This is a genomic window from Achromobacter sp. 1011811831 (genome assembly GCF_059760905.1).
This window is the reverse complement of sequence record NZ_JCBANG010000046.1, coordinates 1-48176: the sequence shown is the minus strand read 5'-3', so window position 1 is coordinate 48176 and position 48176 is coordinate 1. Positions and strand designations below refer to the sequence as shown.

At 67.6% G+C, this 48176-nt stretch carries 50 protein-coding genes; 36 read left to right on the top strand and 14 right to left on the bottom strand.

Going from position 1 to position 48176, the window contains the following annotated elements; translation table 11 throughout:
- Window positions 1-74: 74 nt before the first annotated feature.
- On the bottom strand, window positions 75-1097 hold the full coding sequence (locus AC6LJ9_RS17935; RefSeq protein ID WP_212318109.1) for a class 1 fructose-bisphosphatase: 1023 nt from the start codon (window positions 1095-1097) through the stop codon (window positions 75-77).
- A 10-nt stretch (window positions 1098-1107) separates the two neighbouring features.
- Window positions 1108-3813 carry an aminopeptidase N gene (gene pepN, locus AC6LJ9_RS17930; protein WP_498148614.1) on the bottom strand — a complete coding sequence of 902 codons (2706 nt, stop codon included), beginning with the start codon at window positions 3811-3813 and terminating at the stop codon, window positions 1108-1110.
- A 167-nt stretch (window positions 3814-3980) separates the two neighbouring features.
- Between pepN and AC6LJ9_RS17925 the strand changes: the two genes are divergently transcribed.
- Window positions 3981-4625 (top strand): DUF4136 domain-containing protein, encoded by a 645-nt coding sequence (locus tag AC6LJ9_RS17925; RefSeq protein ID WP_498148613.1) that lies wholly within the window; start codon window positions 3981-3983, stop codon window positions 4623-4625.
- Between the two features lie 90 nt (window positions 4626-4715).
- Here AC6LJ9_RS17925 and AC6LJ9_RS17920 read toward each other — a convergent pair whose 3' ends face one another.
- Window positions 4716-5096: an H-NS histone family protein gene (locus AC6LJ9_RS17920; protein ID WP_212318102.1), complete on the bottom strand. Its 381-nt coding sequence runs from the start codon at window positions 5094-5096 to the stop codon at window positions 4716-4718.
- Window positions 5097-5476: 380 nt separating this feature from the next.
- Between AC6LJ9_RS17920 and AC6LJ9_RS17915 the strand changes: the two genes are divergently transcribed.
- From AC6LJ9_RS17915 to glcF, 7 genes are all read left to right on the top strand, one after another.
- The gene (locus tag AC6LJ9_RS17915) at window positions 5477-5620 is read left to right on the top strand and encodes a hypothetical protein (RefSeq protein WP_498148612.1); all 144 of its coding nucleotides are present in this window, start codon (window positions 5477-5479) and stop codon (window positions 5618-5620) included.
- A 326-nt stretch (window positions 5621-5946) separates the two neighbouring features.
- Complete coding sequence (gene tldD, locus AC6LJ9_RS17910) at window positions 5947-7407, top strand: metalloprotease TldD (protein WP_103273495.1); 1461 nt, start codon at window positions 5947-5949, stop codon at window positions 7405-7407.
- Between the two features lie 369 nt (window positions 7408-7776).
- Window positions 7777-8850 carry a 3-deoxy-7-phosphoheptulonate synthase AroG gene (gene aroG / locus AC6LJ9_RS17905; RefSeq protein ID WP_103273496.1) on the top strand — a complete coding sequence of 358 codons (1074 nt, stop codon included), beginning with the start codon at window positions 7777-7779 and terminating at the stop codon, window positions 8848-8850.
- 111 nt (window positions 8851-8961) lie between these two features.
- On the top strand, window positions 8962-10371 hold the full coding sequence (locus AC6LJ9_RS17900) for an FAD-binding oxidoreductase (protein ID WP_498148611.1): 1410 nt from the start codon (window positions 8962-8964) through the stop codon (window positions 10369-10371).
- A gap of 210 nt (window positions 10372-10581) precedes the next feature.
- Window positions 10582-12081, top strand: a complete 1500-nt coding sequence (locus AC6LJ9_RS17895) for an FAD-linked oxidase C-terminal domain-containing protein (protein ID WP_498148610.1) — start codon at window positions 10582-10584, stop codon at window positions 12079-12081.
- Window positions 12082-12093: 12 nt separating this feature from the next.
- Complete coding sequence (gene glcE, locus AC6LJ9_RS17890; protein ID WP_498148609.1) at window positions 12094-13200, top strand: glycolate oxidase subunit GlcE; 1107 nt, start codon at window positions 12094-12096, stop codon at window positions 13198-13200.
- A gap of 6 nt (window positions 13201-13206) precedes the next feature.
- Window positions 13207-14448, top strand: a complete 1242-nt coding sequence (gene glcF, locus AC6LJ9_RS17885) for a glycolate oxidase subunit GlcF (protein ID WP_498148608.1) — start codon at window positions 13207-13209, stop codon at window positions 14446-14448.
- 90 nt (window positions 14449-14538) lie between these two features.
- Here glcF and AC6LJ9_RS17880 read toward each other — a convergent pair whose 3' ends face one another.
- The 5 genes from AC6LJ9_RS17880 to AC6LJ9_RS17860 all read right to left on the bottom strand — a co-directional run bounded on the left by AC6LJ9_RS17880 (window position 14539) and on the right by AC6LJ9_RS17860 (window position 19598).
- The gene (locus AC6LJ9_RS17880; protein ID WP_498148607.1) at window positions 14539-15978 is read right to left on the bottom strand and encodes an NAD(P)(+) transhydrogenase (Re/Si-specific) subunit beta; all 1440 of its coding nucleotides are present in this window, start codon (window positions 15976-15978) and stop codon (window positions 14539-14541) included.
- Complete coding sequence (locus AC6LJ9_RS17875) at window positions 15975-16292, bottom strand: NAD(P) transhydrogenase subunit alpha part 2 (RefSeq protein WP_103273502.1); 318 nt, start codon at window positions 16290-16292, stop codon at window positions 15975-15977. Before AC6LJ9_RS17875 ends, AC6LJ9_RS17880 begins: the two co-directional genes overlap by 4 nt.
- Window positions 16293-16294: 2 nt before the next feature.
- Complete coding sequence (locus AC6LJ9_RS17870) at window positions 16295-17413, bottom strand: Re/Si-specific NAD(P)(+) transhydrogenase subunit alpha (RefSeq protein ID WP_103273503.1); 1119 nt, start codon at window positions 17411-17413, stop codon at window positions 16295-16297.
- Between the two features lie 230 nt (window positions 17414-17643).
- Window positions 17644-18519, bottom strand: a complete 876-nt coding sequence (locus AC6LJ9_RS17865) for an N-formylglutamate amidohydrolase (RefSeq protein ID WP_103273504.1) — start codon at window positions 18517-18519, stop codon at window positions 17644-17646.
- An 89-nt stretch (window positions 18520-18608) separates the two neighbouring features.
- A complete protein-coding gene (locus AC6LJ9_RS17860) occupies window positions 18609-19598 on the bottom strand; it encodes a Bug family tripartite tricarboxylate transporter substrate binding protein (protein ID WP_498148606.1) in 990 nt (329 codons plus the stop codon).
- A 227-nt stretch (window positions 19599-19825) separates the two neighbouring features.
- Here AC6LJ9_RS17860 and AC6LJ9_RS17855 point away from each other — a divergent pair, with 227 nt between their 5' ends.
- The 3 genes from AC6LJ9_RS17855 (at window position 19826) to AC6LJ9_RS17845 (ending at window position 22806) form a co-directional block, all read left to right on the top strand.
- Window positions 19826-20755, top strand: a complete 930-nt coding sequence (locus AC6LJ9_RS17855; RefSeq protein ID WP_498148605.1) for a LysR substrate-binding domain-containing protein — start codon at window positions 19826-19828, stop codon at window positions 20753-20755.
- Window positions 20756-20762: 7 nt separating this feature from the next.
- A complete protein-coding gene (gene mnmA, locus AC6LJ9_RS17850; protein WP_212321064.1) occupies window positions 20763-21881 on the top strand; it encodes a tRNA 2-thiouridine(34) synthase MnmA in 1119 nt (372 codons plus the stop codon).
- 106 nt (window positions 21882-21987) lie between these two features.
- On the top strand, window positions 21988-22806 hold the full coding sequence (locus tag AC6LJ9_RS17845; protein ID WP_392413523.1) for a sulfite exporter TauE/SafE family protein: 819 nt from the start codon (window positions 21988-21990) through the stop codon (window positions 22804-22806).
- 169 nt (window positions 22807-22975) lie between these two features.
- Here the strand turns inward: AC6LJ9_RS17845 and AC6LJ9_RS17840 are convergent, their stop codons facing one another.
- On the bottom strand, window positions 22976-23584 hold the full coding sequence (locus AC6LJ9_RS17840; protein ID WP_498148604.1) for a glutathione S-transferase: 609 nt from the start codon (window positions 23582-23584) through the stop codon (window positions 22976-22978).
- Between the two features lie 157 nt (window positions 23585-23741).
- On the opposite strand from AC6LJ9_RS17840, the gene purB reads away from it, so the two are divergent.
- Window positions 23742-25118 carry an adenylosuccinate lyase gene (gene purB / locus AC6LJ9_RS17835; protein ID WP_212321070.1) on the top strand — a complete coding sequence of 459 codons (1377 nt, stop codon included), beginning with the start codon at window positions 23742-23744 and terminating at the stop codon, window positions 25116-25118.
- A 62-nt stretch (window positions 25119-25180) separates the two neighbouring features.
- The gene (locus AC6LJ9_RS17830; protein ID WP_212321072.1) at window positions 25181-25639 is read left to right on the top strand and encodes a c-type cytochrome; all 459 of its coding nucleotides are present in this window, start codon (window positions 25181-25183) and stop codon (window positions 25637-25639) included.
- Window positions 25640-25780: 141 nt separating this feature from the next.
- Here the strand turns inward: AC6LJ9_RS17830 and AC6LJ9_RS17825 are convergent, their stop codons facing one another.
- Window positions 25781-26473: a cytochrome b/b6 domain-containing protein gene (locus AC6LJ9_RS17825; protein ID WP_498148603.1), complete on the bottom strand. Its 693-nt coding sequence runs from the start codon at window positions 26471-26473 to the stop codon at window positions 25781-25783.
- A gap of 88 nt (window positions 26474-26561) precedes the next feature.
- Window positions 26562-26837 (bottom strand): hypothetical protein, encoded by a 276-nt coding sequence (locus tag AC6LJ9_RS17820; protein ID WP_103273513.1) that lies wholly within the window; start codon window positions 26835-26837, stop codon window positions 26562-26564.
- Window positions 26838-27331: 494 nt separating this feature from the next.
- Here AC6LJ9_RS17820 and AC6LJ9_RS17815 point away from each other — a divergent pair, with 494 nt between their 5' ends.
- Entirely contained in the window at window positions 27332-27715 is a 384-nt protein-coding gene (locus AC6LJ9_RS17815) for a hypothetical protein (protein WP_498148602.1), read from the top strand.
- Between the two features lie 91 nt (window positions 27716-27806).
- Here the strand turns inward: AC6LJ9_RS17815 and AC6LJ9_RS17810 are convergent, their stop codons facing one another.
- The gene (locus tag AC6LJ9_RS17810) at window positions 27807-28163 is read right to left on the bottom strand and encodes a hypothetical protein (protein WP_498148601.1); all 357 of its coding nucleotides are present in this window, start codon (window positions 28161-28163) and stop codon (window positions 27807-27809) included.
- A gap of 130 nt (window positions 28164-28293) precedes the next feature.
- Here AC6LJ9_RS17810 and AC6LJ9_RS17805 point away from each other — a divergent pair, with 130 nt between their 5' ends.
- From AC6LJ9_RS17805 to AC6LJ9_RS17790, 4 genes are all read left to right on the top strand, one after another.
- Window positions 28294-28803 (top strand): GNAT family N-acetyltransferase, encoded by a 510-nt coding sequence (locus AC6LJ9_RS17805; RefSeq protein ID WP_498148600.1) that lies wholly within the window; start codon window positions 28294-28296, stop codon window positions 28801-28803.
- Window positions 28804-28987: 184 nt separating this feature from the next.
- Complete coding sequence (locus AC6LJ9_RS17800) at window positions 28988-29929, top strand: DUF3053 family protein (protein WP_498148599.1); 942 nt, start codon at window positions 28988-28990, stop codon at window positions 29927-29929.
- A 98-nt stretch (window positions 29930-30027) separates the two neighbouring features.
- Window positions 30028-31119 (top strand): AI-2E family transporter, encoded by a 1092-nt coding sequence (locus AC6LJ9_RS17795; RefSeq protein ID WP_498148598.1) that lies wholly within the window; start codon window positions 30028-30030, stop codon window positions 31117-31119.
- A 101-nt stretch (window positions 31120-31220) separates the two neighbouring features.
- Window positions 31221-31442 (top strand): hypothetical protein, encoded by a 222-nt coding sequence (locus tag AC6LJ9_RS17790; RefSeq protein ID WP_212319785.1) that lies wholly within the window; start codon window positions 31221-31223, stop codon window positions 31440-31442.
- Between the two features lie 91 nt (window positions 31443-31533).
- Here the strand turns inward: AC6LJ9_RS17790 and AC6LJ9_RS17785 are convergent, their stop codons facing one another.
- Window positions 31534-33348 carry a DUF4153 domain-containing protein gene (locus AC6LJ9_RS17785; protein ID WP_498148597.1) on the bottom strand — a complete coding sequence of 605 codons (1815 nt, stop codon included), beginning with the start codon at window positions 33346-33348 and terminating at the stop codon, window positions 31534-31536.
- Window positions 33349-33352: 4 nt separating this feature from the next.
- Window positions 33353-34126 (bottom strand): S24 family peptidase, encoded by a 774-nt coding sequence (locus AC6LJ9_RS17780; RefSeq protein WP_498148596.1) that lies wholly within the window; start codon window positions 34124-34126, stop codon window positions 33353-33355.
- A gap of 93 nt (window positions 34127-34219) precedes the next feature.
- Here AC6LJ9_RS17780 and AC6LJ9_RS17775 point away from each other — a divergent pair, with 93 nt between their 5' ends.
- The 18 genes from AC6LJ9_RS17775 to AC6LJ9_RS17690 form a co-directional block, all read left to right on the top strand.
- Window positions 34220-35164, top strand: coding sequence for a replication protein (locus tag AC6LJ9_RS17775; protein ID WP_498148595.1), 945 nt, complete (start codon window positions 34220-34222; stop codon window positions 35162-35164).
- Window positions 35151-35909 (top strand): ATP-binding protein, encoded by a 759-nt coding sequence (locus tag AC6LJ9_RS17770; RefSeq protein WP_103273519.1) that lies wholly within the window; start codon window positions 35151-35153, stop codon window positions 35907-35909. The genes AC6LJ9_RS17775 and AC6LJ9_RS17770 overlap by 14 nt, the downstream gene beginning before the upstream one ends.
- 57 nt (window positions 35910-35966) lie before the next feature.
- Window positions 35967-36383, top strand: a complete 417-nt coding sequence (locus AC6LJ9_RS17765) for a hypothetical protein (protein WP_249205272.1) — start codon at window positions 35967-35969, stop codon at window positions 36381-36383.
- A complete protein-coding gene (locus tag AC6LJ9_RS17760; protein WP_103273521.1) occupies window positions 36380-36637 on the top strand; it encodes a hypothetical protein in 258 nt (85 codons plus the stop codon). Before AC6LJ9_RS17765 ends, AC6LJ9_RS17760 begins: the two co-directional genes overlap by 4 nt.
- Window positions 36638-37359: 722 nt before the next feature.
- Window positions 37360-37953 (top strand): phage neck terminator protein, encoded by a 594-nt coding sequence (locus AC6LJ9_RS17755; protein ID WP_498148594.1) that lies wholly within the window; start codon window positions 37360-37362, stop codon window positions 37951-37953.
- A gap of 13 nt (window positions 37954-37966) precedes the next feature.
- A complete protein-coding gene (locus tag AC6LJ9_RS17750; protein WP_498148593.1) occupies window positions 37967-39439 on the top strand; it encodes a DUF3383 domain-containing protein in 1473 nt (490 codons plus the stop codon).
- A 15-nt stretch (window positions 39440-39454) separates the two neighbouring features.
- The gene (locus AC6LJ9_RS17745; RefSeq protein ID WP_212319763.1) at window positions 39455-39895 is read left to right on the top strand and encodes a phage structural protein; all 441 of its coding nucleotides are present in this window, start codon (window positions 39455-39457) and stop codon (window positions 39893-39895) included.
- Between the two features lie 10 nt (window positions 39896-39905).
- Window positions 39906-40355, top strand: a complete 450-nt coding sequence (locus tag AC6LJ9_RS17740) for a phage tail assembly chaperone (RefSeq protein ID WP_212319761.1) — start codon at window positions 39906-39908, stop codon at window positions 40353-40355.
- On the top strand, window positions 40352-40540 hold the full coding sequence (locus tag AC6LJ9_RS17735; RefSeq protein WP_103276384.1) for a DUF6889 family protein: 189 nt from the start codon (window positions 40352-40354) through the stop codon (window positions 40538-40540). Before AC6LJ9_RS17740 ends, AC6LJ9_RS17735 begins: the two co-directional genes overlap by 4 nt.
- Window positions 40533-42341, top strand: a complete 1809-nt coding sequence (locus tag AC6LJ9_RS17730; protein WP_498148592.1) for a phage tail protein — start codon at window positions 40533-40535, stop codon at window positions 42339-42341. Before AC6LJ9_RS17735 ends, AC6LJ9_RS17730 begins: the two co-directional genes overlap by 8 nt.
- Window positions 42338-42937, top strand: coding sequence for a phage baseplate protein (locus tag AC6LJ9_RS17725; protein WP_498148591.1), 600 nt, complete (start codon window positions 42338-42340; stop codon window positions 42935-42937). Before AC6LJ9_RS17730 ends, AC6LJ9_RS17725 begins: the two co-directional genes overlap by 4 nt.
- Before the next feature lie 9 nt (window positions 42938-42946).
- Window positions 42947-43246 carry a phage baseplate plug family protein gene (locus AC6LJ9_RS17720; protein ID WP_212319757.1) on the top strand — a complete coding sequence of 100 codons (300 nt, stop codon included), beginning with the start codon at window positions 42947-42949 and terminating at the stop codon, window positions 43244-43246.
- A gap of 1 nt (window position 43247) precedes the next feature.
- On the top strand, window positions 43248-44294 hold the full coding sequence (locus tag AC6LJ9_RS17715) for a phage protein (protein ID WP_498148590.1): 1047 nt from the start codon (window positions 43248-43250) through the stop codon (window positions 44292-44294).
- A 37-nt stretch (window positions 44295-44331) separates the two neighbouring features.
- Window positions 44332-45075 (top strand): Gp138 family membrane-puncturing spike protein, encoded by a 744-nt coding sequence (locus tag AC6LJ9_RS17710; RefSeq protein ID WP_498148589.1) that lies wholly within the window; start codon window positions 44332-44334, stop codon window positions 45073-45075.
- An 8-nt stretch (window positions 45076-45083) separates the two neighbouring features.
- Window positions 45084-45437 carry a contractile injection system sheath initiator gene (locus AC6LJ9_RS17705; RefSeq protein WP_498148588.1) on the top strand — a complete coding sequence of 118 codons (354 nt, stop codon included), beginning with the start codon at window positions 45084-45086 and terminating at the stop codon, window positions 45435-45437.
- Complete coding sequence (locus AC6LJ9_RS17700; protein WP_212319751.1) at window positions 45434-46618, top strand: baseplate J/gp47 family protein; 1185 nt, start codon at window positions 45434-45436, stop codon at window positions 46616-46618. The genes AC6LJ9_RS17705 and AC6LJ9_RS17700 overlap by 4 nt, the downstream gene beginning before the upstream one ends.
- Before the next feature lie 5 nt (window positions 46619-46623).
- Window positions 46624-47289, top strand: coding sequence for a DUF2612 domain-containing protein (locus tag AC6LJ9_RS17695; protein ID WP_498148587.1), 666 nt, complete (start codon window positions 46624-46626; stop codon window positions 47287-47289).
- Between the two features lie 29 nt (window positions 47290-47318).
- A partial coding sequence (locus AC6LJ9_RS17690) for a hypothetical protein (RefSeq protein WP_498148586.1) occupies window positions 47319-48176 on the top strand: 858 nt, incomplete at its 3' end.

The following is a 48176-nucleotide window of genomic DNA, read 5'->3' as shown; positions in this document are numbered from 1 at the left end:
GGCCGGGGCTTTGTCATTTCAGCGCGGCGCTCCCGCAATGCCTTGGGGCGCCGCGCGGAGACGGTCACCAGGCATCAAGCCTGGGCCGCGTCCTCGGCGTGGTAGCGTCCGACGCGCTCGACTTCGTTCTTCGAGCCCAGGATCACGCTCACGCGCTGGTGCAGCTGGTCGGGCTTGATGTCGAGGATGCGCTGCGTGCCGTTGATCGATGCGCCGCCGGCCTGCTCGATGAGGAAGCTCATCGGGTTGGCCTCGTACATCAGGCGCAGCTTGCCGGCCTTGCCGGGCTCGCGCGCGTCCCAGGGATACATGAAGATGCCGCCGCGGGTCAGGATGCGATGCACGTCGGCCACCATCGAGGCGATCCAGCGCATGTTGTAGTCCTTGCCCAGCGGACCGGTCTTGCCGGCCAGACAGTCGTCGATGTAGCGCTTGACCGGGGGAGCCCAGTGGCGCATGTTCGACATGTTGATCGCGAATTCCTTGGTGTCCTCGGGCACGCAGATGTCTTCGTGCGTCAGGACCCAGGAACCCATCTCGCGGTCCAGCGTGAAGCCGACCACGCCGTTGCCGATGGTCAGCACCAGCATGGTCTGCGGGCCGTAGACGGCGTAGCCGGCCGCGACCTGTTGCTTGCCGGGCTGCAGGAAGTCGGCTTCGGTCACCGGGGCGCCGGCCACGTGGTGCGGAGCGCGCAGCACCGAGAAGATGGTGCCGATCGACACGTTCACGTCGATGTTCGACGAGCCGTCCAGCGGATCGAACAGCAGCAGGTATTCGCCCTTGGGGTAGCGGTTCGGGATCGGATGGATGGTTTCCATCTCTTCCGAGGCCATGGCCGCGAGGTGGCCGCCCCATTCATTGGCTTCGAGCAGGATCTCGTTGGACAGCACGTCCAGCTTCTTCTGCACTTCGCCCTGGACGTTCTCGCTGTCCAGGCTGCCCAGCACGCCGCCGAGCGCGCCCTTGCTGACCGCGTGGCTGATGGCCTTGCAGGCGCGCGCCACCACTTCGATGAGCAGGCGCACCTCGGGCGCGAGGGCCTGGGCGGAGCGCTGTTGCTCCACCAGGTATTGGGTAAGGGTTTTGCGTTTCAAGAGGGTCTCCCTATGCTGCGAATTCCAAGGCTTTGGATACGATTTCCTGCACGTTGCGCGACAGGCCGTCCTGCGCGCGCACGCGTTGCAATGCTTCTTTCATGGGCGCGCGCAGCGCCGGCACATAGCGCGACCAGTTGTCCAGCGCGCGCGCCAGGCGGGCGGCGATCTCCGGATTGAGCGCGTCCAGCGCCAGCACCTGATCGGCCCAGAACGCGTAGCCCGAGCCGTCCGGGTGATGCATGCCGCGGGCGTTGTTCAGGCAGAACTGGAAGATCAGCGCGCGGGCGCGGTTCGGGTTGCGCAGGGTGAAGGCGGGATGCGCCATCAGTTCGCGCGCGCTCTGCACCGTGGTCGAGCGGGCCGTGGCCTGCAGCGCGAACCACTTGTCGATCACCAGCTGGTTGTCCTGCCACTTGTCGTAGAAGGCGGCCAGCGCCTGCTGCGGATAGTCGCCCTGGCCGTAGTTGATCAGCGCGGATAGCGCGGCCATGCTGTCGGTCATGTTGTCAGCCGACGCGTACTGGTGCTCGGCCAGGCGCTGGGCGTCCTGGTCGCCGGCGGCCATCAGGTGCGCCAGCGCCAGGTTCTTCAGTGCGCGCTTGCCGGCGGGCTCGGGCGCGGGGCTGTATTCGCCCGGCGTCTGGTTGGCGTCGAAGGCGGCGCGGAACTCGGCGGCCAGCTGGCGGCCCAGTTCGGCGCGCAGGAAGTCCCGGGCCACCGACAACGCCGGGGGATCGACGGCGGCCATGCGTTCGGCCAGCGTCTTTTCCGAGGGCAGGGCCAGTGCGCGGGCGCGGAACGCGGCGTCGATCGCGGGATCGGTCAGCAGCGCGCGCCAGGCGTCGATGAAGGCGGGGTCGGCATGCAGCGTGCGGCCGGCCTGGCGCGCCTCGGCCAGCGCCAGGATCTGGCGCGTGGCCAGTTCCTGGCCGGCTTCCCAGCGCGCGAAGGGGTTGGCGTCGTGGGCCGAGAGCAGGGCCAGCTCGGCGTCGGTCCAGTCATACTCGACGATCACCGGCGCGGAGAAGTCGCGCAGCAGCGACGGCACGGGCGCTTCGGCGATGCCGTCGAAGGTCCATTGCTGGCTTTGCGTGGTCAGCTCCAGCAGCGCGGTATCCGACATCTTGCCGTCATGCTTGAGCGGCAGGGCGCGGCCCTGGGCGTCGAGCAGACCGATGGCGAAGGGGATGTGGTAGGGCGCCTTGGCGTAGTCCGCGCCAGCCTTCCTTTCGACGCCGACGGGCGCGCATTCCTGGCTCAGCGTGACCGTGCAGCGCTGCGCGGCGGCGTCGTGCTCGAGCTTGACCGTCACGCGCGGCGTGCCGGCCTGGCGGTACCAGCGGCGAAACACCGACAGGTCGCGGCCGGGATGCTGGCGCACGTAGACCGACTCCATGGCGGCGACGAAGTCGTCGCAGGTCACGGCCTGGCCGTCATGGCGGCGGAAGTACTCGTCCATGCCGGCGCGAAAGCCCGCCTCGCCCAGCAGCGTGTGCTGCATGCGGATGACCTCGGCGCCCTTTTCGTACACGGTGGCCGTGTAGAAATTGCCGATCTCCTGGTAGCTTTCCGGGCGGATCGGGTGGGCCATGGGGCCGGCGTCTTCCGGGAACTGGGCGGCGCGCAGCGCCACCACATCGTCGATGCGCTTGACCGCGCGGGCGCTGGCGGCGGCGGCCTTGTCCATGCCCTGCGCCATCATGTCGGCGCTGAATTCCTGGTCGCGGAAGACGGTCAGGCCTTCCTTCAGGCTGAGCTGGAACCAGTCGCGGCAGGTGACGCGGTTGCCGGTCCAGTTGTGGAAATACTCGTGGCCGATGACCGACTCGATGCCTTCATAGTTGGCGTCGGTGGCGGTCTGGGCGTCGGCCAGCACATAGGCCGCGTTGAAGATGTTCAGGCCCTTGTTCTCCATCGCCCCCATGTTGAAGTCGTGCACGGCCACGACCATGAAGCGGTCCAGGTCCAGCTCCAGCCCGAAGCGGGTTTCGTCCCAGCGCAGCGCGCGCACCAGCGAATCCAGGGCCCATTCGGTCTTGTCTTCCGAGCCGGGATCGCTGTAGACCTGCAGCAGCACGTCGCGGCCGCTGGCGGTGCGCACGGTGGTTTCGCGGTGCGTGAGCTTGCCGGCGACCAGCGCGAACAGGTAGCAGGGCTTGGGGAAGGGATCTTCCCATTCGACTTCGTTGCGGCCGTCGGCCAGCTGGCGCGAGGCCAGCAGGTTGCCGTTGGACAGCAGCATGGGGTAATCGGCGGCCGCCCGAAGCGTCACGCGGTAGCGCGACATCACGTCGGGGCGGTCGGCGAACCAGGTGATGCGGCGAAAGCCCTCGGCCTCGCACTGGGTGAAGAAGTTGCCGCCCGATACGTACAGGCCCATCAGCGTGGAGTTGGCGGCCGGCTTGCAGCGGCTGACGATCTCGACCGTGGCCGTTTCAGGCAGGCTGTACAGCGCCAGGCTGTGCTCGGACAGATGGTAGCGGTCGGCGGGCAGCGGGCTGCCATCGACGCCTACCGACACGAGTTCCAGCTCCTCGCCGTCCAGCACCAGGGCCGCGTCGGCGCTGGCGCCGGGCTTGCGCCGCACTTGCATCACGCAACGCACTTCGGTCGATTCGGGCGCCAGGTCGAAGCCCAGCGAGACTTCCGGAATATCGTAGGGGTAGGGCTGATAATCCTTGCGGTATACGGTTACGGGCGTGTCAGTGCGCATGGGATCCCAGTCCTTTGTGAACAAGCGCCTATTGTAGTGGCTGGGCATGCCCCAAGGGGCGGCGGCCGGCATGGGCTGCCTCGGCAAGGCCTGACCGCGCAAACTTTCGGCGCCTGCCATAGTCCAATGTCAGTATCATGGCGCCGTAGTGCGTAGAGGAGCTGCAAATGTCCGGGACATCGATTTTCAACATGGGTCGCCTGGCCGGCCTTTTCGCTGTGTCGGGGGCCATGCTCCTGAGCGGCTGCGCGGCCCCGACCGTGGCGGCGCGGGTCACCTCATTCCAGCAATGGCCAGCCAGCGTCGAGGGGCAGTCGTACCAGTTCGTGCCGGCCGACGCCTCGCAGACGAATAATCTCGAATACCAGTCGTTCCAGGACATGGTGCGCGCCGGCATAGGCGCCACTGGCCTGGTCGAGGCGCAAGCCGGCGCCAAGCCGCGTTTCGATGTGTCATTCACATATGGCACGTCGCAGACCCAGGTCATGGTTCGCCGTCCGTATGATCCGGGTTTCTACGGCGGTTATGGTTACGGCCCTGGCGGCTATTACGGTCCGCGGCCCTGGGGCGGCGGTTTCGGTTATTGGGGCCCCGATTGGGTGGACGTGCCCATGGTCGTGCAGCGCAATGCCCTGAACCTGCTGATCCGGGACGCTCAGCGGGGCGGCGCCGAGGTCTACCGTTCCAGCGCCTATGTGCTGAGCGACGGCGACAATCTGCTGCGCACCATGCCATATCTGGTTCGCGCGATATTCGACAATTTCCCCGGCAATAACGGCGCTGAACGCGAGATTCAATTCCCCGTGCAGTAAGCAGCCATCGCCAGTAAATACTCAAGATAAAAAAATAGGCGCACCAAAATGGTGCGCCTATTTTAATTTCATACTAAAGAATAGGTTTTCTTATTCTTTGATGAGAAAACTCTCGCGCGCCGCGCCGGCGGCTTCTTCCGCGGCGAGCCAACGGGGGGCCTTGCCTCGACCGCTCCAGGTCTCCCCGGTCTGGGGATGACGGTACTTGGGCGCAACGGCGCGTTTGGCGGCGTTGGCGGGGCGGGCAGCGGCGCCGGTCTTGCGGCGGGCGGCTCCACGAGCGGGTTTCGCGCCAGCGCCAAAGGCGGCGGCGATTTCTTCAGGGGTAATGTCGTACTCGCGCATCGACGTGATGATCGACGAAATCACCGGCTTGCGGCGCTTCGTCTGCAGGACTTCAGCCTTCTTTTGGAGCTTGTTGATTTCCTTCTCGATCTTTGCTTGCAGTGCTGCGTAGGTTTCTCGGGCCATGATTTATTCCTGATTATGGAACTGCTTTATTCGCCGGTGAAGACTTGTTATTTGTTATGCCCCGCATAATACCCAAATTACGTACACATTTCCCGATTTTCAGACTAATTACTTTGTATCAAAAGCGTCCGGATGCCTTCAGCCTTGCGGGTTTCGGCTTAGAACAAGTATTGGGAATACCATTCTCAAATCTAGGACGAATTGAAAAATGACCTGCTTTGATTCAAAGGGCGTGCCAATCGACGGGCCGAATCGTGGCAATGGCTCCTGTTTGTTTCATGTGATGCACAGATGTTGCGCAATCCAGGTTTTGTAATCCCTTGATATGGATGGGGTTTTGTGGGGGGGGCGTCACCCGTTCTTCTTTTGCCGCATCAAGTATGTCCATCGCCACGCCTGCCTTTGCCGAGTGCTGTTCCAGGATGCGCGCTGCATTTGATCTGGGCATTTTCGCTTTGGGCAAAGCGAAAGGAAAAGAGTGGGGGCGGCTGCTGACGGCTTTCTCTTATATGACAGTTATATGACCACTTGTCGGACGACTTTGTAAGCAAATTTATACATGTAAGATGATTGGATGGGCTATGCGCCGGCAGAATAACCGCCCCTGTCCGGTTCAGCGGCGGATAAATAAGCGCGCAAATAAGCGCGCGCGGAATTGCTTAACTGGATAGGGAAATGCCGGGTCAGTCCAGAGCCGTCGCGGGCCTTCCCGTCCATTTGCGCAATTGAGCCGCCATCGCCGCGGCGACCACCGCGCATGCGCGACGCGGGGCGCGACTCGGCGTTACGATAGAGGCTTGAGCGCCATTGCGCAGACGCGCGCCGGCGCCCCGGAAGAACCCAGAGACTCATGAAAATCACCGACCCCGCTATTGCTTCCCTGGCCACCGCCAAATCGCTGCTGCTCGACCCCTGGGGGCTGACCGAGGCGGATATGGCGCGCGCGCTGGGCGAGATCTTCACGCACAAGGTCGATTACGCCGACCTGTATTTCCAATACACCCGCAGCGAAGGCTGGAGCCTGGAAGAGGGCATCGTCAAGACCGGCAGCTTTTCCATCAGCCAGGGCGTGGGCGTGCGCGCCGTGAGCGGCGAGAAAACCGCCTTTGCCTATTCCGATTCGCTGTCGGCCGACGCGCTGCTGTCGTCGGCGCACGCGGTGCGCGGCATTGCCCGCCGCGGCGCCGGCAAGGTCAAGGTCGCGGCCCAGGTCGAGGCCGAACACGGCCGCAGCCTGTATGCCGACATCGATCCGGTCGCGACCCTCAGCGCTCCCGAAAAGGTCGCGCTACTTGAACGCATCGAACGCATGGCACGGGCGCGCGATCCCCATGTGATCCAGGTCATGGCCGGCCTGGGCGCCGAGTATGACGTGGTGCTGGTGGCGGGCAGCGACGGCCGCCTGGCCGCCGATGTGCGCCCGCTGGTGCGCCTGTCCCTGACCGTCATCGCCGAGCGCAACGGACGCCGCGAAATGGGCCACGCCGGCGGCGGCGGCCGCCTGGGCCTGGCCTATTTCACCGACGAGATGCTGCAAGGCTACGTGGAACGCGCCGTGCACGAGGCGCTGGTCAACCTGGAAGCCCGTCCTGCGCCGGCGGGCGAGATGACGGTGGTGCTGGGATCCGGCTGGCCCGGCATCCTGCTGCACGAAGCCGTGGGCCATGGCCTGGAAGGCGACTTCAACCGCAAGGGTTCCAGCGTGTTCTCGGGCCGCATCGGCGAGCGCGTCGCCTCCAAGGGCGTGACCGTGATCGACGACGGCACCATCCCCGACCGTCGCGGCTCGCTCAACATCGACGACGAGGGCAACGCCACCCAGCGCAACGTGCTGATCGAGGACGGCATCCTGCGCGGCTACATGCAGGACACGCTGAACGCGCGCCTGATGAAGACCGCCGCCACCGGCAACGGCCGCCGCGAATCCTTCGCGCACCTGCCCATGCCGCGCATGACCAATACCTACATGCTGGCGGGCGAGACCCCGCCCGAGGAAATCGTGTCCTCGGTCAAGCGCGGCCTGTACGCGGTGAATTTCGGCGGCGGCCAGGTCGACATTACCAACGGCAAGTTCGTGTTCTCGGCCTCCGAGGCCTACATGATCGAGAACGGCAAGATCACCTACCCGGTCAAGGGCGCCACCCTGATCGGCAACGGTCCGGACGCCATGAACCGCGTCACGCTGATCGGCAACGACATGAAGCTGGACTCGGGCGTCGGCACCTGCGGCAAGGATGGCCAGAGCGTGCCGGTGGGCGTGGGCATGCCCACGGTCCGCATGGAAGGCCTGACGGTGGGCGGCACGGCCTGAGCCGGATCGGGCCGGCGGGGCAGGGCGCGCGCCCGGTCCCGCCGCGGGTTGCCGCGCCGCTTGATTGCCGTCATGGCTGGCGGTTCCGTCCCGATAAACCCGCGTGACGGTCAAAAAAAATTGTGCTAGAGTCGTTTCCCATGAAATTCGCGTCCCCCGCCTTTTACTTTTATTTTTATGGTTTTCTGAAGCCGCTGGCGGAGGAAGGGACGCGCTCAATCTGAAGTTTGGAAAGAATCCCCCGAAAAAGCCGCCAGCGAACTGGCGGCTTTTTTTGCGCCGCCAGGTCCGGAAAACCCCCGCGGGAATCGTCCCTCGGGACGCATCCAGAGGGAACCATCCCGTGGCGGGCAACCCAGGAGCAGTACCGTGTCACACAATACCGATGACCTTCGCATCCGAGAAATCAAAGAGCTGAATCCGCCGGCGCACGTCATGCGCGAATTCGCCTGCACCAAGGAGGCGTCCGACACCGTGTTCGCCGCCCGGCAGGCCATGCACCGCATCCTGCACGGCATGGACGACCGCATGATCGTCGTGATCGGCCCATGCTCGATCCACGACACGCGCGCCGCCATCGAGTACGCCAAGCGCCTGAAGCCCGTGCGCGACCGCCTGAGCGCCGACCTGGAAATCGTCATGCGCGTGTACTTCGAGAAGCCGCGCACCACGGTGGGCTGGAAGGGGCTGATCAACGATCCCGAGCTGGACGGCAGCTTCGACATCAACAAGGGCGTGCGCGTGGCGCGCGAGCTGCTGCTGGACATCAACACGCTGGGCCTGCCGGCCGGCTGCGAATTCCTGGACATGATCACGCCGCAGTACATCGCCGACCTGGTGTCCTGGGGCGCCATCGGCGCGCGCACCACCGAAAGCCAGGTGCATCGCGAACTCGCTTCGGGGCTGTCGTGTCCGGTCGGGTTCAAGAACGGCACGGACGGCAATGTGAAGATCGCCGTGGACGCGATCAAGGCTGCCTCGCAGCCGCACCATTTCCTGTCCGTCACCAAGGGCGGCCATTCCGCCATCGTGTCGACGGCCGGCAACGAGGACTGTCACGTCATCCTGCGCGGCGGCAAGACGCCCAACTACGACGCGGCCAGCGTTGACGCCGCCTGCCAGGACATGGCCAAGTCCGGCCTGGCCCAGCGCATCATGATCGACGCCAGCCACGCCAACAGCAGCAAGAAGCCCGAGAACCAGCCGCTGGTCGCGGAAGACGTGGCGCGCCAGATGGAAGCGGGCGACGCGCGCCTGGTCGGCATGATGATCGAAAGCCACCTGCTGGGCGGCCGTCAGGACATGGTGCCGGGCACGCCGCTGGTCTACGGCCAGAGCATCACCGATGGCTGCATCGATTGGGATGCGTCGGTGGCCGTGCTGGAACGCCTGGCCCTGGCCGTGCGCGAACGCCGCCGCGTCGCGCTGACGTCCGGCAAATGAGTCCGGGTTGCGCCATGCGCCGGCCTGCCGGCGCATGGCGCGGCGCGCTGCGGCGCAGCATGGGCGGCGGCGTAGAATAGCCGGATCATCGAATCCGGGAATCCGCCAACCATGAACGCCCCCCTGCATGCCGAAACCCTGCGCCGCTCGGTGCCGGCCGCTTGTCTGGAAGCCCTGCGCGCGCGCTTCGGCGATCGCTTCACCGAATCCGCCGCCGTGCGCGAACACCACGGCCGCGACGAATCGCCGTATCCCGTGATGGCGCCGGACGGCGTGGTCTTCGCGCACAGCACCGAGGAAGTGGCCGAGATCGCCAAGCTGTGCAACGAGCACCGCGTGCCGCTGATCCCCTACGGCGCGGGCTCCTCGCTCGAAGGCCACATCCTGGCGATCCAGGGCGGCATCAGTCTGGACCTGTCGCAGATGAACAAGGTGCTGGCCGTCAATGCCGAAGACCTCACCGCCACGGTGCAGGCCGGCGTGCTGCGCAAGCAGCTCAACGAAGAGATCCGTAGCACCGGGCTGTTCTTCCCCATTGATCCGGGCGCCGACGCCAGCCTGGGCGGCATGGCCGCCACGCGCGCCTCCGGCACCAACGCCGTGCGCTACGGCACCATGCGCGAGAACGTCATGTCGCTGACCGTGGTCACCGCCGACGGCCGCATCGTGCGCACTGCCGGCCGCGCCCGCAAGTCCTCGGCCGGCTACGACCTGACGCGCATCTTCGTCGGCAGCGAAGGCACGCTGGGCATCATCACCGAAGTCACCGTGCGCCTGTATCCGCAGCCCGAGGCCGTCTCGGCCGCCGTGTGCAACTTCCCCACGCTGGACGATGCCGTCCAGAGCGTGATCGAGATCATCCAGATGGGCGTGCCGGTGGCGCGCGTGGAATTCATGGACGCGGCCAGCGTGCGCGCCGTCAACCTGCACAGCAAGCTCACGCTGCGCGAGACGCCGCTGCTGGTGTTCGAGTTCCACGGCAGCCCGGCCGGCGTGCAGGAGCAGGCCGAGACCGTGCAGGCCATCACCGCCGAGCACGGCGGCATGGACTTCGAATGGGCCGAGCGCCCCGAGGACCGCAGCCGTCTCTGGACCGCGCGTCACAACGCCTACTTCGCCGGCCTGCAGCTGCGGCCCGGCTGCCGCGCCAGCACCACCGACGTCTGCGTGCCGATCTCGCGCCTGGCCGACTGCGTGCGCGAGACCGTCGATGAACTGGACCGCGCCAGCTTCCCGTACACCATCGTGGGCCACGTGGGCGACGGCAACTTCCACGTGCTGATGCTGCTCGATGCGGATAGCGAGAAGGAATGGCAGGAATCCGAGACCATCAACCACAACCTGGTGCGCCGGGCCATCGCCGCCGACGGCACCTGCACCGGCGAGCATGGCGTGGGCCTGCACAAGATGCAGTTCATGGCCGAGGAACACGGCGACAACGCGCTGGAACTGATGCGCAGCCTCAAGCACGCGTTCGATCCGAACAACATCCTCAATCCCGGGAAGATCGTTTCCTGGTGAGGATGCGCGCCCTGGGCGCGTGAAGAAGAACGGCGGCGCAGCGATGGCCGCCGTTTTTTTTCGCCTGGGCGGAGCTGCTTCCAACGGGTTTGCGCCAGCGCACATTTACCGTCGGTTACGCGCGCGAACGTCGTTTCATGCGGGGCTGCGCTGTCGATGCGGGTAAATCCCGGCCTGCGTCCGCCCAGCGGGCGCGCTATTGTTTCACCCATGAACTCACTGGTCGAAACCGGCCTGGCCCAAGCGCAGCCGCCTTATTCTCCGCAGCAACTGATCGAGGCCCTGTCGGCCGCGTTGCCCGCGCACTGCGTGCTGTTTCGCGAAGAGGACACCCGCCCTTACGAATGCGACGGCCTGTCGCTGTACCGCGCCTTGCCGGCCGTCGTCGCGCTGCCCGAGACCGAGGAGCAGGTGCAGGCCGTGATGCGCATCTGCAAGCGCCTGAATGCGCCGGTGGTGGCGCGCGGCGCCGGCACCGGCCTGTCCGGCGGCGCCATGCCGCACAGCCAGGGCGTGCTGCTGGGCCTGTCCAAGTTCAACCGCATCCGCCGCATCGACCTGGCCAGCGCCACCGCCGTGGTCGAGCCCGGCGTGCGCAACCTGGCGATTTCCGAAGCGGCCGCCCCCTACGGCCTGTACTACGCGCCCGATCCCTCCAGCCAGATCGCCTGTTCCATCGGCGGCAACGTGGCCGAGAATTCCGGCGGCGTGCACTGCCTGAAGTACGGCCTGACCGTGCACAACGTGCTGCGCGCGCGCGTGGTCACCATCGACGGCGACATCGTCGAGCTGGGCTCCGAGGCGCCGGACGCGCCGGGCCTGGATCTGCTGTCGGTGTTCATCGGTTCGGAAGGCATGCTGGGCGTGGTCACCGAGGTGACGGTCAAGCTCATTCCCAAGCCGGCCTGCGCGCAGGTCGTGATGGCCAGCTTCGCCAGCGTCGAGGCGGCCGGCAACGCGGTCACGCAGGTGATCGCGGCCGGCATGATCCCGGCCGGGCTGGAGATGATGGACCGCCGCGCCACGCACATGGTCGAACCCTTCGTGCGCGCCGGCTACGACATGGACGCGCAGGCGATCCTGCTGTGCGAGTCCGACGGCACGCCCGAAGAGGTGGTGCACGAGATCGCGCGCATGGAGGCCGTGTTCCGCGATGCCGGCGCCACCCGCTGCCAGGTATCCGCGTCAGAGGCCGAGCGCCTGAAATTCTGGGCGGGCCGCAAGAACGCGTTCCCCGCCGCGGGGCGCGTGTCGCCCGATTACTACTGCATGGACGGCACCATCCCGCGCCGTCATCTGGCGCGCGTGCTGGGCGCCATCGAACAGATGGAAGACGACTTCGGCCTGCGCTGCGCCAACGTCTTCCATGCTGGCGACGGCAACCTGCACCCGCTGATCCTGTTCGATTCGAATAAACCGGACGAAGTGGAACGGGCCGAGAAGTTCGGCGCCGCCATACTCGAACTGTGCGTGCAGGTTGGAGGAACCGTGACGGGAGAGCACGGCGTAGGAATGGAGAAAATAAATCAAATGTGCGTGCAATTCTCGCGAGAAGAACTCGACGCGTTCCTGGCGGTCAAGCGGGCGTTCGACCCGCCGTGCCTGCTCAACCCTGAAAAAGTCATCCCCACGCTGGCACGCTGCGCCGAATACGGCAAGATGCATGTGCATGGGGGAGAGCTGAGCTTTCCCGATCTCGCCCGTTTCTAGGACGTACCCCGTATGGATTTCGTCCTGTCGGAGTTGTGCGACCAGGTCATGACGGCGCGCGCCGGCCACAAGCCCCTGTTCGTCATGGGCGGCGGCAGCAAATCGTTCTATGGCAACTACCGGCCCGTCACGCCGCAGGACGGGCATTGCCTGCTGGACATGACGCCGTATCGCGGCATCGTCAACTATCACCCGTCCGAACTCGTCGTCACGGTGCGTGCCGGCACGCCGCTGGCCGACCTGGAGGCCGAGCTGGCCGCCCACGGCCAGATGCTGGCCTTCGAGCCGCCGCATTTCGGGCCCGCCGCGACGGTGGGCGGCTGCGTGGCCGCCGGCCTGTCCGGGCCGCGCCGCATGAGCGCGGGCGCCTTGCGTGATTTCGTGCTGGGCGCGCGGCTGCTGGATTCCGATGGGCGCATGCTGTCCTTCGGCGGCGAGGTCATGAAGAACGTGGCCGGCTATGACGTGTCGCGCCTGCTGGCCGGTTCGCACGGCATCTTCGGCGCCATGCTGGAGGTGTCGCTCAAGGTCGTGCCCAGGCCCATGCAGGAAGTGACGCTGGCGCAGCCCGCCACGCAGGCGCGGGCGCTGTCCTGTTTCGCGCAGTGGCGCGGCAAGCCGCTGCCGGTGTCCGCGACCAGCTGGAGCGGCGACGCCGATGGCGGCGAGGGCATGCTGTGCGTGCGCCTGTCCGGCGCGCCGCCCGCGCTGGCCAGCGCGCGGCAACTGATCGGCGGCGACGCGATGGAGCCGGACGCGGCGCACGCCTGGTGGCGCTCGCTGCGGGAGCAGACCCACACCTTCTTCGAACCCGGCAAGCCGTTGTGGCGGCTGGCCCTGCCGCCGACCGCCGCCGCGCTCGACCTCGGTCCGACGCTGTTGGAGTGGGGCGGCGGCCAGCGCTGGCTTTGTGGCAATTACGAGGCGGCCACGCTGCGCGAGCGCGCGGCCAGCCTGGGCGGGCACGCCACGCTGTTCCGGCCGGCGGGCATGTCCGTGCCGCAGGACGGCGTGTTCCATCCGCTGGCGCCGGCCGTGGGCCTGATCACGCGCCGCCTCAAGCAAGAACTCGATCCCGCCGGGCTGTTCAACCCCGGCCGCCTGATCCTGGAGCTGTAGCACGCCATGCAAACCCATCTGGCTTCCTGGGCAAAAGACACCGATCTGGGCAACGAGGCCGACGCCATCCTGCGGCGCTGCGTGCACTGCGGCTTCTGCACGGCCACCTGTCCCACCTATCAGGTCCTGGGCGACGAACTCGACAGCCCGCGCGGGCGCATCTACCTGATCAAGCAGGTGCTGGAAGGCGCCGAGCCCACGCAGTCCACGCAGCAACACCTGGACCGCTGCCTGACCTGCCGCAACTGCGAGACCACCTGCCCGTCGGGCGTGCAGTACGGCCATCTGATCGATATCGGCCGCAAGATCGTCGACGAGCGCGTGCCGCGTTCCTGGGCCGAGCGCACCAAGCGCAAGCTGCTGCGCCAGGCCATGCTGTCGCCGCTGTTCGGTCCCGCGATGCGCCTGGGCCAGGCCGTGCGCGGCGCGCTGCCGCAGGCGTTGCGCCGCAAGGTGCCCGAGCGCCGCGACCCGGGCCGCCTGCCGCAGGTGGCCGGGCACGCGCGCCAGGTGTTGATGCTGGCAGGCTGCGTGCAGCCGTCCATGATGCCCACCATCGACGCCGCCACCATCCGCGTGCTGGATGCGCTGGGCATCGGCGCGCGCATCGCGCCGGGGGCGGGCTGCTGCGGCGCGGTCAGCTTCCACCTGGATGAACAGGATGCGGCGCTGGCGCAGATGCGCGCCAACATCGACGCCTGGTGGCCGTTGGTGCAGGACGGGCGCGTCGAGGCCATCGTGATGAACGCCTCGGGCTGCGGCGCCATGGTGAAGGAATACGCGCATCACCTGCGCAACGATCCGGCCTACGCGCAACGCGCGGCGGACATCGTGGCGCTGGTCAAGGACGTGGCCGAGATCGTCGCGCCGCAGGCGCAAGCGCTGCGCGCGCGCTTGCCGCAAGCGCCGCGCGCGGCCTTTCATCCGCCGTGCACGCTGCAGCACTGGCAGGGTCTGCGGCCGCTGTCGGAGCAGCTGCTGGCGGACCTGGGATTCGAATTGCAGCCGTTCGCCGACAAGCATCTGTGCTGCGGCTCGGCCGGGGCGTACTCGGTGCTGAATCCGGACATCGCGCTGGAGCTGCGCGACCGCAAGCTGTCGGCCATCGCGGCCGGCGGCCCGGACGTGATCCTGTCGGCCAACATCGGCTGCATCGGCCACCTGCAAAGCGGCACCGACACGCCGGTGCGGCATTGGGTCGAGGTGGTGGACGAACTGCTGCGCCAGCCGGCCGACGGCCGGCGCTAGCGGACATATCGCCAGTCGCCAGTTGGCCGGCGCAGGGAAACATGGCCCCCGCCCGGGCCGGCATCGGGCGGGCAGGGGCCGGGTGGCGGCCTACTCGACCGCCTTCACCATCTCTTCGAGCACCTTCTTGGCGTCGCCGAACACCATCATGGTGCGGTCCATGTAGAACAGCTCGTTGTCCAGCCCGGCATAGCCCGAGGCCATCGAGCGCTTGTTCACGATCACCGTGCGCGCCTTGTAGGCTTCCAGGATGGGCATGCCGGCGATCGGCGACTTGGGATCGTTCTTGGCGGCCGGGTTGACCACGTCGTTCGCCCCCAGCACCAGCACCACGTCGGTCTGGGCGAACTCGCTGTTGATGTCCTCCATCTCGAACACCTGGTCGTAAGGCACCTCGGCCTCGGCCAGCAGCACGTTCATGTGGCCGGGCATGCGGCCGGCCACCGGGTGGATGGCGTATTTCACCGTCACGCCGCGCTCGGTCAGCTTCTCGGCCAGTTCCTTCAGCGCATGCTGGGCGCGCGCCACGGCCAGGCCGTAGCCGGGCACGATGGTCACGCTTTCGGCGTTGGTCATGAGGAAGGCCGCGTCGTCCGGGCTGCCCGACTTCACGCTGCGCTGCTGACCGTCGCCCTGCTGCGCGCCGCCGCCCGCCTGCGCGCCGAAGCCGCCCAGGATGACGTTGAAGAACGAGCGGTTCATGGCCTTGCACATGATGTAGGACAGGATCGCGCCCGACGAGCCCACCAGCGAGCCGGCGATGATCAGCATGGGGTTGTTCAGCGAGAAGCCGATGCCCGCCGCCGCCCAGCCCGAGTAGCTGTTCAGCATGGACACCACCACCGGCATGTCCGCGCCCCCGATCGGGATGATGATGAGCACGCCCAGCACGAAGGCGATCAGCGTCATCATGATGAACGGCGTCCATTGCTGCGTCAGCATGAACCACACGCCGGCGGCCAGCATCAGCAGCGCCAGCGCCAGGTTCAGCATGTGCTGGCCGGCGAACACCACCGGCGCGCCCTGGAACAGGCGGAACTTGTACTTGCCCGACAGCTTGCCGAAGGCGATGACCGAACCCGAGAAGGTGATGGCGCCGACGAAGGTGCCGATGAACAACTCGAAGCGGTTGCCCACCGGTAGCGGCATGCCGGCCGGCGCGATGCCGAAGGCCTGCGGCTCGGCCACGACGGCCACGGCGATGGCCACCGCGGCCAGGCCGATCATGCTGTGCATGAAGGCGACCAGCTCGGGCATCTTGGTCATCTCGACGCGCTTGGCCATCAGCGTGCCGATCGAGCCGCCCACCAGCAGGCCCAGCACCACCCAGCCAAGGCCGATGGCGGACGCGCCTTCGCGCGCCAGGCCCACGATCAGGGCGGCGGTGGTCAGCACGGCGATCGCCATGCCGGCCATGCCGAAGGCATTGCCCAGGCGGGACGTGGTGGGGTGGGACAGGCCCTTGAGCGCCTGGATGAAGCAGACCGACGCGACCAGGTAGAGCAGGGTGACGAGGTTCAGCGAGATCATTGCGCGTCCTCCTTGCCCGGCTTCCTGTCCTTCTTCTTGAACATTTCCAGCATGCGGCGCGTCACGAGGAAGCCGCCGAACACGTTGACCGCGGCCAGCGCCACGGCGAACACGCCCATGCCGCGCGCCAGCCCGCCCTCGGTCAGCGCGGCGGCCAGCATGGCGCCGACGATGATGATGGCGGAGATGGCATTGGTCACGGCCATCAGCGGGGTATGCAGCGCGGGGGTGACGTTCCAGACCACGTGGTAGCCGACATAGATGGCCAGCACGAAGATGATGAGATTCATCAGGGTGGGGTTGATCGCTTCCATGCCTAGGTCCTCCGCGTCACGTTGCCGCCTTCGCACACCAGGCAGGCCGCCACGATTTCATCGTCGCGCTGGATTTGCAGCGCGCCGTCCGCATTGATGATGAGCTTCAGGAAATCCTGCAGGTTGCGCGCATACAGCGCGGAGGCGTCGGTCGCCACCATGCCTGGCAGGTTGTTCAGCCCGACCAGTGTCACGCCGTGCTTTTCCACGACCTGGCCGCGCTCGGTCAGCGGGCAGTTGCCGCCGCGCTCGACCGCCAGGTCCACCAGCACCGAACCCGGCTTCATGCCGGCCACGGTCTCGGCGGACACCAGCGTGGGCGCCGGGCGGCCCGGGATCAGCGCGGTGGTGATGATGATGTCGGCCTGCTTGCAGCGCTCGGACACCAGCGCCGCCTGCCGCGCCATCCATGACGGCGGCATGGGGCGGGCATAGCCGCCCACGCCCTGCGCGATCTCGCGTTCCTCGTCGGTTTCGAACGGCACGTCGATGAATTTCGCGCCCAGCGATTCGACCTGCTCGCGCGCGGCGGGACGCACGTCGGAGGCCTCGACCACCGCGCCCAGGCGCTTGGCGGTGGCGATGGCCTGCAGGCCCGCCACGCCGGCGCCCAGCACGACGGCGCGCGCGGCCTTGAGCGTGCCGGCGGCGGTCATCATCATGGGAAAGAGGCGGCCGTAGTAGTGCGCCGCCAGCAGCACGGCCTTGTAGCCGGCCAGATTGGCCTGGGACGACAGCACGTCCAGGCTCTGCGCGCGCGTGATGCGCGGCGCGGCTTCCAGCGCGAAGCCGGTCAGGCCGGCGGCCGCCAGCCGCATCAGGCCTTCGGCGTCGAACGGGTCCAGCATGCCGGCCACCACGGCGCCCGGCTTCATGTGGGGTAGTTCCTCGGCGGAAGGCGCGCGCACCTTCAGCACCAGCCCGGCTCCCAACGCATCCTGGGCCGAGCCCAGGGTCGCGCCGGCGGCCTCGTAGGCCTCGTCCAGATATCGGGCGGCGACGCCCGCCCCGCGTTCCACTACGACAGTATGCTTGCCGGCCGTGTACTTCTTGACGGTTTCCGGTGTTGCTGCGACACGGGTTTCCCCGTCTCGGGTTTCTTTTGGTATCCCGATGTGCATCGACGCCTCTCCTCAGAAGGTTCGCGGATAGTTATACACGGAATACAGAGGGGAAGCCCGCAAGGTTCATTGGGACGAGTCCGAGCCGGGCTTGATAAGGCGCGCAAACGCCGTTTCCTGGGACAGGCGCGGGAATGCGGTCTTGTTGCGAATTCGAAAGACAGAAGCCCCGCGGCGCGGGCCGGGGGGCTTGCGGGACAGGCTCGCGGCGCGAACGCGCGCGTCAAGGGTTACGCCGTCTGCGCGCGCGTCCAGAGGATCAGCGCCGCCGTCAGCTCGCGCAGGTCTGCCTTCAGCCGGCCGTAGCCCGCAGTCGGGCGCAGCGAGACTTCATCCATGTAGAGCTTGCGGTTGATCTCGATCTGCAGGCTATGGCGGCCCTCGGCCGGGCAGCCGAAGGCGCGCACCAGTTCCACGCCCTTGTACGGGTCGTTGACGGTCACGTGGTAGCCGCGCGCGCGCAGCCAGGCCGCGATGAATTCGCGGAAGGCCGGGTCGCTGGTGCTGCCGTCGCGGTCGCCCAGCACGAAATCGGGGTGGACCAGGCCGGGCTGGTCGGTGGCGTAGGCGCCGGCCACGCTGGGCATGGAGTGGCAGTTGATGTGCCAGACCTTGCCGAACTTGCGATGGGCGCCGTCCAGCAGCTGGCGCAGCGCCGCGTGATAGGGCTTCCAGCAGGCCGCGATGCGGTGCTCGACTTCCTCGACCGGGAGCTTGCGGTCGTACAGCGGCGTGCCGTCGTCCAGCATGCGCCAGATCAGGCCCTTGCCCAGGCGGACCTTGGGCGAGGCGTTGACGGCGCCGGGCCAGGGGCGGTCCAGCAGCAGTTCGTCGATCTCGTCGGGCGCGCGGTTGGCGTCGATATAGGCGCGCGGAAAGGTCGCCGCCAGCAGCGGCGCGCCCATGTCCACGGCGTCGCTCCACAGATCGTCAACCCAGGTGTCCTCGGCGGTGCGCAATGCCCCGTAGTCGGCCGCGGCGGCGAAGTCGGGAGGGTAGGCCGTGCCGCTGTGCGGGGAGTCCAGCACGAGCGGGGCCGAGGGATCCGATTCGGGATAGCGGGGAGGAAGGTCCAGCCGGTAGGACAGGGGTTGGGTAAATCGCATAAGGGGTTTCAGGTTCGTTGATCGGAGACCCCCGCGCCCGGCGCGAGACGGGGCGGCGGGGGCCGAAGACCGCAGGCCGTGTGACGGGCTCAGTCGATCTTCACGTTGGCTTCTTTGGCGATGCGCTTGTTCTTGGCGATCTCGGCCGAGATCTGCGCGGCGAATTCGGCCGGGGAGTTGGCGGCGGGCGCGGCGCCCAGCGCTTCGAGCTTGGCCTTGACGTCCGGATCGGCGCTGACCTTGCGCACGGCGGCATTGAGCTTGTCCAGCACCGGCTGAGGCAGCTTGGCCGGCGCGACCAGGCCGAACCAGGAGGCATCGTTCACCGCCGGCAGGCCGGCCTCGGCGAAGGTGGGCACGTCGGGCAGGCTGGCCACGCGCTTGGGCCAGGCCACGGCCAGCGGCACCAGGCGGCCGGATTGCGCGTGCGGCAGCGTCGAGGGCAGGTTGTCGTACAGCACGTCCACCTGGCCGGCCAGCGCGTCGTTCAGCGCCGGACCGACGCCACGGTAGGGCACGTGCATCAGGCTGGTGCCAGAGGCCATCTTGAACAGCTCGCCCATCATGTGCGAGACCGAGCCGTTGCCGGCCGACGCATAGGTCAGCTTGCCGGGTTCGCTCTTGGCCAGTTTGATGAAGTCGGCGATGTTCCTGGCCGGGACTTTCGGGTTGACGGTCATGATGTTGGGCACGGCGGCCAGGTTCGAGACGGGCGTGAAGTCTTTCTCGCCATCGAACGGCAGGTTCGGGTAGATGGCCGGGTTGATGCCGTGCGTGCTGACGGTGGCGATTCCCAAGGTATAGCCGTCCGGCGCGCTGCTGGCAACAAAGGCGCTGCCGATCGAGCCGCCGGCGCCGCCACGGTTTTCCACCACCACGGTCTGGCCCAGTTCCTTGCCGAGCTTGTCGGCGAACAGGCGGCCGACGATGTCGGTGGTGCCGCCGGGCGGGAAGGGCACGATCAGGCGCACGGGCTTGCTGGGATAGGCATCCTGGGTATGGGCGATGCCCGAGGCCAGCGGAGCGGCCAGGGTCGCGGCGGCGACACACAGGCCCAGGACTACGTTACGGCGTTGCATGGTTTCCCCTTGTACAAAATTGGAAGGCGGATGCGAAAACGCATCCGCCAGACAAACGATTCTTTCTTTCGGGGGCGGTTTGCGCAAACGAAAGTTTCTCCGTAATCTATGACTTTTTTTCATGCCTCTTTCCGGAGCGCGTCCCCTTTTTACTGCGGGCCGTGGATCCCGAGGCGACATGCCCCCTGGCGGGCAAGGAGCCCGCGCCGGTCGCGGGAGCTTCACGCATGCGGCGTTTCTGCCCGTCTCTGACCGATTTGCAGGCCTTTGAAGTGGCCGCCCGGCATTCCAGCTTCACCCGCGCCGCCCAGGAGCTTTGCGTCACGCAAGGCGCCGTCAGCAAGCAGGTCAAGCATCTGGAAGCCTTTGTCGGCGTCGAGCTATTCCTGCGCATCAGGCAAGGCCTGGTGCTGACCGAGGCCGGTCGCGCCTACCTGGCCAAGATCCAGGCCGGCCTGGGGCAGATCGAGGCGGCCACGGTGGAACTGATCGCGCACCAGGGGCGCGGCGGCACGCTGAACCTGACCTGTATGCCCACATTCGGCGCGCGCTGGCTGATCCCGCGCCTGACGGCCTTCATGCGCCAGCGCCCGGACATCCACGTCGAATTCCTGCCGCACCGCCAGGGCTACGATTTCTCCACCCCCGAGCTGGACGCCGCCGTGCGCTTCGGCGAGGGGCTTTGGCCCGGCAGCGGCGCTGATTACATCGTGGGCCGGGACATCGTGCCCGTGTACAGCCCCAGGCTGATCCCCGGCGGCTGCGCCGCCCCCGAAGACCTGCTGGCCTATCCGCTCTTGCACCACACGTCCGCGCTGGATGGCTGGCGCGACTGGTTCGAGCAGGCAGGCTGCGATACCCGCCGCAGCCTGGAAGGAGCGCGCTTCGACCAGTACGCGCTGCTGTCGCAGGCCGCCGCCGCCGGTTTCGGCGTGGCGCTGATCCCGCGCTGCCTGGTCGAGGACGAGCTGAGCGACGGCCGGCTGTCGGTCGCCGTGGAGCTGCCGATCCGGGCGCGCATGGGTTACTACCTGTGCTATCCCGAGCAGAAAGCCAGCTTGCCGACGCTGCAGGCATTCCGCGCCTGGCTGATGGAAGTCTCGCGCGCGGCGGAGCCCCGGCCTGAAGAGTCAGCGGATCCCATCGCACTAAAATGATCGCATCATGAGCCAAACATCCACCAAGAAAGGCCGCGTTGTCGTCGGCATGTCCGGCGGGGTCGATTCTTCGGTCACCGCCTGGCTGCTCAAGCAGCAAGGCTACGAGGTCGTCGGCCTGTTCATGAAGAACTGGGAAGACGACGATGATTCCGAATACTGCTCCACCCGCCAGGATCTGCTGGACGCGGCCAGCGTCGCCGATCTGGTCGGCGTGGAATTCGAATACGTCAATTTCGCCGCCGAATACAAGGACCGCGTCTTCGCCGAGTTCCTGCGCGAGTATTCCGCCGGCCGCACGCCCAATCCCGACGTGCTGTGCAACGCCGAGATCAAGTTCAAGGCCTTCCTGGACCATGCCATGGCGCTGGGCGCCGAGCACATCGCCACCGGCCACTACGCGCGCGTGCGCGAGGTGCCGGCGGCAGGCGGCGGCACGGAATTCCAGCTGCTCAAGGCGCTGGACGGATCCAAGGACCAGAGCTACTTCCTGCACCGCCTGAACCAGGCGCAACTGTCGCGCACGCTGTTCCCGCTGGGCGAGATCCACAAGACCGAGGTGCGCCGCATCGCGCACGAGATCGGCCTGCACAACGCGGCCAAGAAGGATTCCACGGGCATCTGCTTCATCGGCGAGCGGCCGTTCCGCGAGTTCCTGAACCGCTACCTGCCGACCGAGCCGGGGCCGATCCTGACGCCGGAAGGCCAGAAGGTGGGCCGCCACGAAGGCCTGTCGTTCTACACGCTGGGCCAGCGCAAGGGCCTGGGCGTGGGCGGCGTGAAAGGCAAGCAGCGCGAGGACGGCACGGCCGAGGCCTGGTACGTGGCGCGCAAGGATCTGGAGCGCAACCGGCTCTATGTGGTGCAGGGACATGACCATCCCTGGCTGCTGTCGAACCGCCTGCAGGCGCAGGATGCCAGCTGGGTGGCGGGCCGCCCGCCCGAGGCGCGCGGCTATGGCGCCAAGACCCGCTACCGCCAGGCCGACGCGGCCTGCCGGCTGGAGGACGCCGCCGACGGACGCTTCGCGCTGGTGTTTCCAGAAGCGCAATGGGCCGTCACGCCGGGCCAGTCCGCCGTGCTGTATGACGGCGATATCTGCCTGGGCGGGGGTATCATTGCCTAGCTGACGGTCGGCCCGCAGAGGCCGGCCCGGCGCGCGGCTTGACCGCGCAACACACCAAGGCCCCCGCGCGGGGCCTTGTTCATGACATCAAAAAGGGGAGAGGGACGTGGATGTGACGATGGTGATCTGCCTGCTGGCGCTGGGCGCGGCGGCGGGCTTCGCGGCGGGCTTGCTGGGCATAGGCGGGGGCATGGTGCTGGTGCCGTTCCTGACCATGCTGTTCAGCTGGAAGGGCATGCCGGCCGACCTGGTGGTGCACGCGGCCATCGCCACGTCCATGACCTCGATCCTGTTCACCTCGATTTCCAGCGTGCGCGCGCACCAGCAGCGCGGCACCATCAAATGGGGCATCGTCGCCGCGATGGCGCCGGGCATCATCATCGGCGGCCTGCTGTCGGGCGGCGCGGTGTTCGCCGCGCTCAGCTCGCACTGGCTGTCGCTGTTCTTCGCGCTGTTCGTGGGCTATTCCGGCTGGAGCATGCTGCGCAACAAGAAACCCAAGCCCAGCCGCCAGATGCCCGGCGTCGCGGGCACCAGCGCGGCCGGCGTGGGCATCGGTTTCCTGTCGGGCCTGGTGGGCGCCGGCGGCGGCTTCCTGTCCGTGCCCTTCATGGTCTGGTGCAACGTGGCCCTGCACAACGCCGTGTCCACCTCGGCGGCGCTGGGCTTTCCCATCGCGCTGGCCAACAGCGCGGGCTACGTGGTGTCGGGCCTGAATGAGTCCGTCTCGCGTCCGGGCATGCTGGGCTATATCTACTGGCCGGCGCTGATCGCGCTGGTCTGCGCCAGCGTGCTGACCGCGCCGCTGGGCGCGCGCATGGCGCATCGCCTGCCGGTGGCCACGCTGAAGAAGGTGTTCGCCTGCCTGCTGTTCGCGCTGTCGGCGTACATGCTGTTCAAGGCGGGGCAGGCGTTCAGCGGCTGAAAGACGAAGGCAAGCCGTATGTGCCCGTGGGGTCGCGCGGAGCCGGCTTTGCCGGTCCGCAGCGACGCCCCCTTGAGGGGGAGCGCGCAGCGCTTCGGGGGTGGGTTCCGCCCTCCGGTCCGCAGCGACGCCCCCTTGAGGGGGGAGCGCGCAGCGCTTCGGGGGTGGGTTAACTCTGGGGTACTGTGTCCACGAAGGATTGGCGCTGCGCCAGCTTGTCGTACAGGCGGGCCAGGTTGGGATGGCCGGTGCGCCAGTCCAGTTCGGCGAAGCGCAGGTCCAGGTAGCCTAGCGCGCAGCCCACGGCGATGTCGGCCAGGCTGTAGTTGATGCCCATGCAGTGGGCATTCTCGCCCAGGCTCTTGTCCATGGCGTCCAGGCTGGCGTGGATCTTGCCGTACTGGCGGTCGATCCATTCCTGGCTGCGTTGCGCTTCGGGGCGCTGCCTTTCCTTGACGATGGTGACGCAGGCGTCCAGCAGGCCGTCGGCGATGGCTTCCCAGCACTTCACGGCCGCGCGGTCGCGTCCCGGTTGCGGGATCAGGCGGGCGACGGGCGAAAGCGTGTCCACGTATTCGACGATGACGCGCGAGTCGAACAGGGCGCCGCCGTCTTCCATGACCAGGCAAGGCACCTTGCCCAGCGGGTTGTACGTTTGGATCTGCGTGTCGGCGGACCAGACGTTTTCGATTTCAAGCCGGTAGTCCAGCTTTTTCTCGGCCATGACGATACGCACTTTGCGCACGTAAGGACTGGTAAGCGAGCCGATCAGTTTCATGGAGTCACAAGCGGAGTCGGAAAGCGGCCGAAGTATAGCAGGCCGCATGACGGCGGCCCGCCGCGGCCGGATGCCAGCCAGTTTGCCACAATGTGGGCGCGTCCCGGATGATAAAATCGCCGGGTTTTCCCCTCTGTCGCTTTTTCCCTCACAGACCATGCAGATCGCCGACCAGCTTAGCCAACTCAACGCCCTTTCGCCATTGGATGGCCGCTACGCATCCCGGGGCGACGCGCTGCGCGGCCTGCTGTCCGAAGCCGGCTTCATGGCCCACCGCGTCGAGGTCGAGGCCGCCTGGCTGGTGGCCCTGTCCGATGCCGGCCTGCCCGAGCTGCCCGCTTTCTCCGAGGCCGCTCGCCAGCGTCTGCGCCAGCTGGTGGAAGGCTTCTCCGAGGCTGACGCCGCCCGCATCAAGGACATCGAGCGCGTCACCAACCACGACGTCAAGGCCGTCGAATACTGGATGAAGGAAAAGGTCGCCGACGACGCCGAACTGGCCCGCGCCGCCGAATTCATCCACTTCGCCTGCACCTCGGAAGACATCAACAACACCTCGCACGCGCTGATGCTGACCCGCGCGCGCGACCAGGTGGTGCTGCCGCGCCTGCGCGAGATCGCCGCCAAGCTCAACGAGATGGCCGTGGCCCAGGCCGACCAGCCCATGCTGTCGCGCACGCACGGCCAGCCGGCCAGCCCGACCACGCTGGGCAAGGAATTCGCCAACGTGGCCGCGCGCCTGAACCGCGCCATCGCCGCCGTCGAGGCCGTCGAGCCGCTCGCCAAGCTCAACGGCGCCACCGGCAACTACAACGCCCACCTGTCGGCCTATCCCGAGATCGACTGGCCCGCGTTCAGCCAGAAGGTGCTGGCCGGCCTGGGCCTGACCCAGAACCGCCACACCATCCAGATCGAGCCGCACGACTGGATGTCGGCGCTGTTCGACGCCGTGGTCCGCGCCAACATCATCGTGCTGGACCTGGACCGCGACATCTGGGGCTACGTGGCCCTGGGCTACTTCAAGCAGCGCCTGAAGGAAGGCGAGGTCGGCTCGTCGACCATGCCGCACAAGGTCAACCCGATCGACTTCGAGAACTCCGAAGGCAACCTGGGCCTGGCCAACGCCGTGCTGCGCCACCTGGCCGACAAGCTGCCGATCTCGCGCTGGCAGCGCGACCTGACCGACTCCACCGTGCTGCGCAACCTGGGCGTGGGCCTGGGTTACTGCCTGGTAGCCTGGGACGCCTGCATGCGCGGCCTGGGCAAGCTGGAAGTGAACGTTGCCGCCATCGACGCCGACATCGACGCCTGCTGGGAAGTCCTGGCCGAGCCGGTGCAGACCGTGATGCGCCGCTATGGCCTGCCCCAGCCCTACGAGCAGCTCAAGGCGCTGACGCGCGGCAAGGGCATCACCGAGCAGGCCCTGCGTGAATTCATCCAGGGCCTGGAACTACCCGAAGAACCCAAGGTCCGACTGCTGGCCATGACGCCGCGATCCTATATCGGTCTGGCGGCGCAGCTGGCGCGCTCGGTCTGATCCGAGTCCGTCCGCCGCGCGCGGGGCGCGCGGCATTCTTGTTTCATTCACGGGAGGTTGTTATGAAGAAGTTGTCCATGCTCGCCGCGCTGGCCTGTATGACCGTGGGCCCGCTGCTGGCGACGTCCGCCCAGGCGCAGTTCGCCAAGCCCGAGGACGCGGTCAAGTACCGCCAGTCGGCGCTGACGCTGATGGCCTCGCACTTCGGCCGCATGACGCCGGTGATCAAGGGCCAGGCGCCTTACGATGCCGCGCAGATCAAGGCCAACGTCGAAGTCCTGAAGACCCTGTCGGCGCTGCCGTGGACGGCCTTCGGCGCGGGCACGGAAGGCGGTGACGCCCGTCCCGAGATCTGGAGCGATGCCGCCGGCTTCAAGCAGAAGCAGCAGGCCTTCCAGGACAACATCGTCAAGCTCTCGGCCGCCGCCGACGCCGGCGACCTGGACAAGCTGCGCGCCGCCTTCGGCGACGTGGGCGCGAGCTGCAAGGCTTGCCACGACTCATACCGCAAGAAGAAGTAAGTCGCCGCGGGCGCAGCGCCCGTGTCGATGCAACGCCCCCGGGCTACGTGCCTCGGGGGCGTTTTTATTGCGCGCCACGTGCAAAGAAAAAGCCGCCCGGACATCCGGGCGGCTTTGTTTTCGCCGTGGCGCCTGAGCGGCTCAGGAGAACGACATGTCGGCGACGATCTCCAGCGAGCGGATCCAGAGCACCAAGCCTGTCACCATGGCCGCCAGCAGCAGCGCGCGCAGCCAGACGGCCGCGCCGTTGTCGGCCGGCGGCGTGCCGGGCGGCACGTCCTTGGCATAGGCCTTGCCGGTGATGATGGCGCGCACCAGGCGCTTGCGGCGCACCAGCGCGTACCAGGCCACGGCCAGCAGGTGCAGCGCGACCAGCCCGATGATGACCCACTCGTTGAGCTTGTGCCAGGACGTCAGCGCGCTGGCGGTGGCTTCGGCGACGTGGCCGTACAGCGGCCCTTGCACCATGATGTCGTCGGTGGTGAACAGGCCGCTGACCGCCTGGAAGCCCAGCACCAGCAGCAGCGCCAGCACCGACAGCGCCCCCAGCGGGTTGTGCCCGGCGGGCGCCGCGGCCCCTTTCAGGTAGCGGGCGACGGCGGCGGGGCCGCGCAGGAACTGGCTGAAACGCGCATAGCGCGGGCCGATGAAGCCCCAGATAAGCCGGAACAGGATCAGCCCCAGCGTCGCGCAGCCGAAGCGTATGTGCCAGTCCATGTAGAGACCGCCAAGCTTGACGGTGACGAACGCGCCCACGATACAGACGACCAGCGCCCAGTGGAACAGACGGGTGGGAAGGTCCCAGATCAGGACGGCTTGGCGGTTGTTCTGCATGGTTGGATCCGCGAGGAAAAATGCTGCTGCGACTGTATCACGCGGAAATCAGGCCGCCGCCCGGGCGGGCGGCGGTGTTTGCGCGGGCTCAGGCCGCGCGGCGGACGGACTCGATGCGATGCACGTGTTCGTGGCGGAAGCGGATGCGCTGGGCGGGCGTCTTCTGCGCCGCGCCGGCCGGCAGGACTTCCGTCGTGTAGGTCGTCATGCCGTCGATGGGCGCGTTGAAGATGACCGCGGCGCGGATCGCCGGGCCGTTGGCCGGTTGCAGGTACACGATGTCGCCGATGTGGATCGGCATGTCGTCCAGCTGCGTGTGGGCCGGGCGTCGGATCAGGTCCGAGGTGGTGAAGCGAGTATTCATATTGGTGTTCTCTTTGAAGTTCTTGTTATGGAAAAAGCGGTGTCCGGCCTGGCCATGGCGCCTTGCGGATTCAATATTCCGCGCCGCGGCGCCGCTGGCCCGATCGCGACGTTTCGCGTCGGATCCCAGGAAAGACACTAAGGCATTGCCATGACGCCTGTATTGCGCCGGATCATGGCGCGCAGGGGCAAGGCGGTTTGCGCGCGCCGGCGCAGTCTCCGGCGGTGCGCGCCCTGGGGCGGGACGCGGCATCCGGCAATGGGCCGGCGGGCGCGTACGCGGCATGGGCGTTGCGGGGCGGCTCGGGCCGTCCCGGTTGGTCCGGGATTGACTCCCAGAATCCCCGAGGGTGGAAAACCGGACTGGCGGTTCTCCGGCGGGGCGCGGAATGCGCCGCGTTGCTGCTGTCGGGCCGGCAACAGGGGGCCGGTCGTCGAGCGCCGTGGCGCCATGTGGCTTGCGCAAGGCTGGGCAAGGGCCGGGCCGGCAAGCGCATGAATGTGCCGCTCAAGGCGGCGGTCGGGCCGAAAGGAACCGGTCTTGGTCCGTTCTTTTCTGGTCCGGAAGATCCCGGCCCGTCGTGCTTGTTCTTCTTTCCGGCATGTCGCGGGCTTTCCGCAGCATGGAGATCCGGGTCTTCGCTCGTCTGCCTGGAACGGATGCAGCCGTCGCCATTGGATGGGCTGTCGATCGTGTTCCGGATCCGGGTTGGCCTTCCGCTGTCGTATGCGTCAAGCCATGTGCTTGCTACTTGCCGTCAGCGGGCAGGGCGCGCCGCAGGTTTTGCGCTGCGAGCTTCGTACTCTGGCCGTTTGCTTTGGATTCAGTGCCCTGAATCCGGTCTTGCCGGTTGCTCGTCGGTTGCCTTTTTTATTTAGAAGAACGTAGGCAACAAACGATCATATCCCAGCTTTCGATAAAAATCAAGGGTTTGGAGCGAGCCGCGGTGAAAGGACCGGACCCGCCCGCTCAATGCGTCGTCGGGCTCGCCTGACGCTGCGCCTCGATGATCAGGCCTTCCAGGCGCGGCGACATGCGCAGCGCCACGTGCGCGGCGGTCGAGCCGTCGGGCAGCGGCTGGGTTTCCAGGGCCAGCCCGATCGCTTCGCCGTCGAAGGCCTCGGGCGCGGCCTTGATCTCGATGTAGCGCGCCAGCAACGCGTCCACCGCCTTCTGTGCGTCCGTCAGTGCTTCCTGTGACAGCCGGCCGTCGCCCAGGTACTGGTTGACCACTCGGGCCAGGTCGTTCATGAAGAACAGCAGGGCGGCCGCGCCGCGGCAATCGGGCTGGGCGAAGCCCCAGTCGGAGGAAGTGTTCGAGCTCATGGGTGAATGCGGGTCGATGTGGCCGCCGGGGCCGGAAGCCGCTGATTGTAGGGGATGCGCGGCTGCCGCCGGTCGGACCGCGCCGTCCGCGCCGGCATGACGCAGTGCTTTGCGGCATACTCTGTGCGCCATGACCGTCCGACCCGCTCTTCTTGCCGATATTCCCGGCCTTGCCGCCATCGAGCGCTCGGCCGCCGCGCGTTTCGCCGGCACGCCCATGCGCTGGGCCGTCGAGGGCGATACCTTGCCCGCGGATGTCCTACGCCAGGCGCAGGCCGCCGGGCTGCTATGGGTGGCCGAGGCCGACGGCCAGCCGGGCGGGTTCGCGCTGGCCGAACCCATGGATGGGTCGCTGTTCCTGCTCGAGATGTCCGTGGCCTTGCCGCAGCAGGGGCGCGGGCTGGGCTCGGCGCTGCTGGCGGCGGTGATCGCACACGCCCGGGATGGCGGCTACGCCTCCGTGTTGCTGACCACCGACCGCGAGCTGTCCTGGAACGGGCCTTACTATCGACGCCGGGGTTTCTTCGAGCTTGAACGCGGGCGCCAGGGACCGGCCCTGCGTTCCCGGCTGGATGAAGAGGCCGCGGCGGGCTTCGATCCCGCGAGGCGGGTGGCGATGGCGCATGACCTGCGGCCATGAGCGGCGCGGGCCTGTGTCATATCGCTTCGATGGCAACAAATTCCGCCTGTCGGCGGCGGCCGGTCGGGGCTTCGGGATAATTGGTGTCATGTAGCGCCGCAGGCCGCGTGGCAAGGCATGAGGCCATGCGCGGCCGCTGGCGGCGCGGATTGCCTGGTTCGGCATGCGGAATAGGAGGGTAGGCATGGCTTGGCTGCGTGTATGCCTGATAGGCCTGGTCGCGGCGTCGGCGCTGCTGCTGGGCGCCTGCGGCAATCGCGAGCCCGAGGCGCGCGCCGCATTCATCGCGTTGCTGCAGAGCCGGAGCGAAGCCGCCGCAGGCGGACCGGTCGCCCTGCCGCCCCTGAGCAAGGAAGAGCGGCAGGCGCTGGGCGATTACACGCAAGCCTACGGCATCATGTCGGACTACCAGGCCGAGTTGCGCAAGGCTGCGCAGCCCTTGCGCGAGGTGTTGGCCACCGAGACGCTGCACTCGGTCGGCGATATCGTCGCGCGCCGCGATGCGCTGACGCTGGCCCGCAAGACGCTGCAGGCCAATGTCGCGGCCGTGCGCGAGGCGCGCGCGCGGGCGGACAAGGTCCGTTCCGGGCTGGAGCTGCCGCCCGATCTGGCGCCGGCCTATGACGGCGTGTACGACGAATCCCTGACCGCCCCCGCCAACGAGCTGCTGGCCGCGGCCGCCACGCTGGATGCCGTGGCGCGCGATGCGCTGGCCATCGCCGATTTCGTGGCGGCGAACGCCGCTGGCATCGAGCTGGCCGACGGCCAGGCGCGCGTGGCCACGCCCTCGCTGCAACAGGCGCTCAACCTGCGCCTGCAAGGCCTGAACGCGCAATCGGACGATCTGGAGCGGGCTCGGGAACAGATCCGCCGGGCGGCGGGGCCGAGCCTGACGGATCCGGCGGCGACGCCCTCGGCCGGGGCGGCGTCGACGCCTGCGACGGGTGCGGTGTCGGCGCCTGCGGCCGGGTCCGCGTCGGCGCCTTCGGCTGGTGCTGTGCCCGCGTCCGGGGCTGTGCCGGCTCCCGTGGCCGGGCCCGTGCCGGCCTCCGAAGCCAGGGCTGTGCCGGCGCCGGCAGCCGCAGCGGCGGGATCGGCGGCAGCGCCTGCGGCGGTTCGGCGCTAGCGCTACCGTGCCCAACCTGACCGGACCGCCGGCGGGCGCTGCGACACCGGCTTTGTACAATGCCTTTCTCGCGGCGCCAGCCGCATCCAGGATCGACCATGAGCCAATCCTCCAGCCTGCACTACCGCGTCTTCCTGCTTCTGCTGGCCGGCGTCACCCTCGCGTTCGCCTGGCTGTTGTGGCCGTTCTACGGCGCGGTGTTCTGGGGCGCCATCCTCGCCATCATCTTCGCGCCGCTGCAGCGACGGCTGAGCGCGCGCCTGGGCGGCCGGCGCAACATGGCCGCGCTGATCACCTTGTTGCTGGTCCTGTTGCTGGTGATCATGCCGGTCGCCTTCATCAGCGGCTCGCTGGTGCGCGAAGGCGCCAATCTCTACCAGAACATCAAGTCCGGGCAGCTGAATTTCGGCGCCTATTTCCAGCAGGCCATGGAGGCGCTGCCGCCATCGGTGCATGACATCCTGGCGCGCTTCGATCTGGCCGACATCCCCAGCCTGCAGGAAAAGCTCAGCGCCGGCGCGATGCAGGTCAGCCAGTTCCTGGCGACGCAGGCGCTGAGCATCGGGCAGGACACCTTCCAGTTCGTGATCAGCTTCGGCATCATGCTGTACCTGCTGTTCTTCCTGCTGCGCGACGGGCCCCGGCTGTCGGCGCGCATCAGCCGCGCCATTCCGCTGAGCGAAACCCACAAGCATCACCTGCTGCTCAAGTTCACCACCGTGGTGCGCGCGACCGTCAAGGGCAATATCGCCGTGGCCGCGTCGCAGGGCGCGCTGGGCGGGATCATGTTCTCGATCCTGGGTATCCAGGGCGCCATGCTGTGGGGCGTGATCATGGCCTTCCTGTCGCTGCTGCCGGCGGTGGGCGCGGGCCTGATCTGGGCGCCGGTGGCGATCTATTTCCTTTTGACCGGCGCGACGGTCAAGGGCGTGGTGCTGATCCTGTTCGGCGTGCTGGTCATCGGCATGGTGGACAACATCCTGCGCCCGATCCTGGTCGGCAAGGACACCAAGATGCCGGACTACGCTGTGCTGATCTCCACGCTGGGCGGCATGGCCTTGTTCGGCCTGAACGGTTTCGTCATCGGTCCCTTGATCGCCGCCTTGTTCATGGCGTGCTGGGACCTGTTTGCGCCCGCGCCGGAAGAGCCGGCGGCGCGGCCGGCAGAGGCGCCGACCAAGCAGGAATAGCGTCTTCGAGCCGGGCCGGGCTGGCCTTGTTCCGTCTTCGCCACGGAACGGGGCCGGCCGTGGCCGCGATGGCCGGCTGCATCGACAGGGAGCGCATCGCCATGGAATGGAAACCGCAACGGTCCGGCTGGATCGAAGAGCGTAATTTCGACATCGAGTTCGCCGAAACCCCCGAGGGCTATCACGTCCGGGTGCGGGTGCTGGGCTTTCCACCGCTGGAAGACACCAGGAACGTGTACCCGAACGCCGCGCTGGCCGAGAAGGGCGCGCTGGCGCTGCTGAGCAGCCAGTTCCCCGGCACGCCGGATCTGGAAGACGCGTAGGCGTATTTCGGACCAGGGCAGGGCGGCCGCCTGCGATGCCTGCACCGGCCAGCCATCGCGGCCGGGGCGAGGCGGCGCCCTCTTGCGCCGTCTAGTGCAACTGCAGGCGGAAGTCGCCCAGGATCAGGTCGCGCTCCTTGGGGGCTTCGGTGCGGATCTGGCCGTCGTCCAGCGCCCATTGCGTTTCGGTGCCGCTGGCCCGCTTTGCGCCCTGCGGCGTTTCCAGCCTGCCCAGGTGCAGCCAGCCACCGTCCGCCTTACGGCGGTACGCATGCGGTGAACCTTGGGTGGCGTACTTGTTGTCAGCCGTGTAGACGCGCGGGAACAGGACCAGATCTTCCTGGCCGCTGCCGGACAGGTCCACGAAGAGCAGCAGGCACGGCGCGTCTCGCTCGTATTGCTTGGCGGTCGCGGGCGGCGTTGTGCTCGCCGTCGCGCAAGTCTGCGCCACGTAGGGATTCTGCTGCACGAGGAACTTCCACCAGCCCTCCGGCGCCTGCCGTCCGGCGGGCACGGTGTCAAAGGTGGGCGACGCGGCGATCAGGTCGGCCTTGGGTTCGTCCCAGGAGTAATACTTGCCTGTCAGCGCGCTTGCCGCCGCCTGCGCGATGCGCGGATCGCGCTTGCTGGCGGCGCCGTCGGCCAGCTGGCGCAGGGCATCGCGCCCCCAGTGGCCGTGGTCGTTGCGCATGCTGCTGTAGCGGTACTCGCGCGGTTCCAGACGGCCGTCGAGCAGGCCCTGCAGCTGGCTTTGCGCGGCGATGCGGCGCGGGTCGGCCGCGGGCGTCTGCACCAGCGCCAGCAGGACCAGCGTGGCGAAGGCGGCCACAAGGTTGGTCGTCGCCAGCGTGCCGTAGAAGCCCGCCGGCCGCAGCGCGGCCCAGGCGTAGCCCAGCGCGTACAGCGCCAGCAGGCCGCCGCAATACAGCGCCCAGACGCGGGGAATGGTCCAGCCGTACTGCCCGACCCGCAGGCCCAGGCCGTACAGCGCCACGGCCGCCAGCGGCAGCAGGCAGAGCATGGCCAGGCGCAGCGTCCTGGACAGGCCCTGGCCGAACGGCGCGGCCCCGGGGCTGTCCTGCCAGGCTGCGTTGATCAGCTTGATCCACAGCGCGCAGAAGGCGATAAGCGCGCCGGCCGACAGCTTGACGGCCTCGAAGCCGAGCGCCATGCGCGCCGCCAGCGCGATGGTGAACGCCAGCCCCACCAGCGCCACCAGCGGCAGGAGCCACGCATTCAGCGTCAGCCATGAACGCCGCAGCGTGTCGGCGATCTGGGGGCGGCGGCGCACGCCGACCAGGCTGACGGCCAGCACGATGGGCCAGCCGGCGATATGGAAGCGCGCCTTGCTGATCAGCTCGATCACGGCATCGATGCCGATCATGCGGAACATCAGGCCGGCGATCCACAGCAGCACGAACACGCTGATCGACAGGCAGATGGCCAGCGCCAGGTGCACGGTGTTGCGCCACGCGGCGCGGAACACCGCGGGGTAATTCCATTGAGGCTGGCGCGGATCGAGTTCCTGGACCAGCGGCAGCAGCACGAAGCCGGCCGCGCCGATCAGGAAGGTGATCAGCATGGGACGCTGGCTGTCCGAGACCACGGCCAGCATGCTTTTGGCGTCCCAGCCGAGTCCGTAGGCGGCCAGCAGGGGCAGGACCAGCACATAGGCGGCAAGCGCGATCAGCCAGCGCGCGCCGCTGCGCATGCCGGACAGCAACGCGCCGGCCAGCGGCGCGAGCCAGGCGAGTTGCAGCAGGAACACCATGGTGAAGGGCTGATCCCAGGGCCGGTAGCGGTGTATGGCGACAAAATGCAGGCCCAGGCCCAGCAGCGCGGCCAGCAGGCCATAGAACAGCACGGTCCGGTCGGCCGCGTCCAGTCGCTTCGTCGTTTGTGTCATCGGGTCAGAAATCCTCGCTGCGCCAGACCTTCAGCACGCGGCCGAAGACCTCGAAATCCATGCCTTCGGTGATGTCCCAGGCGTCGTACTTGGTGTTCTCGGACTTGGCCCGGACCACCAGGCCGGTGGCGGTGGGGATGCGCTGCAGCCGCTTGATGAAGCCTTCGCTGCCCACGCGGAAGAAATAGATCGCATCGTACTCGACCGCCTGCACGCCCCGGTCCACGATCAGGGGATCGCCGGGATTGAACATGGGGCGCATCGAGTCGCCGAAACCCGTGACGATGCACAGGTTCTTCGGGGACGAGAAGCCCCGGACATTCTTTTGCAGCCATTCCGGGCTGACGTTCCAGCTCTGGATCACGCCGGGCTGATCGCGCAGCTCCAGACCATTGCCCATCGCGCCTCCGGTATCGAATTGGGAAATCAGGACGTTGTCACGGATCAGTCCGCCCAGCCGTGCATGGCTGAAGGACAGCAGCCGCCCGGCCGGGATTTCCGCGGGCTCGCCCGCCAGCTCGTCGGCCCCCAGCGCGCGCCAGAGGTCGGGGTGGGGCTGGTCCATCCAGCTGTCGTGCAGGCCCAGCCCCAGCGAGATCTTGCCGGCCAGGGCGTCGCCGACGCGGCGCGGGTTCTTGTCGCGCTTGCCCTGGAAGCCCTGGAGGATCTGGTCCAGGTACTTGCGGCTGACGCCGGCCCGTTCGGCCAGGCGGTCGACGCCCCCGGCCTCCAGGACCGCGTACTTGAGGTTGTTCAGTCGTATCGAGCGGATATCCATGGTGGTAGCGATGGTAGCAACACGCTACCCAAAAGTACAGTAGCGAATCGCTATTGAAATTTCGGTAGCGAGTCGCTACCATTGATTCTACAAATGAGCTATTCGCGGCGACCGCAGTCAGCGGCGCCGAGCGTCGCGCGGGGCGGCGCTACCCAGGCGCGGGTCCACGCGTCCGATTCGCTACCAAGGAGGTATGTGATTCCCCTGAACCCTCATCCGGCGGCCGCGTCCCAGCCGCAACGGGCCGGCCATATCCGCATCCCGAACTCGCTGTACGACGCGATCACCGCGTTCCCTTTCAAGCTGACGACCCTGCGCGTGCTGCTGGCGGTACTGCGCAAGACCGAAGGCTATGGCAAACAGGAGGATGACTTGTCCGCATCCCAGCTGGCCTCGCTGTGCGGCGCGATGTCGCGCCAGCACGTCACCACGGCGCTGAACGAACTGGCGGCCCTGAACGTCATCCGCAAGCGGCCCGGCCGCTACGGCTGCGTGGTCGGCCTGAACCGGGATCCGGCGCAGTGGCGCCAGCCGGCCAGGCGCGCGGGCATGTCCGGGACCGGCACGGGTCCGCAAGACGGACCCTTGTCCGAATCGACCGCGCCAGGCCGTCCTGTTGCCGGACAGATCGATCGTCCCGGATTCGGACAAACAACAGACAACCTTCCAACAGACAACCCAGACAACATTCCGGCGGCGGGTCCTGCCCATGCCGGACCGGCCGCTCCGCCTCCCGTCATCGCGCTCGCGCTGAAAGACGGCTCCGAGTACGCCGTGACCGAGTCCCAGGCCGCCGAGTGGAGAGCCGCCTACCGTGAACTGGATGTGGACGCCGAGCTTCTGCGCATGCGCGCCTGGCTCGACGCGAAACCGCAGAACCGCAAGACACGCCGCGGCATCGGCGCGTTCGTGGTGGGCTGGTTGAACCGGTCCCTCGAACGCCGCCAGGCCCAGGCTTCAACCACGAGGGTGAACGCGCATGCACGCTTCGAACAGCAGGACTACCGCGCCGGGGTGGCGGCCGATGGCTCGTTTTAGTTTTCCCACCGAACCCAGGACCTGCGAGCGCCACGGCGATTTCCTGGACCTGAAGATGCCGGCGGGCTGGGCGGGCTGCCCGCGCTGCAACGGCGAACGCATCGCCCGCGAAGACGCGGGCAAGGCCGCCGCCGCCACGTCGGCGCACCGGCGCCAGGTGGCCGACAGCCTGCTCGGCCGCGCGGCCATTCCCGCGCGCTTCGCCGACAAGCGGCTCGACAACTTCGCGCCGCATGCCGAGGGCCCGCGGCGCGCGCTGGAACTGGCCCGCCGCTATGCCGACGGCTTCGGCGCCGAGGCCGCGAAGTCCGGCGCCAGCCTGGTGTTCTGCGGCGGCGTCGGCGCGGGCAAGACCCATCTGGCCGTGGGCATTGCCCATCGCCTCATGGAGCAGGGCCGCATCGCGGTCTTCACCTCGGTGATCAACGCCATCCGCCGGGTCAAGGACACCTACCGCCGCGACAGCGGCCAGTCCGAGGCCCAGGTGGTGGCCGGCTTCATCCGGCCCGACCTGCTGATCCTGGACGAAGTGGGCGTCCAGTTCGGCAGCGAGACCGAGAAGATGATCCTGTTCGAAATCATCAACGGCCGCTACGAGCAGCTCAAGCCCACCATCGTGATCAGCAACCTGGCCAAGGACGCGCTCACCGACTACCTGGGCGAGCGCGTGGTCGACCGGCTGCGCGAAGGCGGCGGACGCATGCTGATCTTCGACTGGCCCAGCTACCGCAGGCAGGCCGCGTAGGCGCGGCCCGCGGGGCGCAAGCAGGGGCGCAGGCAGGAAACCGGCAAGGACAACAAGATGAAGAAGGAACGCAACATGGAAAAGGAACGCAATATGGGTTATCCCCGTTGGGTCGAAGACGAGCTGTGGAACTGGTCGCGCTGGTGCTGGCTGGGCGACTGGCCGCAGCCCGATCCCAACGTCAAGTGCATCTCGGCCGAACGGGCCTACCGCGCGCCGGCCGGCCCGGACGACGAGCCGGCGCCGATCCCGGTGCACATGGACCACGCGCGCAAGGTGCAGAAGCTGTACGACGCGCTGGCGCACGTCGAGCAGCGCGTGCTGCAGGCCGAGTATCCGCGCCGCCACGAATACGCCGGCATGACCGCGGGCGAGCGCATCACGCGCGCCTGCGACAGGCTGGACATCAGCCCGGTCTACTACAAGATCGCGCTCGGTCACATGAAGGACCAGGTGCGGAGGGCCTTCCAATGAAGTACGCGAAGGAAGTCCTGGATCTGATGTCGGCCTTTCCCGGCCGCGAGTGGCGCATGGCCGAACTGGTGCGCGACGCCTCCGGCGGCCGCGAACTTGCGCGCCGCGAGCGCGACGCTATGCGCCAGGCCATCCTGCGCGTGCTCGAGGCGCTGCAGGATTGCGGCCAGGTGCAGCGTATCGAGTACGCGCGCAATTCACTGACCTATGCCTGGGGCGAGGTGCGACACGAGCAAGCTTGCGCCTGCGACTGATCATGCGACAATTCCTCCGGGCCATTGCGTCTTGCGCGAGTGGCCCGCAAGCCTGAAACCAAAGCCCGCCAACGCGGGCTTTTTGTTTGATGCGTCCGGCACGCGCTGTCTTCAACAGGCGTGATTCCCGCTCCGATCTGATCGCCGCGAACGGCGCCAGGCGCGATGGCGGGAGCCGCCGGCATCACTGCATCGAGTGCGACACACACGGCGTTGCCGATGCGACGAATGATGCGACAATACGTCCGGGCCATTGCGTCTTGCGCAAGCGGCCCGACGAACCGAACACCCACCCGCGCAAGCGGGTTTTTTTACGCCCCGGATATTCCCGCCTAGGGAATGCCGGGGCGTTTTGCTTGGCGCCGTCCAGCGGCCTGCCGCCTCGCCATTTCCTGCTCGCCCCGGGTCCCGTCTCCCCCCGGCACGCGAGCGGGCGGCTTGAGGCGGCAGCCCGGTGGGCGACAGCCGGAATCCGCCGTACACAGGCCGCACGCACATGCAACGCGGCACCGCGCTCTTCGCGCAGCAAAGCCGGCCTTCCGCCTCCAGGCAACTGGGTTCCCGCCACCGGCCTTCGGGCCGGCCCGATCTTTCCGGGCGCGTCCCGCCCGTCACGCTACAGGAGTGAATCATGCCGCAGCAGCCGCATGCACAGGCCGCGCCGCGGGCGTATCGCCGCCTTGGCCTGGCCGCCACCAGCGGTCCCCAGACGGGAGCCGAGCATGGCGAATAACTCCGCCACCGGCGGCTACCTGTCGCCTCTGCTGGTGTCTCCACCCCTGGAAGACGCCGAGCTGGAGGCCGTGTTCCAGGGCTATATCGCCGGCGTGTCCGGCCTGCCCAGCAACCTGGTTCGTACGCGCTGGCCGGCGGCCGGCGCGGAACCGCCCGCGCCCGACCAGACCTGGTGCCTCATGGACATCCGGTCCCAGGCCGCGGACGCCGCTCCTGCCGTGACGCACGATCCGGCCGGGGAGGGGACTGATTCCCTTGTTCGGCACGAGAGCATCGAAGTGCTGTGCTCGATGATCGGCCCGCGCGCGCTGCGCCACGCGGCGCAGCTGCGCGACGGCTCGGCCGTGCCGCAGAACCGCGAAGCCCTGCAGGCGCAGGACATGGCGGTGACCGGCGCGGGGCCCATCCAGGCCAGGCACGAGCAAGTGAATCAGCAGTGGATTCGGCAGTACGACATCAGCCTGCGCTTCGCGCGCAGAGTGAAGCGCGTCTATCCGGTCCTGAATCTTCTGTCGGCGCCAGTCACGACGCATGCCGCGTCAGTGTCGTCGACGGATTTCGTCAACCACCTTGCAGATTAAGGGATCTACCACCATGGCTAATGGATTGCCGGTATCGCGCCTGATCAACGTCACGATCAACATGTCGCCGCTGGCGGCGCAGGGCGCCAACCTCAACACCGCCCTGCTGCTGGGCTCGTCCGCCGTCATCGACACGGGCGAGCGCATGCGCTCCTATGGCGGCATCGACGCCGTCGCGGCGGACTTCGGCATCACGGCGCCGGAATACCGCGCCGCGCTGCTGTACTTCCAGCAGACGCCGCAGCCGTCGCAGCTCTACATCGGCCGCTGGGCCAAAGCCGCGACCTCGGCCACCCTGCGCGGCGCCGTGCTGTCGGCCGCTGAAAAGCAGATGTCGGTCTGGACCGCGGTCAAGACCGGCGGCTTCAAGCTGAGCGTCGACGGCGTCGAGAAGGCGGCCACGGGCCTGGACTTCTCCACGGCGACCAACCTGAACGGCGTCGCGTCCATCATCGGCGCCGCGCTGGCCGGCACCACGGTGCAGTGGAACGGCTCGCAGTTCGTCGTCACGTCCACCACGTCCGGCGCCAGCTCGACGCTGGGCTACGCCTCGGCGCCCGCCTCCGGCACCGACGTGTCGGACATGCTGGGCCTGAGCGCCGCCAAGGCCTCCGCGCCCGTGGCCGGCATCGTCGCCGAAACGCCCGCGGCGGCCGTCTCGCTGTTCCTGGATCGTTTCGCCAACAAGTTCCTGGGCCTGACCTTCGCCGACAGCCTGACCGACGCGCAGCACCTGGCCGTGGCCGAGCTGATCGAAGCCGATCAGCGCCACCTGTACGGCGTGTCGACCCAGGCGCCGCAGGTGCTGGACCCGACCAACGCCGACGACATCGCCAGCCGCCTGAAGGCGCTGAAGTACAAGTACTCGATCGTGCAGTTCTCCAGCGCCAGCCCCTATGCGGTGGCCTCGCTGCTGGGCCGCATGCTGACGGTGAACTTCAACGCCAACAACACCACCATCACGCTGATGTACAAGCAGGAGCCGGGCATCGTCGCCGAGACCCTGAGCAGCAGCCAGGCCGACACGCTGGCGGCCAAGCGCTGCAACGTGTTCGTCAACTACGACAACGACACGGCCATCATCCAGTATGGCGTGACGCCCAGCGGCATCTTCATCGACTCGGTCTACAACGCGATCTGGTTCCGCAACCGCGTCCAGACCGACGTCTACAACCTGCTCTACACCAGCCCCACCAAGGTGCCCCAGACCGACGCCGGCAACCAGCTGATCGCCTCGGTGATCGAGGCTGCCTGCGAAGCCGCGGTCAACAACGGCTACCTGGCGCCGGGCGTGTGGAACTCGGCGGGCTTCGGCGCGCTGAAGCAGGGTGATCCGCTGTCCAAGGGCTACTACGTGTACGCCCCGGCCATCGCCACGCAGTCGCAAGCCGACCGCGAGGCGCGCAAGGCCGTTCCGTTCCAGGTCGCCGCCAAGGAAGCCGGCGCCATCCATACCGTCGACGTCCTCGTCACGGTCAATCGCTAAACAGGAGCACAGCAGATGTCTACCTATTCGTTCGCTGATATCAGCGCCAGCCTCGTCGGTCCCGGCGGCGCAATCTCGCTGGGGTATGGCTCGGGCGTGGCCGACGAGGGCATCGCCATCGCGGCCAAGGCCGAGAAAAGCGCCATGACCGTGGGCGCCGACGGCGAAGTCATGCACACCCTGCGCGCCGACAAGAGCGGCACCGTGACGCTGACCTACCTGAAGACCTCGCCGGTCAACGCGCAGCTGCAGGCCCTGTACGACGCCCAGTCGCTGGACAGCCGCCTGTGGGGCAAGAACCTGATCACGGTCACCAACCCGTCGACGGGCGACGTGACCACCTGCCGCTCGTGCGCGTTCAGCAAGAAGCCGGACCTGTCCTACAAGAAGGATGGCGACACGGTGAAGTGGACCTTCGACGCGGCCAAGATCGACACGATCCTCGGCATTTACTGAGCACGGCGCCATGGCATTGGAAATCGACCTGAACGGCCACCGGTATTCCATCGGAAAACTGAGCGCCAAGCAGCAGTTCCACATGTCGCGCCGCATCGCCCCGATCGTTCCCACGCTGATCCCCGTGTTCGTCCGCCTCGCGGCGGGCGGCAAGCGGATCAGCGAGGATCCGGGCGGCATGGCCGATGTGCTCCAACCCCTGGCCGACGGCCTGGCTGCGATGAAGGACGAGGACGCCGAGTACGTGCTCGATACCTGCATGCAGGCGGTGCAGCGCAAGCAGGAACACGGCTGGGCCAACGTCTGGTCGGCCAGCCAGCGCGTGCCGATGTTCCAGGACATCGACCTGGCCGTCATGCTGCCGCTGGCGCTGCGCGTGATCACCGAGAACCTCGGGCCTTTTATTCAAGGGCTGCTTACCAGCCAGACCGGCAGCCCCGAGGCGACACAGGCTGGCTGAAGCGCCTGCCTGGCGGCGAGGACTGGCTGCTGGCGCCGGTCCTCGAGGGACTCTGCAAGTACGAGTCCCTCAAGGACGGCACGCTGGACCTGGCCGACATCGCGCTCCTGAACGACGCCCTGTCGGTCCGGGCAGACAACAAGGCGGAAGCGCACCGCCGCTACATGGCAGAGAAAAATGACTAGTATTTCCGTGCCCGTGGATGCGGGCGGAACCGCGACCTTCAAGATAGACAAGGGGCAGTTGGATCAGCTGATGTCGCAGCTGGGCCAGCTCAACGACAAGGGCAAGCCGTCCCGGTCCGAGAAGCTGATGCAGGCGCTGCAGACGTTCGTGGACCGGGCCCATACCGTGGTCAGCTTCGCCGAGAGCCGTATCGAGCGCTTTGAAAACGCGTTCATGGCGGCGCGGCTGGCGGGCACGTCGGGCCGGGAGCTGCGCGCGCTGGAGGCGGCCGGCCAGGAATTCGGCCTGTCGGCCGAAGCCATGCGCAATGGCGTGCAGGCGCTCTATCGCTCCGTGCGCGACGATCCCGAGGCTGCGGCGGCCCTGCGCAAGCAAGGCATCAGCACGCATGACGACGAGGGCAATCAACGCAGCACCGCCGATCTGGCGCGAGCGCTGAGCAATGTGCTGCAGAAGCTCGACGGCAAGCAGGCGAGCGAACTGGGCAAGCAGCTCAACCTCGACGCCTCCGTGATCGAGGCGCTGCGCAACCCCGCGTTCCCGGCACAGGCCGATAGCGCGTATGCCGGCCTGGAAGGCAGCAGGGTCGACGCCGCCGGCGAACGCGCTCATCGCGTCATGACTTCCGTGCGCGAGGTGGGGCGTCAGCTGGATAGCGTCTTCGCGCAGGCCTTCCTGACCATGGCCGACAAGCTCGAACCCTTCCTGCAGAACGTCGCCACCTGGTTGAAGGAAAACGGCACGCTGCTGGGCACGCGCCTGGGCGAAGTCGGCAATTTCTTCATCTCCATCCTGTCTGGGCTGGGACCGCTGATCTCCATGTTTCAGTGGCTGGACGAGGCGACAGGCGGGTTTTCCTCGCAGCTGACGCTGGCGCTGAGCGGCCTGTTGCTGCTCGGTGGCGGCGGCGTGATCAGAGGGCTGTTCAGCCTGCTGTCTTCCTTGTCGAAGGCGACGGGTTTGACCGAGTTCCTGGGGAAACAGTGGACCCGGTTGAAAGATGCCTTGGGTCCGATGGCGGAGCGGGCGGGAGCCGCCATGCGTTCGGCATTCGCCCGCATGGGTAACTTCCTGCTGTCGTCGGGCAGGGCGATGGCGACGGGCATCGGCCGGATGGCCGCCAATGCCTGGGCCCGGCTGGGTGCGTTCGCGACGCAGGCGGGCAGCTTCGTGGCCAATGGCCTGAGCGCCGTCGGCAGGGCGGTGGCGCAGACCGCCGAGTCGCTGTGGTCCAGGGTCACGTCGTGGTTCGGACGCGCTTCGGCATCGCTGGGGGAATTGTCTGGCCAGGCCGCGCGGGTTGGCGCCCGTGTCGGCGGCGGCGCGGCGCTGATGCTGATGCCAAGCGAGTTGGGAGACGATCAACTGGAGTTGAAGAAGCTCCATTACCGGCGGGCCAATGGCCTGCCCCTGGACGGTTCGGCGGATCCCAAGCACGACAGGCTAGAGGGCAGCGTGATGCAGTACTACGAGTACTACGTCCAGCCGGACGGGCCGGAACCTGCGCGCGCCTCGCCCTATCCGTCCTCGCCGACGGCCGATCGACTGAGCCGCATGTTGAACCCGACCAGCATCGAACCGTGGCAAGGCTATGCGCCGGGCTTTTCCGGCGCCGGCCTGTTGGGCCTGCCGGCAATGCCACCAGCGCAACCCGGCGTCACCTCGGCAACCGTGAACGCCAACACCACCATCAACGTGCATGGTGTATCCGATCCGCTGGCTGTCGGTACCGCCGTCGCCAACGAGCAGAACCGGGTCAACAGCGACCTGGCCCGCAATACGCGAGGAGCAATGGAGTGAACGAGCTCGACTTCCAAGGGGCCGACATGGTCGGCCTGTCGTCCAAGCGCATCGGCGACATCCTCATCCAGGCGACCACCAGCGAGTCCTACGACGACACGCTGTCCATCACCAGCCATCCGGTCGAGTCCGGCCCCTATGGCAACTCGATGATCAGCGACCACGCCTACAAGCAGCCGCTGACCGTGACGCTGAAGTGCGGCTGGAGCAACGCCTCCTACGAGGCGCTGCTGGGCGCCAAGGCGATGGACGTGGCCAACGGCAAGGCGGCCGCCGACGACTACGCGACCGCGATCTATTCGCAGCTGCTGAGCCTGCAGGAAGCGCGCGAGCCGATCGAGGTGGTCACCAGCCGCCGGCGCTACGTGAACATGCTCATCGAGAGCCTGGGCGTCGAGCACAACCTGGCCAGCTCGGGCGCGCTGTTCGTGACCGTCAAGCTGCGCGAGGTGATCGTGGCGCAGACCCGCGTCACCTCGCTGCCGCCCTATGCGCACCAGCAGCAGAAGGAAAAGACGGCCGACAAGCAGAACCTGGGCACGAAGTCGCCCAAGCCCGTGGCCGCGCCATTCGACGGCCCGCGGACCTCGACCTAGGAGACGACCATGAACTACTTCGAAATCCCCCTGTCGCCGATCCCGCAGGTGTTCGCCATCTCGCTGGGCGGGGACGACTACCGGCTGACGCTGCAATACCGCGACGGCTGGATCCTCGACGTGGCCGACGACCTGGGCAAGCCGCTGGTGTCGGGCGTGCCGCTGGTGACCGGGCTGGACCTGCTGGCGCAGCATCGTCATCTGGGTTTCGCCGGCGGGCTGCGGGTCAAGGGCGCGGAATCGCCCGACGACGCGCCCACCTTCAACGACCTGGGACGCGGCTCTCATCTTTACTGGACGGCGGACTGACATGGCCGACATACCGATGATGGAACCCGTCACGACCTACGGCGACCCGGTGGCGGACGAGGCGGGCGTGCGCCAGTGGGGCCGCAAGGTCTCGCTGATCGTGGGCGGCGAAGAGGCGCTGGACCTGTCCGAGCTGAGCTTCAGCTTCGAGATCAAGCGCAACGACGCCAGCTCGCCCAACGCCGCGACCATCAAGGTGATGAACGCCAGCGCCGAAACCGCCAGCATGGTGCAGAAGGAGTTCACCCGCGTGGTGCTGCAGGCCGGCTACGAAGGCAACTACGGCGTGATCTTCCACGGCAACCTGGTGCGCGCCAAATGGGGCAAGTCCGGCGGCGTCGACACCGTGCTGAACCTGACCGCCGCCGATGGCGACCAGGCCTACAACTTCGCCGTGGTGAACACCACCTTGCCCAAGGGCGCGACCAAGGCCGACAAGCTGCGGCTGCTGTGCTCGGCCATGAACCCCTATGGGGTCAAGCAGGGCTACGCGCCCGAGCTGGACGGCAAGGCCTCGATCCGCGGCACGGTGATGTCCGGCATGGCGCGCAGCTACATGAATGATGTCTGCGGCAGCGCCAACGCGCTGTGGAGCATCCAGGACGGCAAGGTCAACGTCGTGCCCGAGACCGCCTACATGCCCGGTTCGGTGCCGGTCATCTCGCACGAGACCGGACTGGTAGGCATGCCCGAGCAGGCCGAGAACGGCATCAAGCTGCGCATGCTGCTCAATCCCAGCATCCGCGTCGGCGGGCTGATCCACCTGGACAACAGCCGCATCGCCGAATACGGCTTCCAGGCCCAGTCCAACGCCAAGCGCGACGGCGGCAAGAAGGCCGAGGCGGAGGTCGACCGCAGCGAGCAGCGCAAGATCAGCAGCGATGGCTACTACTACGTGATGGTGGTCGAGCATCGCGGCAACACGCGTGGCGGAGATTGGTACACGGATGTGCTGTGCGTGGCCACCGACGCGACGCTGTACCCGGGCGATCTCGGGCAGGCCGGCCCCGGTGGCGGCGATGGCAAGGCGGCCAACGTCGTCAAGTAGGCGGCGCGCGTTTCAGATGACCCAGGCAGGATGACTCATGAATCGACTTGAAAGCTTGAACGATCCGGAAGCCAGCTTGCGCGCCGGCATGCGCGGCGCGCTGGCCGAGACCTGGACCGCCATGCCGGCCGTGATCGTGGACTTCGATCCGGTGGCGATGACGTGTTCGGCGCAGCCCGCGATCCGCGCGCGCGTCACGGCGCCCTCGGGCGGCCAGCAGCACGTGCCGCTGCCGCTGTTGCTCGATTGCCCCGTCTACTTTCCGTCGGGCGGCAATTGCACGCTGACCTTTCCGGTCCAGCCTGGCGACGAATGCCTGGTGGTGTTCGCCTCGCGCTGCATCGACGCGTGGTGGCAGTCGGGCGGCGTGCAGGACCAGGCGGAAATGCGCATGCACGACCTGTCCGACGGCTTCGTCTTCGTGGGGGTGCGTTCGCAGCCGCGCGTGCTGCCCTCGGTCAACACGGGCGCCACCGAGCTGCGCAGCGACGACGGCTCGACCTTTCTTCGGCTGGATCCTGCCAGCCAGAAGGTGAAGATCGTGGCGCCGGGCGGTTTCGAGGTCGTGGCGCCGATGTCCGAGTTCTCGGATCAGGTGCTGGTCAAGGGGCTGCTCAGCTACGTGGCTGGCCTGGTGGGCAGCGGCGGCCAGGGCAGCGCCGCGCGCATCACCGGCGCGCTCAACGTGATCGGCCAGATCGTCGCCAACGGCAAGCGGGTCGACGACACCCATACCCATACCGCGCAAGGCGCCAACGCGGCCACCACGCCGCCCAACTGAGGACACCTATGCGTTACCGAAAACTCGACGCCGACGGGGACTACTCGTTCGGCTCGCGGCAGGCCGACTTTTTCCGGGACTCTCCGGACACCGTCGCGCAGGCCGTCAAGACGCGGCTGATGCTATTGCGCGGCGAGTGGTTCCTGGACTCGACCGAGGGCATGCCCTGGCAGGGCGAGGTGCTGGGCAAGCAGCCCCGCGCCAGCTACGACTGGGCCATCCGCCAGCGCATGCTGGGCACGCCCGGCGTGACCGGCATCAGCGACTACGCCAGCCGCCTCGATCCGCAAAGCCGCGGCCTGAGCGTCACGGCAACCCTTACAACCCTTTATGGCTTGGCCATCGTGCAGGCGGCTCTATGACGATACTTTCTACCGCTCCGGTGATCGACGCCGCGGGCATACGCGCACCGAGCTACGGCGAAGTGCTGCAGTACTTCAAGGACCAGTACCGCAACATCTACGGCGCGGACACCTACCTGGAGGCCGACAGTCAGGACGGCCAGCTGCTGGCCGTGTTCGCGATGGCGATCCACGACGCCAACACCGCGGCCGTCCAGGTCTACAACGCCTTCTCGCCGGCCACGGCCTCGGGCGCCGCGCTGTCCAGCAACGTCAAGATCAACGGCCTGGCGCGCGGCGTGGCCACGCGCTCGTCGGTCGACCTGCGCATCGTGGGGCAGGGCGGCACCACCATCGCTGGCGGCGTGGCGCTGGACGGCGATCGCGTGCAGTGGGAGCTGCCCGCCAGCGTCACCATCCCGCCGGCCGGCGAGATCACGGTCACCGCGCTGTGCCGCAAGGTCGGCGCCGTGGCCGCCGCGCCGGGCGCCATCACGCGCATCGGCACGCCCACGCTGGGCTGGCAGTCCGTGACCAACCCGGCCGCCGCCACGCCCGGCGCGCCCGTCGAAAGCGACGCGGCGCTGCGGGTCCGGCAGGCCGTGTCGGTGGCGCTGCCGTCGCGCACCGTGCTGGAAGGCACCGTCGGCGCGGTGGCGTCCGTGCCGGGCGTGCTGCGCCATGTCGCCTACGAGAACGACAAGGCCGTCGCGGACGCCAACGGCCTGCCGCCGCACAGCATCGCGCTGGTGGTGGACGGCGGCGACGCCGGGCGGATCGCCAGCGCCATCGCCGCCAAGAAGACGCCCGGCACCGGCACGCATGGCTCGACCAGCGTGGTGGTCACGGACATTTACGGCATCGCGCATCCGATCCGCTTCTTCCGGCCCGTTCGCGTGCCGGTGTCCGCCGAGATCCAGATGCGCGCGCTGGCCGGCTACACCACGGCCACCGGCCAGGCGGTGCAGCGGGCGGTGGCGGACTACATCAATGGCGTGGCCATCGGCGGCGGCGCCAGCGCGTCCGTGGAATGGGCCGACGCCATCTCGGCCGCCAACGGCGTGCCGGGCAGCGGCACCTTCAAGATCACCGGCCTGGCGCTGAGCCGGTCGTCCGGCAACGGCGCGCCCGACGTGGCCCTGGCCTTCAACGAGGCGGCGGCGGCCACGCCCGACGCGATCAAGATCACGGTGAGCGGGTGAGCGACATGGCCAATGCTGACGAATATCTCGGGCTGCTGTCGGCCTATCACCGTCCTCGGCCCAGGTTCGGCGCCACGGTGGCGGCGGTCTGCGGCGCGGCGGCTGCCGTGCGCGACTTGTACGCGGGCATGCCGGACGCCTTCGACCTGGACCTGGCCGTCGGCGCGCAGCTGGACGCCGTGGGCCGCTGGATCGGCCTGGGACGCCGCGTCGCCACGCCGATCTCCGGCGTGTACTTCGCGCTGGACATCGACGGGCTGGGCATGGACCAGGGCGTCTGGCAGGGTCCCTTCGATCCGGACAACGGCCTGACCGTGCTGGACGACGACACCTACCGGCTGCTGCTGCGGGCCAAGATCGGCGCCAACCACTGGGACGGCACGCTGGAAACCTCGGCCGCCATCCTGAACCAGATCTTCCAGGGCGGCACCCACGTGCTGATCGAGGACAACGGCGACATGTCGGTGGACATCGGCGTGGCCGGCGCGCCGCCTTCGGCGCTGTTCCTGGCCCTGCTGACCGGGGGCTACATCCCGATCAAGCCCGAAGGCGTGCGCATCAAGTACTACGTGCTCCCCTCGGGCGAGGGACCGCTGTTCGGTTTTGACGTGCAGAACCAATACATCTCGGGGTTCGACAACGGACTCTGGGGATCGCTGTTTACCGGTTGAATTCGCCGGTTCAATAAGGAAAACACTCCGTGGCTATCAATCAAATCCTTCCCTTCGGCACCGCCGCCGGCGCCAACGTGCTCGCACCCGCCGACTACCAGGCCCTGGCCAGCCGCAATGCCGGCTTCTCGGCCGGCACCGCCAAGTCCAAAGAGCTGAATACCGTCTGGCGCCAGGCGTCCTTCGTGGCCGCCATGCTCGGCCAGTACATCGCCGACAAGAGCGGGCAGGACGTGCTGGACAACGGCGACCTGGCCGCGCTGCAGGCCAAGTTCGTGGCCGCCCTGGCCGCCTCGCCGGCCTTCACCGGCACGCCCACCGCGCCCACGCCCGTCGCCGGCGACAAGAGCGGCAAGCTCGCCACCACCGCCTTCGTGGCCGGCAACTTCCCGCGCGTCTGCTCGATCGGCGCGCTGCCGACGCAGGACATCGGCCCCATCATCGTGGCCGAATGCTCCGAGGTCTGGACCTGGGTATCCACCCAGTACTACACCGGCTACCGCTCGCCGCTCTGCGGCCGTCCGGTGGACGGCCACACCGTCACCCCGCTGGCCAGCGAAGTCGACGCGGTCGGCGGCGAGTTGAGCAAGACCGACTATGCGCGCCTGTGGGGGTATGCGCGCGAGAACAGTCTGGTGGTGTCCGATGCGGTCTGGACTGCGAACCGTGGGGCGCATTACTTCGCGGATGTCAGCGGGACGACGTTCCGGGTGCCGGATTTGCGGAATATGTTCCGGCGGTATACGGGGACTGACGCTGACACTGCAAATGCGCGGGCGCTGGGAAGTTATCAAACGGATGCGTTGCAACGGCTCATCGGCAACGTCGCAAATATCCAGTCTGTATTCGCTACCACTGGCGGGGCGTTTTATACGAGCCCGGCAGGA

Coding starts and splice junctions, on each gene's coding strand:
- pepN (WP_498148614.1), bottom strand. CDS start 3,813: ATGCGCACTGACACGCCCGTAACCGTATACCGCAAGGATTATCAGCCC.
- AC6LJ9_RS17925 (WP_498148613.1), top strand. CDS start 3,981: ATGTCCGGGACATCGATTTTCAACATGGGTCGCCTGGCCGGCCTTTTC.
- AC6LJ9_RS17920 (WP_212318102.1), bottom strand. CDS start 5,096: ATGGCCCGAGAAACCTACGCAGCACTGCAAGCAAAGATCGAGAAGGAA.
- AC6LJ9_RS17915 (WP_498148612.1), top strand. CDS start 5,477: ATGTCCATCGCCACGCCTGCCTTTGCCGAGTGCTGTTCCAGGATGCGC.
- tldD (WP_103273495.1), top strand. CDS start 5,947: ATGAAAATCACCGACCCCGCTATTGCTTCCCTGGCCACCGCCAAATCG.
- AC6LJ9_RS17900 (WP_498148611.1), top strand. CDS start 8,962: ATGAACGCCCCCCTGCATGCCGAAACCCTGCGCCGCTCGGTGCCGGCC.
- AC6LJ9_RS17895 (WP_498148610.1), top strand. CDS start 10,582: ATGAACTCACTGGTCGAAACCGGCCTGGCCCAAGCGCAGCCGCCTTAT.
- glcE (WP_498148609.1), top strand. CDS start 12,094: ATGGATTTCGTCCTGTCGGAGTTGTGCGACCAGGTCATGACGGCGCGC.
- glcF (WP_498148608.1), top strand. CDS start 13,207: ATGCAAACCCATCTGGCTTCCTGGGCAAAAGACACCGATCTGGGCAAC.
- AC6LJ9_RS17880 (WP_498148607.1), bottom strand. CDS start 15,978: ATGATCTCGCTGAACCTCGTCACCCTGCTCTACCTGGTCGCGTCGGTC.
- AC6LJ9_RS17875 (WP_103273502.1), bottom strand. CDS start 16,292: ATGGAAGCGATCAACCCCACCCTGATGAATCTCATCATCTTCGTGCTG.
- AC6LJ9_RS17870 (WP_103273503.1), bottom strand. CDS start 17,413: ATGCACATCGGGATACCAAAAGAAACCCGAGACGGGGAAACCCGTGTC.
- AC6LJ9_RS17865 (WP_103273504.1), bottom strand. CDS start 18,519: ATGCGATTTACCCAACCCCTGTCCTACCGGCTGGACCTTCCTCCCCGC.
- AC6LJ9_RS17860 (WP_498148606.1), bottom strand. CDS start 19,598: ATGCAACGCCGTAACGTAGTCCTGGGCCTGTGTGTCGCCGCCGCGACC.
- AC6LJ9_RS17855 (WP_498148605.1), top strand. CDS start 19,826: ATGCGGCGTTTCTGCCCGTCTCTGACCGATTTGCAGGCCTTTGAAGTG.
- mnmA (WP_212321064.1), top strand. CDS start 20,763: ATGAGCCAAACATCCACCAAGAAAGGCCGCGTTGTCGTCGGCATGTCC.
- AC6LJ9_RS17840 (WP_498148604.1), bottom strand. CDS start 23,584: ATGAAACTGATCGGCTCGCTTACCAGTCCTTACGTGCGCAAAGTGCGT.
- purB (WP_212321070.1), top strand. CDS start 23,742: ATGCAGATCGCCGACCAGCTTAGCCAACTCAACGCCCTTTCGCCATTG.
- AC6LJ9_RS17830 (WP_212321072.1), top strand. CDS start 25,181: ATGAAGAAGTTGTCCATGCTCGCCGCGCTGGCCTGTATGACCGTGGGC.
- AC6LJ9_RS17825 (WP_498148603.1), bottom strand. CDS start 26,473: ATGCAGAACAACCGCCAAGCCGTCCTGATCTGGGACCTTCCCACCCGT.
- AC6LJ9_RS17820 (WP_103273513.1), bottom strand. CDS start 26,837: ATGAATACTCGCTTCACCACCTCGGACCTGATCCGACGCCCGGCCCAC.
- AC6LJ9_RS17815 (WP_498148602.1), top strand. CDS start 27,332: ATGAATGTGCCGCTCAAGGCGGCGGTCGGGCCGAAAGGAACCGGTCTT.
- AC6LJ9_RS17810 (WP_498148601.1), bottom strand. CDS start 28,163: ATGAGCTCGAACACTTCCTCCGACTGGGGCTTCGCCCAGCCCGATTGC.
- AC6LJ9_RS17805 (WP_498148600.1), top strand. CDS start 28,294: ATGACCGTCCGACCCGCTCTTCTTGCCGATATTCCCGGCCTTGCCGCC.
- AC6LJ9_RS17800 (WP_498148599.1), top strand. CDS start 28,988: ATGGCTTGGCTGCGTGTATGCCTGATAGGCCTGGTCGCGGCGTCGGCG.
- AC6LJ9_RS17795 (WP_498148598.1), top strand. CDS start 30,028: ATGAGCCAATCCTCCAGCCTGCACTACCGCGTCTTCCTGCTTCTGCTG.
- AC6LJ9_RS17790 (WP_212319785.1), top strand. CDS start 31,221: ATGGAATGGAAACCGCAACGGTCCGGCTGGATCGAAGAGCGTAATTTC.
- AC6LJ9_RS17785 (WP_498148597.1), bottom strand. CDS start 33,348: ATGACACAAACGACGAAGCGACTGGACGCGGCCGACCGGACCGTGCTG.
- AC6LJ9_RS17780 (WP_498148596.1), bottom strand. CDS start 34,126: ATGGATATCCGCTCGATACGACTGAACAACCTCAAGTACGCGGTCCTG.
- AC6LJ9_RS17775 (WP_498148595.1), top strand. CDS start 34,220: ATGAGCTATTCGCGGCGACCGCAGTCAGCGGCGCCGAGCGTCGCGCGG.
- AC6LJ9_RS17770 (WP_103273519.1), top strand. CDS start 35,151: ATGGCTCGTTTTAGTTTTCCCACCGAACCCAGGACCTGCGAGCGCCAC.
- AC6LJ9_RS17765 (WP_249205272.1), top strand. CDS start 35,967: ATGAAGAAGGAACGCAACATGGAAAAGGAACGCAATATGGGTTATCCC.
- AC6LJ9_RS17760 (WP_103273521.1), top strand. CDS start 36,380: ATGAAGTACGCGAAGGAAGTCCTGGATCTGATGTCGGCCTTTCCCGGC.
- AC6LJ9_RS17755 (WP_498148594.1), top strand. CDS start 37,360: ATGGCGAATAACTCCGCCACCGGCGGCTACCTGTCGCCTCTGCTGGTG.
- AC6LJ9_RS17750 (WP_498148593.1), top strand. CDS start 37,967: ATGGCTAATGGATTGCCGGTATCGCGCCTGATCAACGTCACGATCAAC.
- AC6LJ9_RS17745 (WP_212319763.1), top strand. CDS start 39,455: ATGTCTACCTATTCGTTCGCTGATATCAGCGCCAGCCTCGTCGGTCCC.
- AC6LJ9_RS17740 (WP_212319761.1), top strand. CDS start 39,906: ATGGCATTGGAAATCGACCTGAACGGCCACCGGTATTCCATCGGAAAA.
- AC6LJ9_RS17730 (WP_498148592.1), top strand. CDS start 40,533: ATGACTAGTATTTCCGTGCCCGTGGATGCGGGCGGAACCGCGACCTTC.
- AC6LJ9_RS17720 (WP_212319757.1), top strand. CDS start 42,947: ATGAACTACTTCGAAATCCCCCTGTCGCCGATCCCGCAGGTGTTCGCC.
- AC6LJ9_RS17715 (WP_498148590.1), top strand. CDS start 43,248: ATGGCCGACATACCGATGATGGAACCCGTCACGACCTACGGCGACCCG.
- AC6LJ9_RS17710 (WP_498148589.1), top strand. CDS start 44,332: ATGAATCGACTTGAAAGCTTGAACGATCCGGAAGCCAGCTTGCGCGCC.
- AC6LJ9_RS17705 (WP_498148588.1), top strand. CDS start 45,084: ATGCGTTACCGAAAACTCGACGCCGACGGGGACTACTCGTTCGGCTCG.
- AC6LJ9_RS17700 (WP_212319751.1), top strand. CDS start 45,434: ATGACGATACTTTCTACCGCTCCGGTGATCGACGCCGCGGGCATACGC.
- AC6LJ9_RS17695 (WP_498148587.1), top strand. CDS start 46,624: ATGGCCAATGCTGACGAATATCTCGGGCTGCTGTCGGCCTATCACCGT.